Below are 43,687 nucleotides of genomic sequence, written 5' to 3' on the forward strand. Positions count from 1 at the left end.
GAGCCGTCCACTTCCTCGGCTTCCTACAACTCGCCGCAGCTTTGCTCTGGATGCGTTGAATGTCGATTCAGCCTAGACCTCGAGCATGACCTTGATGGCGCGACGTTCGTCCATGGCGCGATAGCCTTCGGCGACCTCGGCCAGTGGCAGCTTGAGGTCGAAGACCTTACCGGGCTTGATGCGGCCTTGCAGCACGCGCTCCATCAGGTCGGGCAGGAAGCGGCGCACCGGCGCCGGGCCGCCCAGCATGCGCTTCTGGCCGAAGAACAGTCTTTGGCCGTCGAAGCTTACGCCATGCGGCACGCCGACATAGCCGATGGTGCCGCCGGGCCGCGAGCAGGCCAGCGCCTGGTCGAAGGATTCTCCCGTGCCGACGCATTCCAGCACCGAATCCGCGCCGACGCCCCTGGTCAGTTCCTTGATGCGCGCAATGCCTTCGTCGCCGCGTTCGGCCACGATCTCGGTGGCGCCGAATTCGCGGGCGAGCTCCTGGCGGCTGCCGTGCCGGCTCATGACGATGATGCGTTCAGCGCCCATCTCCTTGGCCGCGAGTACACCCATCAGGCCGACGGCACCATCGCCGACGACCACGACGGTCGATCCTTCGCGGACTTCTGCCGCATCGGCCGCGTACCAGCCGGTGCCGAGCACATCCGACACGGCCAACAGGTCAGGAATCAGCTCGGCCGGCGGAACCTCGGACGTCGCAACCAGCGTCCCGTCGGCCAGCGGCACGCGGGCATAAGGCGCCTGGGCGCCGCTCATGAACTCGCGCTGCTCGCAGGACGACTGGAAGCCGAAGCGGCAATGCGGGCAGGTGTTGTCGGAGAGGCAGAAGGAGCCGACGACGAACTCGCCGGGGCGGACATTGCGCACCTCTGCGCCCACCTCGACGACGATGCCGCAATATTCATGGCCCATATGCATCGGCCCGTCGACCGGCTGCAGCCCGCGATAGGGCCACAGGTCCGAGCCGCAGATGCAGCTTGCCGAGAGCTTGATGATGGCGTCCGTCGGGCGCAGGATTTTCGGGTCGGCGACTTCCTCGCAACGGATGTCGGCCGGCTTGTGAAGAATGGTTGCGAGCATTTCTTGCTTTCCCTTCGTCGATCGGGTCAGGCGCCGTAGTCGGCGTCGCTGACATGTTCCAGCCAATCCACGACCTTGCCGTCCTTGACCTCCTGAAGGGCGATGTGGGTCATGGCGGTTTCGGGAGACGCGCCGTGCCAGTGTTTTTCGCCGGGCGCGAACCAGACGACGTCGCCGGGCCGGATCTCCTCGACCGGGCCGCCCTCGCGCTGCACGCGGCCGAGGCCGGAGACGACGATCAATGTCTGTCCCAGCGGATGCGTGTGCCAGGCGGTGCGGGCGCCGGGCTCGAAGGTGACCTGCGCGCCCTGCACGCGCTCGGCGTCGAAGGGATTGAAGAGCGGATCGATCCGCACCGTCCCGGTAAACCAACTTGCCGGACCTTTGCCGGAAGGCCTCGAGCCTGCGCGAAGAATGTCCATGATGATCTCCTTTGCGTCCTCAGACGCGTTCTATGTGAAGCGGGAACTCGCCGCGCCTATGCAGCGCCTGTTCGCCCTCGTCGAAGCGGCCGAGCCTGATCAGCCCGGGATGGCGATAGTCGGCGTAGAACATCGCTAGGTTGCCCCAGGGGGCATAAGTAGCAGAGATCCGCAGGGGCTGCTCGTTGCCGAACGGACCGCTGCCCTCCTCGGTCAGCTTTACGCGGCAGGTAGACGGTCTTTTCATTGTGGGCATAGTCGCTGATGGTGAGATGGAGCGGCAGCATGGAAAAGAAATCCCGCGCCGAAGGATAGGTCGTGTCCATGTGCCGCGGCCCGCCGGTCGAGCCCTCCAGTCGTTTCGCTGGCGGCTATATAAATCACCGGCACTATCTGGATTAGCCGTTGCAATCTGCATGGACTTATCCATTCTTGATATGAATTGGCGAGTGGAGGCCAAGAGCTGACACGGCTTGAGGGAGCGGCGGAGCTAGATCTGTCCCATGCAGCGCGAGGATCTGAAGGATTTGCTGTGGTTCCTGACGGTGGCCAGGGAGCGCAGCTTCACCAGGGCGGCGGCCGAGCTAGGCACGTCGCAATCGACGCTCAGCCATACGATCAAGCAATTGGAGGCGCGGCTCGGCGTACGGTTGCTCACCCGCACGACGCGCAGCGTAGCGCCGACGGAAGCGGGCGAGCGGCTCTACCGATCGCTCGTCCCGCGGTTCGAAGGCATAGAGTCCGACCTTTCGAGCCTGGTGGCCTTCCGCGACAGGCCCGCGGGCACGGTTCGCATCACGCTGTCGGACCATGCGCTGCGCATGATCGTCTGGCCGAAGCTCGAGCCGGTGTTGCGCGACTATCCCGACCTGCGTGTCGAGCTCTATAGCGACAACGGCATGCGCAACATCGTCGAGGAGCGTTTCGACGCCGGCGTGCGCCTCGGCGAGAGCGTCGACCGCGACATGATCGCGGTGCGGATCGGCCCGGACTGGCGGCTGGTGGCCGTCGCTTCGCCGGACTATTTTTCGCGCCGCCCGGTTCCGAAAATTCCGCAGGACCTCGTCGGGCACGATTGCATCAGCCTGCGGCAGGCCACTTTCGGCGGACTCTATGCCTGGGAGTTCGAGAAGAAGGGCCGCGAGATCAGGGTCCGGGTGGACGGCCAGCTGACCTTCAACACCACTATTCCCATGGTCGACGCAGCACTGCATGGCCACGGCATCGCTTACATCCCGGAAGACCTCGTCAGGCAGCACGTTGCCGAAGGCCGACTCAGGCTCGTGCTCGACGACTGGAGCCTGCCCTTCCCGGGCTACCATCTCTACTACCCAAGCCGGCGCCAGCTCTCGCCGGCCATGACGGTGATCGTCGACACGTTGCGGCATCGCAGTTGAGGCCGCGCGGTGGAGAGGCCGATCCGGCCGACGCCGGGACCTGTATCGCAGGCCAAAACTCGACGATGCACCGATAAAGACACTTGACTCGCCCTCTCCCTTGCAGACAAGCTGCGTTGTCAGACATCTTACATACGAGAGGGAGGTTTCGTGAGGAGATTTATCACTTGTTTCGCGCTGGCTGCCGGCGCGCTCGCATTTGCGTCGGCAGCTTGGGCGGGAGAGACGCTCGATCGCGTCACATCCAAGAAGGCCATGGTGGTCGCGACCAACAGCGGCTGGCCGCCGCAGAGCTTTCTCGACGAGAGCAACCAGCTGGTCGGCTTCGATATCGACGTCTCGAAAGAGATCGCCAAACGCCTGGGCGTCGAAGTCAGCTTCGAGACGCCCGATTGGGCGACCATGACCGGCGGCCACTGGCAGGGCCGCTATGATCTTGGCGTCGGCTCGGTGACGCCGACCAAGGCCCGGGCCAGGGTGATCGATTTCGCCGGCATCTATTATTACAGCCCTTACGTCTATGTGGTCCACAAGGACAGCAAGGCAAAATCGGTGAGCGATCTGAACGGCAAGGTGATCGGCGTCGAGACCGCCACCACGTCGGAAGATTTCATCCGCCGCCAGTTGGAGATTGACGCTCCCGGCCTTCCGCCAATCGAATACAAGCTCCAGCCTGGCGAAATCCGGACTTTCGCTGATTCCATGCTGCCCTTCGACGATTTGAGACTTGGGGACGGCGTGCGGCTCGACGCGGTCATCGCGCCCGAGCAGACCGCGCAAAACGCCATTAGGAACGGTTATCCGCTCCGCATCCTCGAGGGCGACTACGCCTTCCGCGAGCCGCTGGTGGTGATCGCGGACAAGGGCGATGCCGAGTGGACCACCAAGATCGGCGGCATCATCGACCAGATGAAGAAAGACGGCACGCTCGCCACGCTGACCACCAAGTGGTACGGCAAGAACTACAGCGCCGATTGACGCTCATCGCGGGCGGCCCCTCAGGGCCGCCTGCTTTCATCAGAACCCATTATGACCTATCCCGATACCTATTATCGCCGCACACTTGCCGACGAGAAGGTCAGACTACCCCTCGTGGGTCCGGCCGAATGCGACACGGTTATTGTCGGCGGCGGACTGGCCGGTCTGACGACGGCGCTGCAGCTGGCGCGCGCCGGGCAGCAGATCGTGCTGCTCGAAGCCGAGAGCATCGGCTTCGGCGCCTCGGGCCGCAACGGTGGCTTCGTCAGCCCGGGCTTCGCGACCGGCAGCGACAAGATCGCCGCGATGGCGGGCGCGGCGGCGGCACGAGAGCTGCACCGGCTGTCGATCGAAGGCGTCGATTTCGTGCGGCAGACGATCAAGGACCTCGACATCACGGCAGCAAAGCCTCGCCCCGGCATCATGGGCGTGCTGCGCCATGACGGCGGCGCCGAACTGAAGGCTCATGCAGAGAGGCTGGCGCGGGATTTCGACTATCGGCTCGAATATCTCGAGCGCGACCAAGTCCGCGCTGTGCTGCATTCCGAGCGCTATTACCAGGGCCTGCGCGATGCCAACGCCTTCCACATGCATCCGCTGAACTATCTGCGCGCCATCGCGGTGGAGATCGAGCGGCTGGGCGGCAGGATTCACGAGTTCTCCAGCGCGATCGAGGCCAGACTCGATGGCCCGCACAAGACCATACGCACCGCAAACGGCGAAGTACGCGCGCGGCAAGCGGTGTTTGCCACCGGCGGCTATACAGGACCGCTGGTCGGCCGGCTGAAGCGGGCCATCTTGCCGATCGCAACCTATGTGATGCTGAGCGAGGAGGCCCCCGATCTCATCGCCGGCGCCATCGCGACGACGGATGCCGTCGGCGACAACCGCCGGGCCGGCGACTACTACCGCGTCGTGGAGGATGGAAAGCGGCTGCTCTGGGGCGGGCGCATCACCACGCGGGCCGCTTCGCCGGCGGCGCTGGCCAGGGAATTGCGCCGGGAGATGGTTGGAACCTACCCTCAGCTCGCTGCGCTCAAGACCGAACTCGCCTGGTCGGGGCTGATGGCCTACGCCCGCCACCTGATGCCTCAGATCGGACAACTGCAGCCGGGCGCCTGGTATCTCACCGCGTTTGGCGGGCACGGCATCAACACGACAGCCATAGCCGGCAAGGTGGTCGCCGAGGCAGTACTCGGCCAGTCGGACCGCCACCTTCTGTTCGCGCCGTTCGGACTTGCCTGGGCGGGCGGACCGGTGGGGCTCGCCGCGGCGCAACTCACCTATTGGAAGCTGCAGGCGCAAGATTGGTGGCGCGAACGCCCCCGCTAACCAGAAGGGATATCGACAGGTGATCGGCAGACTGCTGCTCAACTATCCGGACGTCGCGCGCCGCATCGGCGTGTGCCTGGCGCTCGCCGCTTTCGCTGCGGGCCTCTACGGTCTCGGCATCAAGGCAGACTGGATCGGCAAGCTGATCCCGAGCTCGATCGAATGGCTCGCTGCCAATCCCGCGGTGGCGCGAGCCGTCTCGGCGATGCTGATCGCGCTGATCGTGGCCGCCAACTGGAAGGCGCTGCAGCAACTCGGGCGCAAGCAGCAGATCGTGGCCGTTTGGATCGAGCTGTTCGTGCTGCTGATGCTGTTCTTCTATTCCTTCGACCTGTCGTTCTCTTTCATCGCCAGGAAGATCGGCTTCCTCATTTCGCAGGGCGTGGTGACCACGCTGTACATTTCCGCCATTTCGATCGCCATCGCGACAGTCATCGCCTTCATCGGCGCCATAGCCAAGCTTTCCAAGAACGGCATCGTCTATGGCCTGGCAACGTTCTACACTTCGCTGTTTCGCGGGCTGCCATTGCTGATGCAGATCTACATCATCTATCTCGGCCTGCCGCAGGTCGGTTATGTGATCGGGGCCGTGCCTGCCGGGATCATGGCACTGTCGCTTTGCTACGGCGCCTACATGACAGAGATTTTCCGAGCCGGCATCGAAAGCATCCCTCGCGGCCAGACGGAAGGCGCCACCGCACTTGGGCTCAGCCCCAACCAGACGATGTTCCTGGTAATCCTGCCACAGGCGATGCGCGTCATCGTGCCGCCGACGGGCAATCAGTTCATCGCGATGCTGAAGGATTCCTCTCTGGTCTCGGTGGTCGGGGTCTGGGAGATCATGTATCTGGCTCGCACGCAAGGCCAGACCGAGTTCCGGCATATCGAGATGCTGATCACCGCCTCGATGATCTATTGGATTTTGTCCATCGGGCTCGAATTCCTGCAGTCCCGCATCGAGGAACGGTTCGGCCGCTCACTCAAACGCTGAGCTTCAATGCGGCATCCCCTCCTGGGGAAAGCCGCCGAGATGGCAGCAGGCCAGAGCGGCATGATCGCGGCCGCTTTCGAGGCACAGCAAGAGCGGCTTCCTCGCCAGCCAGGCATGCAGGAAACCGGCGATGAAACTGTCGCCGGCGCCGGTCGTGTCGACGACCTCGACCGAGCGGATGCCGGTCTCGGCGCGCTCGCGGGCCGTCAGCGCCATCGACCCCTCGGCACCGCGCATGACGACGGCGCAGCCTGCGCCGCGCGACAGGAGATCCGCGGCCATTGCTCCCGCCGCGTCGCGAGGTTGGTCAGTCGAGCAGAAAACTATGCCCAAACCCTTCACACCGAGATCGGCGGGATCGGCGTTGACCGAAATGTCCTGCGAGACGCTGACGCCTGCCCGCGACAAGCGCCTGCGTAAGGCGCCACCATCATCGAGCCAACCGATATGGACGTGATCCATCGTCCCCAGGGTCGCCAGTTCGGCCTCGTCCGGCCCATAGCCGGCGCAGGCGCCGAAATCCTCGACAGCAATCAAACGCTCGCCGGACGGCAACACTTTGATGTCGGTCCGTGCGGTGTTGCACTGGCCTACGCGCAGGTGCTTGACCGCCACCCGATTGGCTTCGAGCTCGGCGCGGGTGCGCTCGCCCTCCGCGTCGTGACCGACGGCGCCAAAATAGAAGCTGTTGTGGCCAAGTCGGGCGAGCTGGACGGCAACGTTGAGCGCGTTGCCGCCGACCAGCGACCGGCCAATCGGCGCTCCGAGGCAGTCGATGCAGTTGTCGCCGACGGCGGCAAATCGAAAGCTGGTCATATCCCGTTACGCCATCAAGCGCGGGCGCCGAACGATCGACTCAATAGGCGACGCGCTTGTAGTAGCGGCGCGTCGTCAGCGGATGGTTGCGGATCACCTCGAGATGCGCGCTGACCCGTTCGAGCGCGGTCGCAAGCACGATCGGCGAAACGAGCGCGCGCACATCCGGCGAAATGCCAGGCAGTTCAAAATCGGCCGTATCGAGCACCGTCAACTTGTCCGTATAGGCGGGTGCGAAGTTCTCGACGCGATCAGCCAGCGGCCGGGCACTGTCCTCGCCCTTGAAGAGCACTACGCTGACGCCTTTGTCCACCAGCTCCAGCGTGCCGTGGAAAAAGTCGGAAGCATGCACGGGGCGGGTCCGGATCCACTGCATCTCCTCCAGGATGCACATCCCGTAATACCACGCTTGCGGCCAGACATTCCCGGCGCCTGTTATGATATGATAGTCGGAGGCGGCCAGTTTTTGCGCGAAACCGGCGGCTTCCTCTTCATAGTTCCGCTTCACCTCCAGCAGCAGTGGCGGCAACTGCTCCAGTTCAGCGAGAATCCGTTCGGATTCGGCAAGCTCACCACGATGCTTCAGCATCGCAAGAGCGATGAAGAGCGACTGGAGATAGAAGGACTCGCAGGACGTGTCGTCCTCGGCGAAGTTGACGAAGACATGGTCTCCGCCCTTGCCGAGCGGCGTCTCCTCATGTCCGACCAGCGTGATCACCGTCGCCCCGACGTCCTTGATCCGGGACAGCAGCGCCACGCTTTCCTTGGTGGTGCCGGAAAGCGAGGGCACCACGACGATCGATTTGTTGGTCAGGTGCACGGATTGGGCAAGCTGGAGTTCGGCGGTGATGTCGATCAGGGCCGGGAAGCGGGATCGTCGCTGCAGCAGTTGCGCGGCCGGATGCATCAGGATCGCTGCACCGCCGGTGCCCAGGAAGAATATGTTTTGCGCTCCGGCAGCGAGGCACTGCGCCACGACGGCTTCAATGCGCTCGCGCAAGGCCACCGCCCCCGATTGGATGCGCACAAACCGGGCTTCATCGAAATTGAGCATTTTTCCCTCGGTGGGTTCTGTTGTAAGACAACTGACATCCATAGGAGCGCATTTCAAGAGAAATTTTGCGGATCGGCTCTCAGGCCCTTTCCTATTTGCCACGAGATCGCCACGGCATGCCTCCGCTTGACCTGAGCACGATTGTCCGACAACAAGGGGAGAGTTGGCACAATGGGGAAGAGGGACTTGGACGAGCCGCTTCGGGATGCGCGCACATTGGCAGTTCGGCTCCGCGACCGCTTGGCCGACCTCATCAGGACCGAAGGGTTCAAGCCCGGCGACCGGCTGCCAACGGAATCTCAGCTGACGCAGCGCTTCCGTATCTCGCGCCCTGCCCTGCGCGAAGCGCTGAAGCTTCTCGAACAGGACGGCATCATCTCCGTCACCCATGGTCTCGGCCGCTTCGTGACCGCGAATTCCGCCGTCCAGGTCGACCGTCCCATCACGGTGTTCGAAAGCGTGACCGACATGTCGCGCCACTATGGCTACAACACCATCAACAAGGTTCTTTCCATCGCCGAGGAAACGCCCGATCCATTGATCCAGCAGCAATTACGCCTGGCGGATGGGGAGCGCGTCATTCGGCTTGAACGGTTGCGGCTGCACAACGATCTGCCCCTCATCTACTCGCTGGACTACGTACCGCGCAGCCTTTTGCCGGGCCGCCTTTTCGACATCGAATGGAGCGGTTCGCTGCTCGCGCTGCTGGAAAAAAACCGCCGTCAACCGCGTATGTCGGCCGCCTCTGTTGCAGCCGTGATGCTGCCGGACGAAATCGTGGAGCGCAACGACCTGCGCGACTTCGGGCCGGCCCTGCTCATTACGGAAACCTGTTTCGACGGAACCGGCACCCCGGTCGTCTATGCCGCCGTCTATCATCGCGGCAGCCATTTCGCCTTCAGCTTCGCACGAAAGTGAACGCTTGACCGATGGCGTTGACGCTATCAGGGGCGATGCGGATATCGAGGAGCTCGTAGTTAGCGCGGGAGCAGCCGCGAGACTTCGGTCCTTGTGGACGGCGAGGGTGAGGCCGGATCCCAGCCAGAGTCCAACCCTGCCCGCTCACACCAGCCGCTGCCCACCGTCGATATGGACGGTCTCGCCGGTCATGAACTCGTTCTGCATGAGATAGAGATAGGCCGGCGCGATGTCGGCGGGCCTGGCGATCCTGCCGGCCGGGACGCGCTCGCCCATCTCATTGAAATAGCCTGTCTTTGCCTCGCCGACGATCTCGTCCCACATCTCGGTGTCGACCCAGCCGGGGGAGACGATGTTGACGCGGGTCGGCGCGAGCTCCAGCGCGAGCGCGCGGGCGAAATAGGTGAAGGAACCGGCGACCGCCGAAACCACCGAGCCGCCAGGCACCGGCGGGCGGTCCTTGTTGATGCCGGAGGTGAAGATCATCGAGCCGCCCTTGTTCAGCGTGCGCACGGCGTGCTTGGCCAGCATCACCGCGCCGATAAGCTTGCCGTCGACGAAGCCGCGCACGAAATCCATGTCGGTTTCGCCGATCGGATAATTGGGCGGCGGCGTGCCGGCCGTCGCCACCAGATGATCGAAGGAGCCGGCTTGCTCGAATAGGCGGGAGACATCGGCCTCGTTCGCCATATCGGCGGCGATGGCCGTCACGCGCCCTGCCCCGCCGAGCCTCTTCGCTGCGACCCTCAGCTTGTCCGCCGACCGGCCGGCGATCACCAGCTCCGCGCCGCTTTCGAGCGCGGCGGCCGCGATGCCGTAGCCGATGCCGGAGCTGCCGCCGACGACAACGATCTTCTTTCCTGCGAGAGTAGTCATGGGTCTTCTCCGTTCTTCAATCGGGGGATGTTGTGCTCAGGCGCGGCCGGCGTGGGCGGCTTCGATGTCCGCAAGGGCGATCTTCTTCATCGAGTACATGGCCTGGCGTGCCCGGTGGGCTCTTTCGCGGTCCGGGTCGTTCATCAGGCGCAAGGCCTCGCTCGGGATGACCTGCCAGTAGACGCCGAACTTGTCCTTCAGCCAGCCGCAGGGCTGTTCCGAGCCGCCGCCCGCGGTGAGCGCATTCCAGAAATAGTCGGTCTCTGCTTGGTCCTTCGTCTCGATGTAAAGCGAGATGCGCTCGTTGAAGGGCGGCACACCGCCGGCGTTGAGTGCCGTGAAACGCTGGCCTTCGAGCTCGAAGTCGAAGATCGCGTGCGGCTTGTCGGTGAACTCGATGGTCTGCAGTGCGCGGCTATTCCTGAAGACGGAGAGATAGAAGTCGCGCGCAGCTTCTGCGTCCAAGTTGAACCAGAGGAAGGGATGAACGGTGGCCATGATGTCCTCGCAGTTTTGAAGTGAGTGTTGATCACAAATTCTGTGAGGATTTTTGGCTGGAAAAAGCTCGACGGACAAACCAAACTTTGGCAAGTATTTGTTACCATAACTCACAAATGGCTTCGCCATGACCCGCAGACTGCCGCCGCTCAACGCCCTGCCGGCCTTCGAGGCGGCCGCACGGCATTTGAATTTTTCCAGGGCCGCCGACGAGCTCAACCTCACACATGGCGCGATCAGCCGGGCGATAAAACATCTGGAGGATCAGCTCGGCGTGCAGCTCTTCGAGCGAGCGACGCGTTCGGTGCGACTCACCCCGGTCGGCGAGCCTTATGCGGTTGCCGTGCGCGAGGCGCTCGACCAGCTCGCACTGGCGACGCAAACCGCGACCTCGCGCCACTCGGGCTCGACGCTCAACGTCAGCACGTCGGACGGCTTCGCCGGAAAATGGCTGGTGCCAAGGCTCTATCGCTTCCATCGCGCGCACGGCGACATCGACGTGCGCGTCTCGACCACCGGCAGGTTGACCAATTTCCGCGGCGACGGCATCGATGTCGCCATCCGCTACGGCGCCGGCCACTATCACGGGCTGACCTCGGAGTTCCTCACCGGCGAGGAGGTGTTTCCGGTCTGCAGCCCGAAGCTGTTGGAAGGGCCGCATCCGCTCAAGCACCCGCAGGATCTGAAGCACCACACGCTGATCCGCGACGGCTACCGCATCGATTGGGCGGCGTGGCTCGCCAGCGCCGGCGTCGAAGGCGTCGATCCCAACAGCGGGCTGACCTTCGATTCCGCCACTTTCGCGGTGGAATCGGCGGTGCAGGGCGAAGGCGTGGTGCTCGGCCGCACCATGCTGGTTTCAGCCGACCTCGCCACCGGCAGGCTGGTGCGACCGTTCGACCACGCTCTGAAGGCGGTCTCCAGCTTCTATCTTGTCCATCCGCCGGAGGCGATCCGCCAGCGCAAGGTGAAGGTCTTTCGCGACTGGCTGTTTTCGGAGATCCAGCCGGGCTGACGAGCGGTTCAGGAAACCTTCCTTCGGCTCGGCGGTTGATACCGATCCGAGCGAGGTCATTCATGGCGAGACGAGATGCGGCGACAGCCAAACAATCCAGGCGCCCGCGCTCGCGTCCGCTGAAGGGCGAAGAGACGGAAGTGAAGCATATCGTCGAGACGCAGAATCTATCGCCCGCGCAGGCACGAGAGCTAGTGCGGCGCTATGGCAACGATTGGCGCAAGATCGAGGAAGCCGCCAAAACCTACAAAAGCGACGACTAAGCCCGCACGGGGGCTGAAGCAAATCGCATGGCCCGGACATCGATACGAGCCTCTCGTCGGCGCTGCATCAGATCTCAACCTCATTACGCAAGGCTCGCCGGCCTCGTCCGCTTGACCGAGATGCTGTTGGCCGGACGCCGGATTCTGCAACTCGATGGTCGCCACCAGCTAGCCGGCCTCGTCATATATCTTGGTCGTCCAGGAGGTCGGGCCCGAGCCTCCGGCAATGCTGTCGAGCATGGGTTCCTTGGCAACCCGTTTGGCCTCGGCTTTCGCGGTTTCGAGGTTTTCCATTTCCGAGGTAGATCGGTGGCAGCGCCGTGGATTCGAGGAACTCAATGCGGAATTCCGGCATTCGGCTCCCCGTTTCCAGCAGCAGATGGCGCAGGTGAGATCGATCCATGAACATCGCCGCCATCATCGCTTTGCTTCTCCAACACGGTCTCGGCGATATATTCCTTGAGGTCGCCAACTTCTTCGCTGATCTCGTCAGGCCCTATGCCCTCGTTTTCAGCGTCAGCGATACATTGATCCGCCAATTCCGCGGCGACGATTTCTGCTGGGAGCGCTGCCGGAGCGTCAGCCTTGTGTTCATCGATCCATTCGCCCACGAAATGGGCCGTTTTGTTCACGAGGATATCGGCCTCCTGAGAGGCTTCGGCTACCGGCACTTTCATCTTTGCATCCATGCAAACCATCCTGAACGATCCTCTTCAACGCCGGTTGCTCGCAAAGGATGCAGCGTTCTGTGGATAGTGCAGCCGATCCAGAGATCGACTGGACGAAGGCGCAGGTCCGGCGCTTGCTGCATGCCTGGCCGGGAACCTGAACCAGGGTCGAACATTCTTGCAGCTGAAATTCACCAGAACTGACAGGGGGACGAATTAGGTGAGGTCTCTAGGCTTTAGAGCGTCACTGGCTCGCAAAAAGGCGATCGTGGCCGGACGCAAGCCCGGCTATTGGCTCGACGTCCTCAAATATGTCGCCGTTGCGATCGTGGCCGGCGTGTTCACTCTGGCCGCGGTAAACCTGACCCCGGAGCCTCATGTCATCCGCACGATCGTTCCGCATCGTTTCGATGCGGAGGACCCGCAATTCGTGCGAAGCATGAGTAGCTATTCGCAAGGGCAGATGTTCGAACGGAATGCCGTGCAAACCCTGGTCAATGGCGATGAGATTTTTCCGGCGATGCTGCAAGCGATCGGCGCGGCCCAAGCCAGCGTGGACATGGAAACCTACATTTATTGGTCGGGCTCGGTCGGTTATCAGTTCGCCACGGCCCTGGCCGCGAAAGCCCGGCAAGGCGTCGAGGTTCGGGTGCTCGTCGACTGGCTCGGCAGCCTGCCTTTCGACGAGAACCTGATCCACGTCATGACGGGCGCCGGGGTGCGCTTCCAGCGCTACCGGCCCATCCACTGGTACACGCTTGACCGCGTGAACAACCGGACACATCGGAAGCTGCTCATTGTGGACGGGCGGATCGCCTTCACCGGCGGGGTCGGTATCGCGGACAACTGGCTGGGCGATGCACGCAATCCGAACGAGTGGCGTGACTCCCATTACCAAATTCAGGGACCTTCGGTCGCCGCTTTCCAGGCGGCCTTCGCCGAGAACTGGCTGGAGACCGTGGGCGAAACGTTGCAAGGAGAAAAGTTCTATCCGCCACCCGAACCCGCAGGTGCGCTAAGCGCCCAATTGATCCTTTCATCGCAACCGAACGGCTCCGAGGACATGGAGCTGATGATGCTGGCTGCCGTCGCCGCGGCCAAGGATCACCTGCGCATCGGCATGGCTTATTTTGTGCCGGACGAAATCGCGCTGCAGCAGATACTTGACGCCAGGAAGAGAGGCGTAGCCGTCGACGTCATCGTGCCCAATTCGCTGACCGATGTACCCATCGTCCGAAAAGGCTCGCGCCACTTCTGGGGCCAACTGCTCGAAGGGGGCGTGCGCATCTATGAGTTTCAGCCGACGATGTATCACCCCAAGCTCCTGATCGTCGACGACGTCTGGGCAAGCTTCGGTTCCACCAATCTGGACGAGCGCTCGTTGCGGCTGAATGACGAAGCCACCCTCAATGTCTACGGCAAGGGTTTTGCGCAGACGCAAATCGACTTGTTCAACGAGGACTTGAAGCGGTCGAGGCAGATCAGCCTGGCGGAGTGGCAGGCGCGCCCGATGAGCGAGAAGGTTACCGACTGGCTGGCCAGCAGGCTTCACATGCAGTTATAGCGTATTGGTGCGAAAGGTGGGACGGCGAGCGTCTGGCAGCTATCTTCCGTCAGCTCGATTCACAAAGGTTAGTGCGGATCATCTACAAACATGCAGGATGGGCGCGCCAGAACATTGAGATTGGCCAAGCCCGGCCTTCGGTCGCTGTGTCACGACCATGTCCGCCGGGTTTCTCTTGGGTTTAGGGCGACGGAGGCGGCAATGCCAATCACAAGACTGGCGAAAGATGCGTTCACGCCCGATGAGGTGAGCTTTCTCGGCCGCGTCCTCGAGTTCAGCGCGGGCGCCAATGAAACCGAAGAGCAGCGCGAACGACGGGCCTCGCGCATCATCGCCAACTACATGGCGGGAATTGTCGACGAGCGGGAGCTGGCGGAGCTTTCGCGAAGACCGCTGGGCAGATAGTGCCACCGCGGAGCGGCTAGCCAAGCAAAGCCGCATTGAAACTTTCGACGGTCTTCCCAGTTCGGTTGGAAGGAGGATCTTTGATATGACTGAACCCGGTGAAGGCAGTTCCCACGGCCGAATTGACGACAAGCAGCTCGTCATTCTGCTGAAAGAGAAAACCGGCATCTCGGAGGCTCAAGCCAGGCGACTGATAAAGGCCGTCGGGCGCGACCGACCGTCGCTTCTGCGAGAAGCACGGATCATCAGGGCGCGTGTCCAGACGTCCACTTCAAGCCGCGTGTGACCGGCTGAATGCCGCGCATGCCCGCCGGATGTGGCGGCGGCGTTTCGCGACCGGCTGCTTCCAAGCCGGCTGAAGCAAAGCTCGTCGGAAATTCCCTGCTTGCGAAGACGTGCTTGTTGCGCGATGCTCCCCAAAATGGCTGGCGAGTATCTTGACCACAAACTGGAATGCCCTTTTTGCGGCACCATCCGTCTGCAGATCCCGGCCGATGCTCAACCCGCAACAGCGATTCATTGCGCCGAGTGCGGTGCATATCTCGGCACGTGGGACGAGCTTCAAACCGACTTCGAGCAGCAAGGCGGTATGGACGGCGTGTTCCGGCTGGATAAGGGGCGTATCCAGAAGCTCAATTCCAGTCGCTGACAAGGCCGCTGCCGGCGGCTTGGGTGCCAGCTGATCGACCGAACAGCGCGCGACACATCGCCCCTGCGAAATAGGACATGACGGCATGCGCCAAGTCCTTGACGGCTCAAACCCGTAAACCCATATCGCATCCCAGGCGCGGACCGCTGATCCCCGCCCGTCCCAAATTCACATTGTTCGTTCGATTTGGAGGATCTTATGAACGATCGGATGTTCGACAGCCCTGTTTTCGTCAAGAGCGGAAACAGTTTCATCCAGGAAATCGCCTGCCTCGAAGACGCCTTGGAATTTCTCTATGAATGGCCCAAGAACCGGCGTGGGCCGATCTATGAAACGGCGCTGCGCGCGTGCCAGCGGGCATTCGACAGCGGCTTTCCGCTGACGGCCGCCAGAGAGGCGTTTTGCGGTTTCGCGAAGTCCGCCAGAATCCAGGAAGACGTGAGCACCACCTTGCCCTGGATGGTGGGCAAGGGCGGCAAAGGCGGCGGGCTGACCGTCTAATTGCGGATCGAGGAGGAATTCGCGATGCTCGCCAAACCGTTCGAAAAGCCAATCCATGTCTGGGTAGGACTGGGATTTCCGCGTCAGCTGAATACCGTCGCGGACGCCTACCAATTTGTCATCGACTGGTGTGGCAACAGCCCCGAGCAGAAGGCCGCGATCCGCGCCTTGAGGGCCGCCCTGGCTGGGGATGTGGATGCGGAAACAGCGAGGGGTGTTTTCGTCGCCTTTGCTCGCAAGAAGGATATCCTCATCGAGGATGCCGCCATTCCGCCAATCCCGGGAATTGCTCAACCGAAACATGTCTGATGTGAATGAGGCGGCGGCCAGCGCCGCCTCATCAGCTGCGATCGCTGTTAGCGAAGCACTTGCGACGGTCTTCACTTCGACCACCCCCGACAGGAACCAGATCGGGACTGCCGCGTCATAGAGACAGGTCCTTGTCGCGGTCGCGGAGTGACGTCGATGATCAGGCTTCTTGTTGCGCTCGCGGTGACGCTGGCACTGGCATGCAGCGTCGCGCAGGCAGCGAGGCTTGAGCCGGACGCCGTCAATCAAGCGCAATTCAGCGAGGGCGAACCAACGGGCGTCAGTCCCATGGTCCTCAAGGCGCAGGTGCTTCTGGATCGCGCCCGCTTCTCGCCGGGCCTGATCGACGGCCGCGTTTTGCAAAGCTTCACCAAGGCTGTCGCGGCCTTCCAGGCAGCGAACGGACTGCCTTCCGACGGCAAGCTTACGCGGGAGACCTGGGATAAGCTCGCAGCAACTTTCGCCGGCCCTGTGCTGACGACATACGAAGTCACGGCCAAGGATGTGCGCGGCCCCTTCACCAGGCGCATTCCGGTTCGCATGGAGAGTATGGCCCGCTTGAAATACCTCGGCTACCGCAACGCACGGGAGAAGCTGGCGGAGCGGTTCCATGTCAGCGAACAATTGCTGAGGATGCTCAACCTCCGCTCGCGATTCAGCAAGGCTGGCACGACCCTGGTGGTGCCCGATGTCAGCCGCGGCGACCCGCCTTTACAGATTGCCAGCGTCGAGATCGACAAGGCATTGCGCCAAGTGCGCGCCCTCGATGCGTCGGGCAAGGCGATTGCGATTTATCCGGCCTCGATCGGCAGCGAGGAAAAGCCGGCGCCGAGCGGCACCGCCGAGGTCAAGCGCGTGGTGCACAATCCGACCTATCACTACAATCCGAAATTCGCCTTCAAGGGAGTGAAGACCAAGCGCCCCTTCACCATCGCCAAGGGGCCCAACAATCCCGTCGGATCGGTGTGGATCGACCTCTCGATCGAGAGCTACGGCATCCACGGCACGCCCGACCCGGGCAAGATCGGCACCACCTTCTCGCATGGCTGCATCCGGATGACCAACTGGGACGCCGAGGACCTGGCGGCCATGGTCAAGCCGGGCACGAAGGTCGACTTCAAGGACGAGGCCGCGCAGGAGGGGCAAGCCAGATGAGTTCCGCGGGGTCCGAGCCGGGGCGCGGGCAGCGCTGCATAAGCACAATTTATCATGACCCCTAATTTTTGAAGACGTTACAGCGCCAATCACCGCTTGTAGCTTTCCGGGGCACTTTTGCTCTGAACAGTCGGACCGGTGGTGATGCAGACACATGCGCGAGTTGTGATCGTTGGCGGCGGATGCGTCGGCGCGGGTGTCCTTTACGGTCTGGCCAAGCGCGGCTGGACCGAAGTGGCGCTGCTGGAGCGCACGCAGCTCACCGCCGGCTCGACCTGGCACGCGGCCGGTCTGATCCCATCCTATGCCCGCAACATCAATGTCGGGCGGATGATCAACAAGACGATCGAGATCTATGAGGGTCTCGAGGCCGAGACCGGGCAGCCGGTCGGCTGGCATAAATGCGGGCAGCTGCGCATCGCCAATTCGCGGGACCGGCTCGACGAGTTCAAGAGCTATATGAGCGTCGCCGAGGTGCAGGGCATGCGGGCGCAGCTGCTCACGCCCGACGAGGCGCGAAAGCTCTGGCCGCTGCTGGACAACAAGCAAATGCTCGGCGCGCTCTACAATCCCGATGACGGCCATATCGCGCCGGCCGACGTCACGCACGCCATGGCCAAGGGCGCGCGCGATCTCGGCGCGAAAATCTATCTCAACACCGAAGTCACCGGCTTCAGGCGGACCGCCTCCGGCGAGTGGCTGGTCGAGACCAGCCAGGGCGACATCACCTGCGAGCATGTGATTTGCGCCACCGGCAATTACGCGCGTCAGACCGGCGCGCTGCTCGGCCTCGATATCCCGGCGATCCCGATCCTGCACCAGTACTGGATCACCGAAGCGGTGCCGGAAGTGGTGGAGCGCAAGCGAGCCGGTCGGCCCGAAATGCCGATCCTGCGCGACGAAGGGTTCGAGGGCTATCTGCGCGAGGAAGGCGACGGGCTGATGTTCGGGCCTTACGAACGCACCGCGAACCTGAAGCTGTTCGCCGAGGATGGCGTTCCTGCCTGGTTCGGCGCCGACCTGCTGGAAGAGGATTTCGAAGCGGTGTCGTGGAATTGGGAGCAGGCGCTGCAGCTTGTTCCAGCGCTCGGGCGCGTCGGCATCAAGGCCAATGTGCGCGGCCCCTTCCAGATGACGGCGGACGAGCTGCCTTTGATGGGGCCGGCCTGGGGCCTGCCCAATGTCTGGCTCGCCGAAGGCGTGCCGGGCGGCATCCTGTGGGGCGGCACCATCGGTTATTATCTGTCGGAGCGAATCGTCGAGGGCGGCAATAGCCTCGACACGTCCGACCTCGATCCGCGCCGCTTCGGCGACTACGCCAACAAGGAATGGACGCGCGAGAAAGTGCGCGAGGCCTGGGGCACTCATGCGGAGCAGAAATATCCCGGACAGGACATGCCCGCCGCGCGGCCGCAGAAGACCGCGCCCTCCTATGACAGGCTGACCGAGCTGGGCGCCGTCTGGGGCGTGCTCAACGGCTGGGAGATGCCCAACTGGTTCGCGCGCGACGGCGTCGAGGCGAAGGACCAGTATAGCTGGCGCTGGACGCCCAAGGGCAACCTCGTCGGCGAGGAAGTGCTGGCGGTGCGCAACGCCGTCGGCCTGGTCGAGATGACGCCGATGACCAAGTTCGAGGTGGCAGGCCCGGGCGCGGCGGCCTGGCTGGACAGGATCATCGCCAACCGCTTGCCTTCGGTCGGCAAGGTCACGCTGGCGCATCACCTAACCGCGGGCGGTGGCGTGCAGGCGGAATATATGGTGGCGCGGTTGGCGGCCGACTCGTTCTACCTGATCTCGACGCCGCGCGCCGAGCGCTGGAATTTCGACGATTTGTCCAGACTGCTTCCCGCCGACGGCAGCGTGAGCCTGAAGAATGTCACCAACGATCGCGGCTGTTTCACGGTCGTCGGACCGAACGCGCGGGCCGTATTGCAGCCGCTGACCGAGATCGATCTCTCCAACGAAAGCTTCCCGTGGTTCGGCGTTAAGATCGGCAACGTGGCTCTCGCCAGCGACGTTAGGCTGCTGCGCGTCAACTATGAGGGCGAGCTTGGCTGGGAGCTCTACCATCCCTTGCCCTACCAGCGGCAATTGCTCGAGGCGCTCCTGAAGCAAGGCGAGAAGTACGGCATGCGGCTGGTCGGGCTGCATGCGCTGGAGTCGCTCAGGCTCGAGAAATCCTATCGCGCCATGTACCGCGACATGAACGCCGAGCTCAACGCGCTGGAGAGCGGGCTAGAGCGCTTCATCCGCCTCGACAAGGGCGATTTCGTCGGGCGCGACGCGGTGCTGAGATACAAGGAGCGCAACGATCAGCGCCGCTCGGTGACGCTCCGGATCGACACTGACGGCGCCAGCACCTTAGCCAATGAAGGGCTCTACAGCGACGGCAAGCTGGTCGGGCGCATCACGTCGGGCGGCTATGGCTATGCCCTGGGCCACGATGTGGCGCTGGGGCTGCTGCCCGAATGCTTTTCCAGGCCCGGCACCAAGCTCGATGTGGCGATCCTCGGCGAATGGAAGACGGCGCAAGTGATCGCGGATTCGCCTTACGATCCGACCTCGGCCAGGGCGAGGATGTAACAGGCGAGGCTTGCAAAGGTCCTGTTGCCAACGTGTCCTTCGGAGGGAAGCCCGTATGCGGATCGACCGGATCAACGTCTATTCGGCGCAGCTGCCGGTCAAGGACGGCGTCTACCGTATGGCCAGCGCCGATGTGGAGGCGCTGGATTCGACGCTGGTCGAGATCGTCACCGATGAAGGTCTCACCGGCTGGGGCGAGACTTGCCCGATCGGGCCGGTCTACCAGCCGCATCATGCGCTCGGCGCCCGCGCCGCGATCGCCGAAATCGCGCCGGGGCTGATCGGCGCGGAAATCGCCTCGATCAGGCTGCTCGCCAAACAGATGGACGAGCGGCTCAACGGGCACGGCTATGCGAAGGCCGCCTTCGACATGGCCTTTCTCGACCTGCTTGGACAGAAGCTCGGCGTGCCGGTCTCGACGCTGCTGGGCGGCGCGCTGACTGACCGCGTGCCGGCCTATTATTCGCTGATAGTCGGACCGCCGGAGGAGACGGCACGGATCGCCGCCGACAAGGTGAAGGCCGGCTATCCGCGCCTGCAGATCAAGATCAGCGGACGCAACCTGGAACAAGACGTGGCCGTCGTCCACAAGGTCTGGGAAGCGGTCGGCTACAAGGCTCGGCTGGCGGTCGATGGCAACCGGGGCCTGACGGCCGCCGCGGCGATCCATCTCGACCGGCTCTGCCAACAAATCCCCTTCGTCTTCGAGCAGCCTTGCAACACGATGGACGAGATCGCGACGCTCAAAAGCCGCCTGACACATCCGATCTATCTCGACGAGAGCACCGAGGACCAGAACGCGGTGCTGAGGGCAATCTCTATGGGCATCGCCGACGGCTTCGGCTTCAAGGTGACGCGTCTCGGCGGTCTCACCAAGATGACCACGGTGCGCGACCTTTGCGCCATTCGCTCACTGCCGCACAGCTGCGACGACGCCTGGGGCGGCGACATCATCGCCGCGGCCTGCGTGCATCTGGCCGCCACCGTCGAGCCCCGCCGCATGGAAGGCGCCTGGATCGCCCAGGAATACATCAAGGGCCATTTCGACCAGAAGCATCCGATCGCCATCAAGCAGGGCCACATCGCGGTGCCGCAGCGGCCGGGGCTCGGCGTGAAGCCGGAGCCCGGCATGTTCGGCAAGGCAGTGGCGATATACGGGCCGTAGCGCGACGTGTCAGCCAGCGCAGTCGAGAGCCGGAATTGCGCCGGCGATCACTTCGCGAACGACGCGGATCGTTCCGCCTCATCTTGCGTTCTTGGGACACGCAAGGAGGAACGGCGATGGACGATGATCGGACCGAGAAGATCAGGCAACGCGCCTATGAGATCTTTCAACGCGAGGGCGGCATCCTCGGCAATCACGAACGGCACTGGCATCAGGCCGAGCTGGAGATCGACCGCGAGGCGGCGCTGCCGCTGACGGCGGGCGATGCGCTGCCCGAAACGCGCGAGATCGACAGCGCGGATGTGCTGACAGTCGAGGCGCTTGCCGCGCGCACCGGCATTTCGGGGGACGAGGCGCAGGAGCTGCTCGACCGGCTGGGCAACGACCGAGCGGCGATCGAGCAAGCGGCGCGGAGCCTGAAGGCAAAGCGGCGCAGCTGACGAGCCGACAACCAAGCTATCTGCGCTTCACGGCCCAGGGCACGCCTCCCGCGCCGGCGCTTGGCGTGCGCTCTCCGTCCGGGTTGACAGGGCCGACATCTCGCCTTAGGTTTCACGTTAGTGACCACTAACGCGAAATACTGGATAGCGCTCGGCGACCCGACGCGACGTACGATCTTCGAACTGCTGGTCGACCGGCCCAGCTCGGTCAGCGGGCTGGCCGACCTATTGCCGGTAACAAGGCCGGCGGTCTCGCAGCACTTGAAGGTGCTCAAGGACGCCGGGCTGGTGGCTGACACGCGTTCGGGCAAGGAACGCATCTACCGCATCGACCCGGATGGCCTCGCGGCGTTTCGGGCGGAGATCGACCAGTTCTGGGTGAAGGCGCTTGCCGCCTACGCGCAAATTGTCGAGCAACCGACAGAGGACGAAACATGATCAAGCAACCGGCACCTGCTCCCGTAAAACACTCCGTGGTGGTCGCGGCGCCGATCGCGCGCGCCTTCAAGGTGTTCACCGAGGATTTCGGCAGCTTCAAGCCGCGCGAGCATAACCTGCTCACTGTCCCGATCGCGGAAACGATCTTCGAGCCGCGGGTCGGCGGCCATGTCTATGACCGCGGCGTCGATGGCTCGGAATGCCGCTTCGCCCGTGTGCTCGCCTACGAGCCACCGAACCGGCTGCTCTTAAGCTGGGACATCAGCCCGCGCTGGCAGATCGAAACCGACCTTGCCAAGACCAGCGAGTGGGAGGTCCGCTTCTCGGCCGAGGCGGAAAACCGCACCCGTGTCAACATCGAGCACCGCCATATCGAGCGGCATGGCCAAGGTTGGGAGAGCGTGCGCGGCGGCGTCGACAGCGATCAGGGCTGGCCGCTCTACCTGCAGCGGTACCAGGCGCTTTTTTCCCAGGCTGCCTGACGGCGCGCCCCGGCGGACGACCGCGACCGACATGGCCGCAGCGATGAGGAGGAAGAGCGGAACATGGAAACCTATTGGCTGAGCATCCTCGGCGTGCTGGCGCTCTGCCTCCAGTCGGTGGCGCTGGCGGTCTATTCCGGCTCGTCCAAGGGATTTGCGGGTAAGCTGTCGGGTCCGGTCGTTCCGGCGGACGACGACAACCCGCTCTACCGGATCGACCGTGTCCATATGAACTCGGTCGAGGCACTCGCTCCCTTCGTCGTGCCCGTATTGCTGGCGATGATAGCCGGCGTCGGGCCGGTGACGCTTGCCGTGCTTGTCTGGGTTCACCTGGCGATACGCCTTGTCCACATGGTCATCTACCTGCGCGGCGGAAAGGCCGCCAAGGGCGGCAACGTCAGGACGATCCTCTATGTCTCGGGCGCTCTGGTCACGCTTATCCTCATCCTCGTGACGGGATGGGCGGCGCTTCGCTAAGAGGCGCTCGCTTTTCGCTTTGTCGGTGGAACCCTTGGCCTAATCGGAGGTTCATCCCCTGTACAGCCACAGGAGATGCGCGATGGACCATTCCAGCCACGTAAGACTGACCAATGCCGAGCTCACTCCCGACGTCCTCGAAGGCGCGACCATCTATGGCCCCGATGACGAAAAGATCGGCTCGGTCGACCACCTGCATGGCAGCCAGGTGGTCATCGATGTCGGCGGCTTCCTCGGCATCGGCGCGAAGCCGGTGGCCGTCACCGCCAGCCAGCTCGATTTCATGCGCGACGAGGACGGCGACGTGCATGCCGTCACCAGTTGGACGAAAGACCAGTTGAAGGCGATGCCGGAGCATCGCGACTGAGGCGCTTCGCCATTGTGAATGAAAGAAGAGCCCGGGCTGGACAATCCGCTGGCCTGGGTTTTCTTGCGCCGGCGCGGCAAAGCTATTCGCCCGCCTGACGAACATACGCAGATCGCCTGCCCTATCAGCCAATCTCGCGTTCGTGAGATTGTTCATGTCCTTGTCACAAGCCTCCATTGTAGTTTCCGGATTGAAAACCCGAAGGAGGCAAGGCGATGACGTGGAAAGCCGCGGCGGCATTTTGCTTGGCGACAACGGTAATGGGTGGGGCAATGTGCGGCCAGGCGCGGGCCTGGGGCCAGGAGGGGCACGCGGTGATCGCCGAGATCGCCCAGCATAGGCTCAGCCAGAACGCCTATGACATCATTGAGCAGCTTTTGCGCTCGCATCTGAAGCTCAAGCCGGCAGCCACCGTGTCGCTGGCCTCGGTCGCGAGTTGGGCCGACGACTACCGGGCCGACCACAAGGAAACGTCGAACTGGCATTTCATTGACATTCCGCTGGCCTCGACGCCCGGCGATGCGACTGCCAGAACCACCGCCTATGATCCGGCGCGCGACTGCAAGGACAATGCAAGCTTCGGCGTCTGCCTGATGCGGGCGCTGCCGGCGCAGGAGAAGATCCTGGCCGATCCGGCGAAGGGCGACGAGGAACGCTGGCAGGCGCTGGCCTTCGTCATCCATCTGGTCGGCGACCTGTCGCAGCCGTTGCATTGTGTCGAGCGCCTGGATGGCAGCCAGGGCGACCAGGGCGGCAACACGCTGACGGTCAGCTTCAACGTCTACCGGCCGAAGCCGGACGGCTCGACCTACCGCGACCTCACGACGTTCCATGCGGTGTGGGATTCAAGCCTGATCCTGTTCAAATACTATGACTGGGGCAAGGTGGCGCTCGATCTCGAGACCGACGTCATCCCGCATCTGCCCGCCATGCCGGCCGCCGACCAAACGCCGGAAAAATGGCTCGCCGAGTGCCACGACAAGGCGGAAGACGCTTATCGCGCGCTGCCGAAAGGCACGGTAATCAAGTCCGACAACCCGCACGCGGTGATCCTCGACCAAGCCTATTTCGACCAGTTCTCCCCGGTCGCCATTCAGCAGCTGGCGCTGGGCGGCCTGCGCGTGGCCGCCGTCCTCAACGAGACGCTGGCGGCGGACAAGTAGGCGACTGCGCGCAGGGATCAGGCCGCAAGGAAACACACCGATGCGCGGCACCGGACGAAGATGCCGGCACGACCGCCATGCACTTCAACCATTGCCGGCCTTCTCGGTCAAGGCACGCGCTTCCGTCGGCGTCAGCCGTAGCGCAGCCGGAACTGCCGATAGCTCGTTGAAGCCGACTCAAAGGCGATGTCGGCGATGCGCCGTAGCAACTGTCGGCGATCGGTGAGGCAGCTATGGACATAGGCGAGCCGCTCCCCGTTGACGTGCAGCGGTAGGCAGTCCCGGCGAAGAAAAAAGCCCGCTCCGGCATGCCGAAGCGGGCGCAAATTTCAGAACAGCAAGCTTACTTGCAGTCCTTGAGCATCTTCAGCGCCTTTTCGGCATTGGCCTGGGACGTGTATGCCTTCGTCCCGGCATCGGTCAGTTTCTTGCCGTCGGGCTTCGTGGAAACCACCGAGCATTTCTTGGTGGTGGCGTCCTTTGCCACCCAATACTGCGTGGCCGCAAATGCCGGCACGCTGAAAAGCCCAACAACCGAAGCTGCAACCAAAACCTTGCGAATCATAGCGTTCTCCCAAGTTGAATTCGGCGCGGCCCGTTCATCCGGAAGTGCCATCACGCGGATAGCCGAGCCGAACCGCTGGCGAGCCGTATCGCGAATTAACCGCCAAGGGCAATTTACAAAAATGTAAAGTTCGGCGGGCCCGCCAGGCCGTGAGACGAAGCTATCGGCGCACTGCCGCGATGAGACAGGCGCAGAGCCCCACATTGACCGTGGCGGCGACCGCGAGCGTGGCTAGGACGAGATTGTCGCCACCCATGCCCAAGAGCAGCGCTCCGATCGAAGGAGCTGTCGCCTGGACGATGAGGCTGGGCGTCGCGAGCTTGCCCATCAGCGCTGCATATTGCTGTGGGTCGAACAGCACCAGCGGCAGGGCGCCGCGCGCGATCGTGTGGATGCCGTTGCCGGCGCCGTAAAGGATCAAAGCGAGGGCGATGAAGGTCTGGCTCGCCAGGAGCAGCCAGATCCCGGCCGCCAGCAGCGATACGGATGTCAGCATCGTCCAGATCGGATGGTGACGGTTGCGGCCGATCAGCAGTTCCGCCACCCTCGCCCCGACCTGTGAAGGGCCGACCAATGCGCCAAGGCCGACGGCGGCCGCCAGGCCCAGGCCGCGCAATTGCAGCAGCGTCAGCAGGTGGACGGAGAGCATGGACGCGATCATCGCGGCCGATGTCAGGATCGAGGCCAGCAGAATGAAGCGTGCCCGCGCCCTGCCCGTGGCCAACGCCTCCTTCGACCTGTCCTTCACCGGCGCGGGCGTCACGGGCGGAGGCGGCGGGACCATCCAAAGATGGAGCGGCAGACAGATCACCAGATGGATGGCCGCGTAGCAAAGACAGGCGACGCGCCATCCGCCATGCTCGACAAGGAAAGCGCTGAGCGGCCAGCAGACCGTGCTGGCGAAGCCGCCGAAGAGCGTCAGGTTGGTAATGGCGCCGCGCGCGCCCTGACCATAAAGCCGCCCGAGCGTGGCGAAGCCGGCATCGTAGAGGCCGCTCGACATGCCCAGGCCCATGAGCAGCCAGGCCATCAAGTAAAGGGGATAGGCCGTTGCCGTCGCCAGCAGCGAATGCGCGGCAGCCAGCAGAAGCGAACTCGCGGCAAGAACGGGCCGGCCGCCGTGGCGTTGGATCAGCCGTCCGGTGACTGGTGAGGCCAGCCCGGCAAGCAGCAGCCCGCAAGACAGCCCGGCAACGACCGACGCGAGCGACCAGCCGGTATCCTCGGCAATCGGCGCGGCAAGCACGGCGGGCAGATAATAGGACGATCCCCAGGCAAGGATTTGCGTGACGCCGAGAGCCGCTACGAGAACATTACGATCGCGCTGGACGGGCGCAGACGCTTCGGCCTTCACGGATTGCTCAAAGCCCATTATCAATCGAGCCTCGAAGGGGGAGCAAATGCGTATCGCGGTAATCGACGAGGGCGAAGCAACGGCGCAACTCGACGTCCTCGCCGAGCTGTTGATACAGAGCATAGAGGACGGGGCGCTCGTCGGCTTCGTCCTGCCGTTGGACGCCGAACAAGCCCGGTCCTATTGGCAAGGCATCTTCCCCTCGCTGGCGGCCGGGGAACGCCTTCTGATCTGCGCCTATCTCGAGGATAATCTCGTCGGCACCGTCCAGCTCTATCTGTCGCCGGAGCCGAATGCGCTGCACCGGGCGGAGGTTTACAAGCTGCTCGTTCATCGAGACTTCCAGCGGCAAGGTATCGGCTCCGCGCTCATGGCATCAGTCGAAGACGAAGCAAGGAAGAGCAAGCGCTCCTTGCTGCTTCTCGACACAGCCGAGGGCGGAGCGAGCGAGCGGCTCTATCGGCGGATGAACTGGCGGGAGGTCGGCGTCGTGCCGCATCATTTTGTCGACCCGTTCGGCAAACCGAGGGCGTCCATCTACTTCATGAAGCATCTGGCTCCCCAAGGCTAACTAGTAAGCAACTTTCTCGCCGTCTTCCTTGACGAATTCGCGCACCGGATTGTCGAGCAGCGGCAGCACCGCCTCCGATGGCCGGCATAGCCTCGTGCCTTTCGGCGTCTCGACGATCGGCCGGTTGATCAGGATCGGATGGGCGAGCATGAAATCGATCAGTTCCTCATCGCTCCATTTCGGATCGGCGAGACCGAGCTCGGCGTAAGGGGTCCCTTTCTCCCGCAACAAATCGCGCGCAGAGATCCCCATCGCCGCGATCAGTTCGAGCAGCCGCTCACGGCTCGGCGGCGTCTTCAGATATTCGATCACCACCGGTTCCTCGCGGCTGGCGCGGATCATGGCGAGCGTGTTACGCGAGGTGCCGCAAGCGGGATTGTGGTAGATCGTGACCGTCATGGCTCTGCTTTCAGTGGGTGGGACTGCTGAACGGTTTCGGGCTTGAGCAGCCAGCCCATCAGCGCCAGCGCGACCAGCGCGCCGAGCAGCTCGGCGGCGATGAAGCCCGGCAGATCGACCGGCCTGATGCCGGAGAAGCTGTTGGTGAGCGAGCGCGCCACGGCGACGGCGGGATTGGCGAAGGACGTGGATGCGGTGAACCAATAGGCCGCCGTGATATAGAGCCCGACCAGCCACGGCACGGCCCGCCGCTCGAAGCGCAGGCCGGCGAGAATGACGGCGATAAGGCCGAATGCCGCGACGCCTTCGGAGAACCACTGTGCCGGCCCGGTCCGCGGTTTCGTCGCAATCTCCAGAACCGGCCGGGCGAACATGAGATGCGCGCCGATGGTGCCTGCAATGCCGCCGGCGAACTGCGCGACCAGATAGGCAGGGAGATCGCGGGCCGGCAGCGACCGGCTGAGGCAGAACACCAGCGAGACCGCGGGATTGAAATGCGCGCCCGAGATCGGCCCGAGGACGGTGATCAACACCACCAGCATGGCGCCGGTCGCGAGCGTGTTGGCAAGCAGCTGCAGCGCGGTGTCATGCGTCAGCGTCTCGGCCATGATGCCGGAGCCGACGACCGTCGCCACCAACAGGGCGGTGCCCAGGGCTTCGGCGGCGAAGCGGCGCGATGAATCGAAGCCGTTCATCGGTTGGCCCACGGCCGGGCAAGGAGCACCACAGTCATTGCCTGGTCCCCTCGCCCGGCCGGCAGCAAGGTGCGGCAAGCGCCGGCGTGCAGATTTCCGGGCGGCCAGAGCAGCAGTCCTCCATCAGGAAGCGGATCAGGCCGGACAGCACGTCGTATTCGGCGCTGTAGACGATCGAGCGGGCGTCGCGCCGCGCGGTGACGAGGCCGGACCGTTCCAGTTCCTTGAGATGGAAGCTGACATTGGAGGGCGAAACCTCGACCTGTTCGGCAAGCGAGCCGGCGGCTATGCCTTCCGGTCCGGCAACGACCAGCAGGCGCAACAGGCGCAGGCGTGTCTCCTGCGACAGCGCGCCAAAGGCGATCAGGGCTTGACGTTCATCCACGTTTCAATAATCCTTGAAATATTGAAATGAGGAATAGCCGACATGCTGTCTTCTGACAATCACAAAAACGCTGTCCCGATTGACCCCGCCGACCTGACCATCGGCGACCTGCTGGGCGCGCTGGCCGATCATGAGGACCGGCCGCTGGTGTTCCGCCATGACGGACGGCCGGTTAAACCAGGCTATCATGTCACCGAGGTGAAGGCGGGGCAGTTCTCGGCGCTCGATTGCGAGGCCAATCCGGAATCCTGGTCGGAGATCTTCGTCCAGCTATGGGACGTGGACGAAGGCGGCCCGATCCATATGCCGGCCGGCAAGTTCGCGGCGATCATCCGCAAGGTCTCGGATCACGTAGCCCTCGACCAGTCGGCGAAACTGACCTTCGAAGTCAGCGACGGCGTCCGCCCGATGGAACTGCACCGCGCGGCCCAGCCAAGCGTCGTTGGCGGCGCCATCGAGGTCGAGCTGTCGCCACGACCGGCAAGCTGCAAGCCGCGCGACCGCTGGCTGAAGGAACAGAAAGCGGCAAGCCGGCCATGCTGCGGAGCGAGCCGCTGCTGCTGACCTTGCGAATGGCGACGAGCGGCGCCGCTGCTTCTAGAACCGGATCATGCCGTTGGCCTCCAACAAATAGAGGCCTAAGAGAACGATGGCGATCAGCGCCACCCAAACGGCTGTCCTGGTCATACGCGAATCCCAGTTGATCGGCAGCAATGAACGGGCTCGCGGCGGTTGCGTTCCATGCATGCCGGTTGCACGTGCGGGCTAGGATGGAGAGTGACGAATTGGTGAGACGTCCGGGCAGTCAGTTCCTCGGCGCGTTGCTGTAGAGCGCCACGCCGACGCGATCGTTCCGACGCCACCGCACCAAGGCTCGATAGGTCGTATCGTCGGCTGGAACCTCGAGCAGGAAGCGTTCCGGGATCTCCGTATCGGCGGCGACGCGCAACTCCGCGCCCTGCTCGTGCTGATTCCTGACCGAGCAGCCGATCCTGACGCCACCGGCAATGATCGTGGCTTCCTTGAGCACGAATTCGCGCGCATGAAGACGACGCTCGGTCTCGGGATAATTGGCCATGTCCGGCGGCTCCTAAGGCAGGGCTCTCCTCGCCACGCGGCAGCACCATATCAGCGAGGCGTTTCCGTTCCGTTAGCGATTGCTGAAACGGCAGGGCCCGCGGCCGCTCGTCGGCAGACGGGCGCTTTTCCAGCGCTATTTCGCGCGGGCGGCGACCCCGCTCGCATGCAGCACCCAGCGGCGGCCGTCGCTGCGGAATTCGGTGAGCGACAGCGGTTCGATGTCGATCTTCCAGACCGCGGAGAGAGGCGCGCCCAGCACATGCACGATCGCGACGCGGATCGGCACGGCATGGGTGAGCGCGATGGTATGGCCGCTCTCGGCGGCCAAGCGCTCCATCAGCGCGGTGCCGCGCCGGGCCACCGCGGCAAGCGACTCGCCGCCGTGGGGTGCGGCGTCCGGATCGGAAAGCCAGGCCGCCATGCCTTCCGGGTCCTCAGCCTGCACCTCCTCGAAGCCTTTCCCGGCCCAGCGCGCGAAATCCTGCTCGGCGAGCAGCGGCTGGACCGCCGCATCAAGGCCGAGCGCCTCGGCCGTCCTGCGCGCGGCAAGCGCCGGACTTGTCCAGACGCGGTCGGCCCGGCGCAGCGAGGACGCGATCGCGCCAGCGCGATCGAAGGCGCTCGGCTCCGGCGCCTCGTCCTTCGGAAAGCGGCCCTTGCGCATACCGGGCGTTGCGCCGCTCGCGATCATCGTCAGGCGGGCGAACATCCCAAATCTCCGTGGTCCAGTGAAATTTCGGCCGCGCGAAGCCGCGTTGGCCATTACATGTCGTTGACAGGCGAACCAAGTGCTGACAAGTGTTTTAGCGCTATACGGGATTGGAAGCCGGTGCGAGTCCGGCACGGTCGCGCCACTGTGATCGGCACCAGCCGAAAGTCAGGCCTTATCTCGCAGCATAGTTGGATCAACGGGACGCAGCATCCCACAGGAGGTCAAAATGTCCGACACCACCTTCGCCCCGACCTACGGCCCGGTTGCGATTCCCGTCCGCGAGCTTCTGCCCTGGGCAATCTTTGCCGGCCTGATGCTGCTGATGATGATCTATTTCGTCGGCGCGGAAGAAGGCGCGACGTCGCTGATCCGCGGCACGATGGTGCACGAGTTCGTGCATGACGGCCGCCACCTGCTCGGCTTCCCCTGCCACTAAGGCGGCTTCGGCATCGCTGAGCCGTTCTGAGTTTTGGTCTAACGCGATTCCGGACGGAAAAGCGCTCGAATTTTTCCGGGAATTGCTTGAAGGGACTCTGACATGGTCGGAAAACTTTTGCTGCGCGGCATGCTTGTCGGGCTGGTCGCAGGGATTCTGGCGTTCGCCTTCGCCCGCGTCTATGGCGAGCCGCAGGTCGACAGGGCGATCGCCTTCGAGGAACAGCAGGCCCAGGCGGCCGGCGAGGCGCCGGAGCCCGAGATGGTCAGCCGCGCCACGCAGGCCGGCATTGGCCTGGCGACCGGCGTGCTGGTCTATGGGGCGGCGCTCGGCGGGCTGTTCTCGCTGGTCTTTGCCTATGCCTATGGTCGGCTGGGCTCGCTCGGCCCGCGCGGCACCTCGGCGCTTATCGCGCTGCTCGGCTTCCTGGCCGTAATCGTGGTTCCGAGCCTCAAATATCCGGCTAACCCGCCGGCGGTCGGCAATGCCGAAACGATCGCCTACCGCACCGAATTGTTCTTCATCATGATCGTCGTCTCGACCGCGGCGATGGTGGCGGCGGTCGGCCTGGCGCAGCGGCTGTGGAGCAGGCTCGGCGCCTGGAATGCCTCGATCGTCGCGGGCCTCGCTTTCCTCGTCGTCTTCGCGCTGGTGAAGGCGGCCCTGCCCGACATCAACGAAGTGCCGGAGAACTTCTCGGCGACGGTGCTTTGGCAGTTCCGTGTCGCCTCGCTCGGCATTCAGCTGGTGCTGTGGGCCGTCGTCGGGCTCGGCTTCGGCGCGGTTGCCGAGCGCGTGGTCGCGGTGCGCGACCAGCGCGGCCCGGCACGCCGCTACGCCTGAAATCGCATGCGTTGGCCGCCAAGGTTCGTTACCCTGGCGGCCAATTTCTTTTTGGCGACCGTCCTGTCGGTCATGCTTGCAGCCTCGGCGCAGGCACATAGCGGCTCCTCGGCCCCGCCTCCTCCGGGCATTCAGATTCCCAGCCTGACCCACGGCCAGATGGCGGTGATCGCGCGCTACCGCGGCGACATCCTCGACCTTGCCCGGCGCCAGACCGTGACCGACCCGACCTTCTGGCGGCTCTACAATCACGGCAATTTGCAATTCACCTACTGCCTATGGGGCCTGATGCCGGGCAGCCTCGGCGACGAGGATAGCCCGTTCAATGAATGCAGCCATGCCTATCTCGCCACCGCCAAGGCGCTGCTCGCCCATATGGCAACGATGTCCTCGGCCGAACGCGACGCGAAGGCGCTGATCTCCGACATCGATGCCGACATGGTGCGCAGCGGCGCGTCCTGGATCCTTTGCCAGTACAGCGGCGAGCCCTTCAGCACCGGCGCGGTCATCGAACCGCGCTGGCGGAACGTGTTCTTGCACCTGCCGAGCCTGGCAGTGCTTCTCGCGACCATCGCAGCGCTGATCGGGGCCAGTTGGGTGATCTTCGGCGGGCCGCGACCCCGCACAGCCTAGTCGAGGGCCTCGTGCTGGCGTAAGCATCGGCAATTGTCCGGCTCTCGGATTCGCGGTCGCCAGCCATGTTCGTCTCCGAAACCCTCGCCGTAACCGCCGCCTTGTGCAGCGCGTTGAGCTCCATGTTCCTCAGCGAGCTCAAGGGCCGCGTTCCCCTGCTCCAGCTTGCCCGCTGGCAGATGCTCGCGACCTTCGTGATGACCGGCTCGGTGTCGCTGGCGATCGGCGGCTGGCACACGATCGGACCAAGGGAGTTCTGGCTGCTCGCCGGGTCGAGCTTCGCTGGCATCAGCATCGCCAGCACAACCTATTTCGCCACAATCTATTCGGTCGGCCTGCGCATCACCGCGCTACTCTTCTCGCTCACCTCGCCTTTCGCGCTGGCGCTCGGCTATCTCGTGCTCGGCGAAACCATCAGCCGCTGGCAGGCGCTGGGCGTTGCGCTGGTGCTTGCCGGCATCGTGCTTGCCATCGGCATGCCGAGGCGCTTTCTCAAGCGCGGCGACCTGGCGCCGGCGATGCCGGTCGTCACCCCTTCCACCGTGCCGGTGAGCACCGCGCCCGGCCCGCCGCTCACCGGGCGCCTCGGACCAGGCATCGTGCTCGGCGTGACGACGGCACTCGGCCAGGCGATCGGCACCCTTCTGGCACGACCGGCGATGGCCGCTGGCGTCGAGCCGTTCACGGCCATGGCGCTGCGCTCGGGCCTCGCCGTGATCCTGTTCATCGCGCTCACGGCGACGCCGTTCGGCAAGGGCAAAAGGGAGGCCGTCCAGTTCGGCACGGTCGGGCTCGCCGTGCTTTCCGCCTTCGTCGGCACCTCGCTCGGCATGTCCTGCCTGATGGCCGCGCTGCGCACCGGCAATGTCGGCATCATCTCGACGCTGTCCTCGATGACGCCGGTCATTATCCTGCCGATGGTGTGGCTGCGCAGCGGACAAAGGCCGACCGCAGCCGCCTGGGCCGGAGCGCTGCTGGCGATCTTTGGCACCGCGCTGATCAGCCTGCGGTGACGCGTTGCGCGTGAGCGCTCGCGCCGAAAGAGCAACAACACGCAAACCGGCGATCTGATCGACCGAGCGCATCACAATTGCGCGAGCGTGATGGCATCTCGGAACGGCAGACGTTTTCTATTTGGGCGCCTGGGCTGAACACAGGAGCAAATCATGCGTGGAAAAATCATAACTGGCCTCGCGTTAGCAGCCTCGCTTGGAATTGCCCAACCCTCGCTTGCCGCACCCGACTGGAAGGCAGTAGCGCAGGCACTCGGGAAATCCGGCCAAGAGGTGTCAGGAGGCATCTATCGCGTCGGGCTGCCTCGTTCGGACCTTAAAGTCACTCTCGACGGCGTGGAGATCAAACCAGCCTTAGCACTCGGTTCGTGGCTCGCATTCAAATCCATGGGCGATCACGACGCCATGGTGATGGGCGATCTCGTCTTGACCTTGCCAGAGATCGACCCGGTGATGATGAAACTGATCGAAAGCGGCATCGAGGTCACGGCTCTCCATAACCACCTGCAGAGGGCCCAGCCGGAGACGATGTACATGCACGTGCTGGGGCACGGCGATCCGGAAAGGTTGGCTGCGGCGCTGCATTCGGCGTTGCAGCAAAGTGGAACGCCGCTTTCGGACGCACCGGCGAGCGCCGCCGCTGTCTCGAAAGCGATCGATCTCGACACGCAAATCATCGACAAGGCGCTTGGCCACAGAGGCAAGGTCAACGGCGGCGTCTATCAGATCAGCATCCCGCGCGCAGAGACCATCAAAGACGATGGCATGGACGTGCCTGATGCAATGGGCTCCGCGATTGCCATCAACTTCCAGCCCACCGGCGGTGGCAAGGCCGCGATCACCGGCGATTTCGTTCTGATCGCATCTGAAGTGAATCCGGTGCTACGAGCTTTGCGGGAAAGCGGGATAGAAGTGACCGCCGTGCACAACCACATGCTGGACGATCAACCCCGCCTGTTCTTCATGCATTTCTGGGCAAATGACGATGTCGGAAAGTTGGCCAAAGGGCTGAAGCTGGCGCTCGATCAAGTACACGTTAGGACGGGTAGCTGACTTCAAGGCCGTCCCAGCGGGATTCCGAAGGGCAGTTACGCTATATTGGTCCGTTTGGCGTCAAACAGCCGAGCTACGAGGCGGAAGGCGGACATCACGCCGCGCGCCCTTAGTGTTGCGTTATCGTCAGGTAGATTTCGCGCTGGTACTCAAAGAGTGCCCGTATCATCCATTCGCGTGCTCATGGTGATGGCCTTCCGGCTCGGCCATGGCGAAGGGCAGATCCTCGCTGTCGGGACCCGCAGCCAGTTGCAGCCTGGCGCTGAACTCGTGCGGTTCGGCCGGGGCGACCAGACTCTGCAGGTGGTGATGGTCGCCGCCGACCGGCGACAGCGGCAGGCTTTCGACGGCCCCGCCGGCGCGTTCGATGGCGACGTTCGCCCGCAAGCCCTCGGCGTGACGCGACAGGCGCAGCCGCATGCGCTCGCCCTGCGGCGTCTCGACGATCTCGAGCAGCCCGCTGGCAAGCTTGCCAGAGACCAGGAACGGATCGGGCGCATGATGGTGGCCGCCTTCCCTCCGTGGCTCGGCAAAGCGCACCGTGGCAACGTCGAGCGCGGGAATATGCGCGAAGAGCTCGGCCTTGAGCGACGCGGCGATTTTGTTTGCGGCGGCGAGCAGCAGCCCATCATTGACCGCGATTTCCACGTCGACATGCAGCTTGTGACCGAGCCAGCGGGCCTTCGCGTCGACCACCCTCTCGATCCCGGCGACATGGTCGGCGGCGTGGTGAATCTCGCCAACGAGGCCGGGTTCGACGCCGTCCAGCATGCGCCTCAAGACTGAGCGCGCCGATTGCCAGACGATGCCGAAGATAGCGACGGTGATGATGAGGCCGATGATCGGGTCCGCCAGCGGCAAGCCGCGCCAGACGCCGAGTGCGCCGGCAACGACGGCAAGGCTGGTGAGCCCGTCTGTGCGGGCGTGATAGCCGTCGGCGATCAACGCGGCGCTGTTGATCTGACGGCCGACGCGGATGCGGAAGACGGCCACCGCCTCATTGCCGAGGAAGCCGATCACGCCGGCCGCTGCGAGCCAGCCCAGAAACCGCACCGGCTGCGGGTTGAACAGGCGGCTGATCGCCTCATATCCGGCGACGAGCGCGCTCGACAGGATGATGAGCACGATAATGATGCCTGCCAGGTCCTCGACCCGGCCAAGACCGTAGGTGAAAGTGCGGGTCGGCTTGCGCCGGGCCAGCGCGAAAGCGATCCAGAGCGGAATGGCCGTGGTCGCGTCGGCGATATTGTGGATGGTGTCGGCAAGCAGCGCCACGCTGCCCGAAGCCATGACGACGACAATCTGCAAGGCGGCGGTGATCGCCAGGATCACGAACGACCACTTGATGGCCCAAATGCCGCGATCGGTGGTGGTGATGGTTGCATCGATCACGCCATGCGTGTGGCCGTGCTGTCCGTGACGGCCGTGGCCATGCCCCCCATGGTCATGTCCGCTATGGTCATGTCCGTGCGGGCCGAAGCCGAACCAGTCGAGAATCTTCGTCCACATAGACGCCCTCACAGATATTTAGTGAGCAGTTTCAGCTCTTTGAGCGTGTCCCGGGTCGGCTCACCGCCTTCGACGAGACAATGCTCCATATGGTCGTGGATCAATTCGCGCTTGGCGTTGCCGACGGCACTTTCGACGGCGTGGAGCTGCTGTGCGAGGTCGAGGCAGGAGCGGCCTTGCTCGAACATGGCGAGCACGGCGGCGAGATGGCCATGCGCGCGCTTGAGCCTGGCGATGATATCGGGGTGGGAGCTGTGTATCGTCATGCTATTATCCTATCCTCCAGGGTAGGATGCTGCAAGCAAGCGGTGCGGCGTAGCCCCGAGTGACTACCGCGATCCCGGTTCGGATGATTGCATCAGTCTTAATCAAGCAGACTTGCGGGTGGGCTTCGCCTTCGCCGGCGCCTTGATGCCTTCCTTGGCGAGGCTCTTCCTCAGCACCGCAGCCAAATCGACGACGTTTTCCCTCGGCGCGGGCGCGGCCTTCGGCAGCTTCTTGCCCTTGCGCTTGGCGTCGATCATGGCGATCAGCGCATCCTCATAAGTGTCCTCGAACTTCGATGGGTCGAACTTGGTCACCTTCTTGTCGATCAGGAGTTCGGCGATCTCCAGCAGATCCTTGTCGTATTTAGGCGACTTCAGACCGCCGAAGACGCTTTCTTCCGATATCATCTCGTTGTGGGTGCGCAACTCGGTGAGCAGCATGCCCTTGCCGAAGGGCTGGATCACGACTTCGCGGCCACGCTGGTAGAGCACCACGCAGGACCTTGCGGCGACACGTTTCTTCTTCATCGCTTCGCGCAATATGCTGAAAGCCTCAAGCGCAGCACCATCGGCGGGGACGAGGTAATAAGGCTTTTCCAAATAGCGCGTGTCGATATCGTCCAGGGCAACGAACTCGTCGACCTCCAGCGTGTGCGCCGACGTGAGTTTCAACTTCTTGATCTCGTCCGGCTCGATCTCGATGTAATCGTCCTTCTCCAGTTCGAAGCCCTTGGTCTGGTCCTCGGTCTCGACGACATCGCCGGTCTGCTCGTCGACATAGGCGCTTTTCACCGGCAAGCCGTCCTTACGGTTCAGGATCTTGAAGTGCACCTTGCCGGCCTCGCTCGTGGCGCCGACCAGCTTAACGCCGCAAGACACAGAGCCGACCTTCAGAAAACCCTTCCAAATCGCCCGTGGTGCAACCATATGCGTCCCTTGCAGTCGTTGCGATCAACAGGAACATCCGGCAATGCGTGTGGTTCCGCGTGAGCGGCGCACCCCCTAATGCGCGGTCTCCCTGGCGCATCGTCCGCGCTATCGACCGAAACGTAGCCGACGCGCTGGGCGGCCTCTACCTCCCACCGGCGATGAGGTTCTTCGCCAGCGCCGTGCCGGCGGGCACGGTCGAGCTGGCGCAGGCGGCGTGACGAGCAGCAACCAACGGCGAATATCCAATACCCCGCGGCAGCAGACAGCCGGCGGCAACCAAATGCTAATTTTCCCGTTTGTCCAAAAGGCTGCCCGGATTCATGTCGTGAGACGCGCCAAGCGACCGCTCGGAACGGAAGGAGGCAGCAATGAAACGGCCGGCAGTGGAAATTGGTGACAGGGTGGCTGTGATTGCCACGGTTATGGAGCGCATTGGGGACCGCGTGGCGATAAAGCTCGACGGCGATAGCCATAATTATTCGACGGTCGAGCCCGATGCCAAGGTCGGTGATAAGCTGAGGTTCGAGGGCGAAGTCGTCCATGTCGACGAGGATCTCGGACGTACGACGGTGCAGGTACTGGGGCGCGTGACCGTCGACACCAAGTCGGTCCAGATGATCACAAGGCGTTGCGACATCGACCATATCGGCTCCAACGTGCCTGGCCATCCCCGCCCGCGCACCCCGCCGACACCGCATGGGTGACAAGCGGGCCGCGACCCTTCCTTGATCGCCTTGATCTCCATGAGAACCGTCAAGCCGCCTAATGGCGCTGGAAATACTGCACTTCGCGTTCGTGCTTTTCCGCGGCCTCGCGCGACTTGAAGGTGCCCAGATTGCGGCGCTTGCCGGTCCTGGGGTCGATCTTGCGTGAATAGAGCCGATATTCGCCGGATTTCAGCTTGCGGATCATGGCGGTCTCCTTGTGAACCGAGACTCTAACCCGGCCGAGGCGGTCGCGGTTCCAGGCTGCCGGCCCCGGTCCGGCGGCAAGAAAGCGATGCTGTCGGTGAACCATTTCACGGACGCAAACGACCCAATGTCGGAATCGACACCGCAACGACACGATTGGGTCGGATTATTTGCGTTCAAATGACTTTCGCGACGTTATGCGGATGTCGCTGAAGTGCCGGATCTGAGGAGGGTGAGATGGTTACGGCGAAACTTCATGGCGTTGAACTCGTCAGGGGCCAGAAGTGGACGGTGCGCGTCACCGCCTATGGCACGACGCTCATCTTTCCCTTCGAAGCCGAGCAGCACGCGCGCTCCTATGCCGACGGACAGGCCTTCCGCCTCGGCGTCGAGGTTGTGGAATTGAAGGATTGCGCCTGAGCGGCTCTCAGATGGCCTGAAGCCCGGCGCACCCGTATATAAGCGGCATGCCTATGCTCGATGCCGCAAAGCAGTGGGCGCGCAAGATCAAGCGCGACGTGGTGGCGCTCTGGATTGCCGCCCGCGACCCGCGTGTGCCCTGGTATGCAAAAGCCACCGCGGGCGCTGTCGCGGCCTATGCGCTGAGCCCTGTCGACCTCATCCCGGACTTCATCCCGGTCATCGGTTACCTGGACGACCTGCTAATTGTCCCTGTCGGCATCATGCTCGCGGTCAAGCTGGTCCCGACCGATCTGATGCGGGAATTCCGCGAAGAAGCCATGCGATGCGAGAAGCCGGTGAGCAAGGCCGGGCTCGCCTTCATGATCGCGATCTGGGCGCTGGCGGCGGTAGCGCTCACTTGGCTGTTCTGGCCGAAACCGGCCTAGCTGCTTCAGCCGCCATGACGCGGTGTCAGCAATTCCTCGCTTGAAAACTAAATTAGCCATATGTTGTAATTGATGCAAATCAGGGCCATGCTAGCGGAGCGTGTGAAGCGGCATGCGCAACGGGTGGGTAAAAAGGGATCAGGCGCGATGGAGTTCGCAGTCTGCTACGGCCACAGCGGGTTCGATCTGGCGTGGTCGATCTTCCTCGATGTCACGGCTTTCTTCGCGCTCATGACGCCGTGGGCGATCGCGCGGCTGGTCGAGATATCGCGCGAGGATGGCGCGGCCCGATTACAGGCGGCCTGAGGCTGAAAGCCGCATGGACCTAGCCTTCGCGGACGGCCTTTCGGATCGGCAAGTCGCCGAGCAACGCTGAACAATCGATCTCCTCCTGGAAGTACGCCTGCGGATCGAGCACCAACCACGAAGCGTGGGTGCGAAGGTCCTTCAGCTGGCGTTCTTTTGTGCGCGCGCCAGGCGCTCGGCCTCGGCAACCGAGGCCTGAAAAGGCTTTTCGGCCTTGTGATGATGAGGGATCCTCGACATCGCGGCGAAACGCACTTGTCCGCTTTTCGAATCGGCGGTTGGGGTAGCCCGGCCTGCCTTGGCGGTAAAAGAGTACGGCTCTTTGACAGGCAAGCCGGGCTAAAGCGCCGACATTGGGTTTCCTTGGGGGAGCCGGCGCAGGGATAGAGTGTCCATTTCCCGTTGCGCCCGCAATTGTTGCTGAGGTCCTATGCACCAACGCAATGGTCCGACCGGCCGAAGCGCCAATGAAAGCCGCCCGGCGCCGGAGCGCCCGACCGTCAAGCCCGCGTAAGACGGCTGCCTTTTTGCACTGTTTTCTTGACGAAAAGCTCGGCGTGCTGCGCCCATTCCGCTTCCACGACATCGTTCTCACGAACAGACTGCTTGAAAGCTTCCCGCAGCGCCTCGAGTTCAAAGATCGACAACCGCTGATTTCTTTTTTTCTTGTCCGTACCGGCGTCCATGATGCGTTGCCAAGACCCGCAAGCTTTTGGCCCGTTATATATGCGGCGGTTGTTCAGCCCATCAACAGCTTGGCCTGACTTCTTTTGGGTGCAAATCTTACTGCGACTCCAGCGGCTTACGGCGGGATGGAGCGGCCGACGGAGCGCGGAGTTCCGAGCGGTCAGTCGCTATATATCTGGAACCACAACGACGGAACAGACGACGGTGGAATGGCCGACATCAGTCGTCATCGGCCTGCGTGGAGCGCTGTATCCGCCGAAGCATATGTTCTTTTGATGTGGACCTCGAGCGTAATTGGTGATTGTCTCTGCATCGCAGAGCCGCAAGAGATGACCCAAATCGAGGTGGCAACCGGCCCGCGTCTTCCCCGTCAACAGGAGTGGCGCGGGCTTTGCCGTTGGGACGCATGAGCCTCCCGGCTGCGAATCGGAGCGCACGCCGCTGCGTGCCGGCAAATCGCCCGCCATTAACCTTCCCTACGGGCACGGACCAAGGTCTGTGTCGCAATTGCCTGCCCTCGCCTATACTCTCCTGGACGGGTGGGTGAGCGGTGCCGATGTCCGGGAGGTATTTAAAACGTCTTGCACGAATCTGGAGCGGGCTCTCCCTGGCCTGGCAATTCGTGATCGCGGGTGGCATCGGCCTTCTGGCCGTGATGCTCGTGGTCGGGCTGTGGGTGACATCGCAGATCCGTGACGGCGTGCTGCACAACTCAGCCGCGACCACCGCGCTCTATGTCGACAGCGTGATCGCGCCGCTGTTGCCGGACATGCGCAAGAGCCAGGAACTCGACGACACGGTCAAGCGGGCGCTGGACGAGACGCTCGGCCAGGGCGCGCTTGGGAAGAGGCTGGTGTCGTTCAAGCTGTGGCGGCGCGACGGCACAGTCCTCTATTCAAAGGACGCCAGCCTCATCGGCAGGCAGATCAAGCCCAACGCCAATCTGATCGCCGCATTCGCCGGCAACGTCATGGTCAAATATAACAGGCTCGAAGACGAGGAAGACGACAAGGAGCGGTCGATGGGCGTTCCGCTGCTGGAAATCTACAACCCGGTGCGCGAGCCCTGGTCGGGAGAGGTCGTGGCCGTAACCGAATTCTACGAATTGTCCGGCGACTTCGAGGAATCGCTGCACTCGGCCCTGCTATGGACCTGGCTGGTGGTGGCGGGCGCCACGGCGGCGGCGCTGGCGCTGCTCTCCGGCATTGTTTTCCGCGGCAGCCGCACCATCGTCACCCAACAGGCCGCGCTCGAGGCCAAGGTTTCCGAACTCCAAGCGGCGCTGGCGCAGAATTCGTCGCTGCGCCAGCGCGTGCAACGCGCCTCGCGCCGCGCCACCGCTATCAACGAGCGGTATCTGAGGCGCATCGGCGCCGACCTGCATGACGGACCGGCGCAACTGGTGGCGCTCGCCGCGCTCAGGATGGACAGCCCGGTGCTGGTCGATCCGACCACATCGAGCACGCTGCGCGAGGCCGAGATTGCCGGCATCCACAAGACGCTCGGCGAAGCGATGCGCGAGATACGCGGGATCTGCAACGGGCTGGTGCTGCCGCAGATCGAGACGCAGGCCATCGCCGACATTTTGCGGCTCGCCGTGGCCGAGCACGAACGGCGGACCGACACCAAAGTGTTACTAACCCTGCCCGAGCGCTTGCCGGAACTCGGCACCTCGGAAAAGATCAGCATCTATCGCTTCGTGCAGGAAGGCTTGAACAACGCCTTCCGGCACGGCAAGGGCAAGGGCCAGCAGGTCAGGGCCACGACGAAAGGCGGCAAGCTCCTCGTCGAGGTCGTGGATACCGGCCCCGGCTTCAACCCGGCCCGAAGCGAGGGCCTTGGGCTTGCGGGCCTGAGAGAACGTATCGAAAGCATAGGCGGTCAGTTCGAAACACTGTCCGGCCCGGGAGGAACAAGACTGGTGATCACCTTGTCTGTCGAGGAGCAACCGTGAGCACGTCCATCCGCATCGCAATAGTCGACGACCATCCCCTGTTTCGCGAGGGCGTGGCGCGCAGCCTCGGCGAAATAGGCGGCTTCGAGCTCGTGGGTGAAGGCGCCAGCGCCGAAGACGCCGAAAGGCTGGCGCGCGCCAGCACGCCCGATATCCTCCTGCTCGATATCAGCATGCCGGGCGGCGGCCTCAACGCGCTGGCCGGCATCCTTGCAGCGACGCCCGAGCAGAAGGTCGTCATGCTCACCGTCTCTGAGACCAATGCCGACGTTGCCCAGGCATTGAAGGCGGGCGCGCGCGGCTATGTGCTGAAAGGCGTCGGCTCCAAGGCGCTGGCCGAGATCCTGCGCGATGTCGCCAACGGCCAGAGCTATGTATCGCCGAGCCTCTCGGCCAGGCTGCTTTCCGACCTTCTGCAGCCCACCGGCAGCAAGCCCGATCCGCTGAGCCAGCTCACCGGCCGCGAGGCCGAAATCCTGAAACTGGTCGCGGAGGGGCTGAGCAACAAGGAGGTCGCCGCCCGGCTGTCGCTGCAGGAGAAGACGGTCAAGCATCACATGACCAGGGTGCTCGCCAAGCTCAATGTGCGCAACCGTACCGAAGCGGCGCTGCTGATGCATGAGGCGAGGGAAAGGAACTGAGGGAACGGGGAACTGGGGAGGAGCCCCGCCTCCCCAGCTTCGTGAGTGCCTGCTCAATTCCTCAGTTCCCGTCCCCTCACAAATTCAGTAGGCGCGACACGTCGTCCTTCGTCGCCTGCCGGTTGATGATGGTGCGGCCTTGCGCGTCCTTCATCTCGAAACGACCGTTCTGGACTTGCTCCTTCATGCCGTTGCGATGAACGACGGTAACCTTATCGCCGTCGATCGAGAGCGTGTCGCCTGTTGCGGCGTTGGTGTAGCTGTTCTTGCTGCCGGGATTGGTATTGCCCTTACCGCTGTTGTTTCCCGGCCCGGCATTGGGGTTGCCGCCGCCGGCGTTGCTGTTGCCGTTGTCGCCCTGGCCATTGCTGTTGCCGTTGTCACCGCCATTGCCGGAATTCGAGCCGCCGGCGGAACCGGAATTCGAGCCGCCGGCGGAACCCGAATTGCCGCCGTTGCCATTGCCGCCGTTCCCGCCCCCATTGCTATTGCCGTTGCCGGCAAAGGCCTTGGTGGCGGCGATCCCCGGCATCCCATCAAAAGTGACGTGGCATGGCGCGAGCGCCAACGCCAACGCGCTCGAGGCGCGCAGGAAAATCCAGACCATCCTGAATGACCTGGTGGCCTTCATGGCCTAGTTGGGGGCGGTCGAAGGCGCAGCGGCGCCCTCATCGTTTTCGCCCTGATCATCATTGTCATCACCCTGATCGTCGGGGGTTTCGCCATGATCATGTTCAGCGCCGTCGTCGACACCGCCATCATGGTCGCCCCCCTGTCCGTCATGGTCAGCGCCATCATGGTCGCCGCCGTCATGATCGCCACCATCGTGGTCGCCGCCGTCGCCACCACCGTCGTGGCCGCCCTCACCGCCTCCGTCATGGCCGCCATCGCCGCCGCCACCATGGCCACCCTCGCCGCCCCCACCTTCGCCCTCCGCGTAGGCAGCGGATGGGGCCAGCTTGGCGCCGTCGAGCGTCAGATGATAGGGCGCGATGGTGAGAGCCAGCGCGGTCGAAGCGCGCAAGGCGAGCCAGACGAGCTTGCTGGGAGGAACGTTTTGCATCTTTTCTCCTCGTTCGGTTCCACTTCGGCACGCCGAAGCTCCGCTCGCGCGCAAGGTCGAGGCGCAACCGGTGTCTTGACACTGGCGAGGATTCACATTCCGGCAGACGACGAAAGCGGCCCACGACCCATGCCCCGACCGGTCGGACCATTTCCGCCGGCATGACTGACCAATGTCGCAGGCGGCGGGACATCGCCGAGTTTTAAAAAATTACCCCCGCACGAAGGCGGGGGTAAGGTGAGTAGCCAAGTACTACCGCAAGACGATCAGGACCGCAGAAACGAAGCAAAAGGTGGCAACCTGATTTTGCAGCGCTGACCTTCGGTCCCTTAAGATCTAATCCCGATAAAACCTCGCTCTCACAAACTCTGTCTCACAAACTCTTCAGGCGATTGAGATCGGCCATGGTGGCCTTGCGGTCGACGATGGTGCGTCCGTATTTGTCTTCCATCCTGAACCGGCCGTTCTCAACCTTCTCCTTCATTCCATTGCGGTGCGTGACCTCGATTTTGGTGCGGGTGGCCTCAACCTTGTCGCCGGTCAGGGCGTTCACATGATCATCGACATCGGCGGTGCTTGTCGCGCTGGCGTTGCTGTTCTTGCCTTTGTTCCCGTTTCCGTTGTCGCTGCCGCTGTTCCCGTTCCCGTTGTCGCTGCCGTTGTTCCCGTTCCCGTTGTTGCCGCCGCTGTTTCCGTTGTTGCCGCCGCTATTACCGTTTCCGTTGTCACCGCCATTGCCGGAATTCGAGCCACCGGCCGAACCGGAATTGGAGCCGCCGGCCGAGCCGGATTTGCAGCCATTCCCGTTGCCGTTGTTC

Annotated in this window: 57 protein-coding genes, 1 pseudogene and 1 riboswitch; of the genes and pseudogenes, 35 read left to right on the top strand and 23 right to left on the bottom strand. The window is 63.4% G+C overall.

Annotated features, from left to right (window positions below):
• Nucleotides 1-72: 72 nt before the first annotated feature.
• From FJW06_RS26745 to FJW06_RS26755, 3 genes and pseudogenes are all read right to left on the bottom strand, one after another.
• The gene (locus tag FJW06_RS26745) at nt 73-1,089 is read right to left on the bottom strand and encodes a zinc-dependent alcohol dehydrogenase family protein (RefSeq protein ID WP_140756193.1); all 1,017 of its coding nucleotides are present in this window, start codon (nt 1,087-1,089) and stop codon (nt 73-75) included.
• Nucleotides 1,090-1,115: 26 nt separating this feature from the next.
• Entirely contained in the window at nt 1,116-1,511 is a 396-nt protein-coding gene (locus FJW06_RS26750) for a cupin domain-containing protein (RefSeq protein WP_040980375.1), read from the bottom strand.
• A 19-nt stretch (nt 1,512-1,530) separates the two neighbouring features.
• Nucleotides 1,531-1,822, bottom strand: a pseudogene (locus FJW06_RS26755) (cyclophilin-like fold protein); the annotation flags it as partial.
• A 192-nt stretch (nt 1,823-2,014) separates the two neighbouring features.
• On the opposite strand from FJW06_RS26755, the gene FJW06_RS26760 reads away from it, so the two are divergent.
• The 4 genes from FJW06_RS26760 (at nt 2,015) to FJW06_RS26775 (ending at nt 6,209) form a co-directional block, all read left to right on the top strand.
• The gene (locus tag FJW06_RS26760; protein ID WP_140756195.1) at nt 2,015-2,908 is read left to right on the top strand and encodes a LysR family transcriptional regulator; all 894 of its coding nucleotides are present in this window, start codon (nt 2,015-2,017) and stop codon (nt 2,906-2,908) included.
• Nucleotides 2,909-3,058: 150 nt separating this feature from the next.
• Nucleotides 3,059-3,886, top strand: a complete 828-nt coding sequence (locus tag FJW06_RS26765; protein ID WP_140756197.1) for a transporter substrate-binding domain-containing protein — start codon at nt 3,059-3,061, stop codon at nt 3,884-3,886.
• Between the two features lie 51 nt (nt 3,887-3,937).
• Nucleotides 3,938-5,218, top strand: coding sequence for an FAD-binding oxidoreductase (locus tag FJW06_RS26770; protein ID WP_140756199.1), 1,281 nt, complete (start codon nt 3,938-3,940; stop codon nt 5,216-5,218).
• Between the two features lie 19 nt (nt 5,219-5,237).
• The gene (locus FJW06_RS26775) at nt 5,238-6,209 is read left to right on the top strand and encodes an amino acid ABC transporter permease (protein WP_140756201.1); all 972 of its coding nucleotides are present in this window, start codon (nt 5,238-5,240) and stop codon (nt 6,207-6,209) included.
• A gap of 3 nt (nt 6,210-6,212) precedes the next feature.
• Here FJW06_RS26775 and FJW06_RS26780 read toward each other — a convergent pair whose 3' ends face one another.
• Together FJW06_RS26780 and FJW06_RS26785 are read right to left on the bottom strand one after the other, a co-directional pair.
• A complete protein-coding gene (locus tag FJW06_RS26780; RefSeq protein WP_140756203.1) occupies nt 6,213-7,025 on the bottom strand; it encodes a PfkB family carbohydrate kinase in 813 nt (270 codons plus the stop codon).
• A 40-nt stretch (nt 7,026-7,065) separates the two neighbouring features.
• Nucleotides 7,066-8,079: an SIS domain-containing protein gene (locus tag FJW06_RS26785; protein WP_140756205.1), complete on the bottom strand. Its 1,014-nt coding sequence runs from the start codon at nt 8,077-8,079 to the stop codon at nt 7,066-7,068.
• 186 nt (nt 8,080-8,265) lie between these two features.
• On the opposite strand from FJW06_RS26785, the gene FJW06_RS26790 reads away from it, so the two are divergent.
• Complete coding sequence (locus tag FJW06_RS26790; RefSeq protein ID WP_140756207.1) at nt 8,266-8,997, top strand: GntR family transcriptional regulator; 732 nt, start codon at nt 8,266-8,268, stop codon at nt 8,995-8,997.
• Between the two features lie 144 nt (nt 8,998-9,141).
• Here FJW06_RS26790 and FJW06_RS26795 read toward each other — a convergent pair whose 3' ends face one another.
• The gene (locus FJW06_RS26795; RefSeq protein ID WP_140756209.1) at nt 9,142-9,873 is read right to left on the bottom strand and encodes an SDR family oxidoreductase; all 732 of its coding nucleotides are present in this window, start codon (nt 9,871-9,873) and stop codon (nt 9,142-9,144) included.
• 36 nt (nt 9,874-9,909) lie between these two features.
• Complete coding sequence (locus FJW06_RS26800; protein WP_140756211.1) at nt 9,910-10,371, bottom strand: VOC family protein; 462 nt, start codon at nt 10,369-10,371, stop codon at nt 9,910-9,912.
• A 127-nt stretch (nt 10,372-10,498) separates the two neighbouring features.
• On the opposite strand from FJW06_RS26800, the gene FJW06_RS26805 reads away from it, so the two are divergent.
• Nucleotides 10,499-11,386 (top strand): transcriptional regulator GcvA, encoded by an 888-nt coding sequence (locus FJW06_RS26805; protein ID WP_140756213.1) that lies wholly within the window; start codon nt 10,499-10,501, stop codon nt 11,384-11,386.
• A 62-nt stretch (nt 11,387-11,448) separates the two neighbouring features.
• The gene (locus FJW06_RS26810) at nt 11,449-11,649 is read left to right on the top strand and encodes a DUF3606 domain-containing protein (RefSeq protein ID WP_140756215.1); all 201 of its coding nucleotides are present in this window, start codon (nt 11,449-11,451) and stop codon (nt 11,647-11,649) included.
• 335 nt (nt 11,650-11,984) lie between these two features.
• Here the strand turns inward: FJW06_RS26810 and FJW06_RS26815 are convergent, their stop codons facing one another.
• Nucleotides 11,985-12,338 carry a DUF768 domain-containing protein gene (locus FJW06_RS26815; protein ID WP_181178602.1) on the bottom strand — a complete coding sequence of 118 codons (354 nt, stop codon included), beginning with the start codon at nt 12,336-12,338 and terminating at the stop codon, nt 11,985-11,987.
• 247 nt (nt 12,339-12,585) lie between these two features.
• On the opposite strand from FJW06_RS26815, the gene FJW06_RS26820 reads away from it, so the two are divergent.
• The 15 genes from FJW06_RS26820 (at nt 12,586) to FJW06_RS26890 (ending at nt 24,015) form a co-directional block, all read left to right on the top strand.
• Nucleotides 12,586-13,881, top strand: a complete 1,296-nt coding sequence (locus FJW06_RS26820) for a phospholipase D-like domain-containing protein (protein WP_246674861.1) — start codon at nt 12,586-12,588, stop codon at nt 13,879-13,881.
• A gap of 201 nt (nt 13,882-14,082) precedes the next feature.
• Entirely contained in the window at nt 14,083-14,286 is a 204-nt protein-coding gene (locus tag FJW06_RS26825) for a hypothetical protein (RefSeq protein WP_140756221.1), read from the top strand.
• An 85-nt stretch (nt 14,287-14,371) separates the two neighbouring features.
• The gene (locus tag FJW06_RS26830) at nt 14,372-14,572 is read left to right on the top strand and encodes a hypothetical protein (protein WP_140756223.1); all 201 of its coding nucleotides are present in this window, start codon (nt 14,372-14,374) and stop codon (nt 14,570-14,572) included.
• Nucleotides 14,573-14,707: 135 nt separating this feature from the next.
• Nucleotides 14,708-14,935 carry a hypothetical protein gene (locus FJW06_RS26835; RefSeq protein ID WP_140756225.1) on the top strand — a complete coding sequence of 76 codons (228 nt, stop codon included), beginning with the start codon at nt 14,708-14,710 and terminating at the stop codon, nt 14,933-14,935.
• Between the two features lie 198 nt (nt 14,936-15,133).
• The gene (locus FJW06_RS26840; RefSeq protein WP_140756232.1) at nt 15,134-15,436 is read left to right on the top strand and encodes a DUF982 domain-containing protein; all 303 of its coding nucleotides are present in this window, start codon (nt 15,134-15,136) and stop codon (nt 15,434-15,436) included.
• Between the two features lie 24 nt (nt 15,437-15,460).
• Nucleotides 15,461-15,745, top strand: a complete 285-nt coding sequence (locus tag FJW06_RS26845) for a DUF982 domain-containing protein (RefSeq protein ID WP_140756234.1) — start codon at nt 15,461-15,463, stop codon at nt 15,743-15,745.
• 156 nt (nt 15,746-15,901) lie between these two features.
• On the top strand, nt 15,902-16,900 hold the full coding sequence (locus FJW06_RS26850; protein ID WP_140756236.1) for a L,D-transpeptidase: 999 nt from the start codon (nt 15,902-15,904) through the stop codon (nt 16,898-16,900).
• 144 nt (nt 16,901-17,044) lie between these two features.
• Nucleotides 17,045-19,483, top strand: coding sequence for an FAD-dependent oxidoreductase (locus tag FJW06_RS26855; RefSeq protein WP_140756238.1), 2,439 nt, complete (start codon nt 17,045-17,047; stop codon nt 19,481-19,483).
• Nucleotides 19,484-19,538: 55 nt separating this feature from the next.
• Nucleotides 19,539-20,648 (top strand): mandelate racemase/muconate lactonizing enzyme family protein, encoded by a 1,110-nt coding sequence (locus tag FJW06_RS26860; RefSeq protein ID WP_140756240.1) that lies wholly within the window; start codon nt 19,539-19,541, stop codon nt 20,646-20,648.
• Nucleotides 20,649-20,764: 116 nt separating this feature from the next.
• Complete coding sequence (locus tag FJW06_RS26865) at nt 20,765-21,088, top strand: DUF2934 domain-containing protein (RefSeq protein WP_140756242.1); 324 nt, start codon at nt 20,765-20,767, stop codon at nt 21,086-21,088.
• A gap of 120 nt (nt 21,089-21,208) precedes the next feature.
• Nucleotides 21,209-21,526 carry a metalloregulator ArsR/SmtB family transcription factor gene (locus FJW06_RS26870; protein ID WP_140756244.1) on the top strand — a complete coding sequence of 106 codons (318 nt, stop codon included), beginning with the start codon at nt 21,209-21,211 and terminating at the stop codon, nt 21,524-21,526.
• A complete protein-coding gene (locus tag FJW06_RS26875; RefSeq protein ID WP_140756246.1) occupies nt 21,523-22,008 on the top strand; it encodes an SRPBCC family protein in 486 nt (161 codons plus the stop codon). The genes FJW06_RS26870 and FJW06_RS26875 overlap by 4 nt, the downstream gene beginning before the upstream one ends.
• Before the next feature lie 63 nt (nt 22,009-22,071).
• Nucleotides 22,072-22,485 (top strand): MAPEG family protein, encoded by a 414-nt coding sequence (locus FJW06_RS26880; protein WP_140756248.1) that lies wholly within the window; start codon nt 22,072-22,074, stop codon nt 22,483-22,485.
• An 82-nt stretch (nt 22,486-22,567) separates the two neighbouring features.
• Complete coding sequence (locus FJW06_RS26885; RefSeq protein WP_140756250.1) at nt 22,568-22,852, top strand: PRC-barrel domain containing protein; 285 nt, start codon at nt 22,568-22,570, stop codon at nt 22,850-22,852.
• Nucleotides 22,853-23,067: 215 nt separating this feature from the next.
• Nucleotides 23,068-24,015 carry a S1/P1 nuclease gene (locus tag FJW06_RS26890; protein ID WP_140756253.1) on the top strand — a complete coding sequence of 316 codons (948 nt, stop codon included), beginning with the start codon at nt 23,068-23,070 and terminating at the stop codon, nt 24,013-24,015.
• A gap of 343 nt (nt 24,016-24,358) precedes the next feature.
• Here the strand turns inward: FJW06_RS26890 and FJW06_RS26895 are convergent, their stop codons facing one another.
• Nucleotides 24,359-24,631, bottom strand: a complete 273-nt coding sequence (locus FJW06_RS26895) for a hypothetical protein (RefSeq protein WP_246674863.1) — start codon at nt 24,629-24,631, stop codon at nt 24,359-24,361.
• Nucleotides 24,632-24,740: 109 nt separating this feature from the next.
• Nucleotides 24,741-25,934 carry an MFS transporter gene (locus FJW06_RS26900; protein ID WP_246674865.1) on the bottom strand — a complete coding sequence of 398 codons (1,194 nt, stop codon included), beginning with the start codon at nt 25,932-25,934 and terminating at the stop codon, nt 24,741-24,743.
• A gap of 46 nt (nt 25,935-25,980) precedes the next feature.
• Between FJW06_RS26900 and FJW06_RS26905 the strand changes: the two genes are divergently transcribed.
• A complete protein-coding gene (locus FJW06_RS26905) occupies nt 25,981-26,505 on the top strand; it encodes a GNAT family N-acetyltransferase (RefSeq protein WP_140756258.1) in 525 nt (174 codons plus the stop codon).
• On the opposite strand, the gene arsC is transcribed toward FJW06_RS26905, so the two are convergent.
• Genes arsC through FJW06_RS26920 form a run of 3 tightly spaced genes read right to left on the bottom strand, consistent with a single transcriptional unit; the run spans nt 26,506 to nt 27,984 of the window.
• Nucleotides 26,506-26,904 (bottom strand): arsenate reductase (glutaredoxin), encoded by a 399-nt coding sequence (arsC, locus tag FJW06_RS26910; protein WP_140756260.1) that lies wholly within the window; start codon nt 26,902-26,904, stop codon nt 26,506-26,508. It lies immediately after the preceding gene.
• Nucleotides 26,901-27,599 carry an MIP/aquaporin family protein gene (locus FJW06_RS26915; protein WP_140756262.1) on the bottom strand — a complete coding sequence of 233 codons (699 nt, stop codon included), beginning with the start codon at nt 27,597-27,599 and terminating at the stop codon, nt 26,901-26,903. Before FJW06_RS26915 ends, arsC begins: the two co-directional genes overlap by 4 nt.
• A 34-nt stretch (nt 27,600-27,633) precedes the next feature.
• A complete protein-coding gene (locus tag FJW06_RS26920; protein WP_140756264.1) occupies nt 27,634-27,984 on the bottom strand; it encodes a metalloregulator ArsR/SmtB family transcription factor in 351 nt (116 codons plus the stop codon).
• Nucleotides 27,985-28,026: 42 nt separating this feature from the next.
• Between FJW06_RS26920 and FJW06_RS26925 the strand changes: the two genes are divergently transcribed.
• On the top strand, nt 28,027-28,548 hold the full coding sequence (locus FJW06_RS26925; RefSeq protein WP_140756266.1) for a DUF6428 family protein: 522 nt from the start codon (nt 28,027-28,029) through the stop codon (nt 28,546-28,548).
• A 241-nt stretch (nt 28,549-28,789) separates the two neighbouring features.
• Here FJW06_RS26925 and FJW06_RS26930 read toward each other — a convergent pair whose 3' ends face one another.
• On the bottom strand, nt 28,790-29,062 hold the full coding sequence (locus FJW06_RS26930; protein WP_140756268.1) for a PilZ domain-containing protein: 273 nt from the start codon (nt 29,060-29,062) through the stop codon (nt 28,790-28,792).
• Between the two features lie 135 nt (nt 29,063-29,197).
• Nucleotides 29,198-29,773: a histidine phosphatase family protein gene (locus FJW06_RS26935; protein ID WP_140756270.1), complete on the bottom strand. Its 576-nt coding sequence runs from the start codon at nt 29,771-29,773 to the stop codon at nt 29,198-29,200.
• A gap of 85 nt (nt 29,774-29,858) precedes the next feature.
• Nucleotides 29,859-30,002: riboswitch (adenosylcobalamin (AdoCbl) riboswitch) on the top strand.
• Between FJW06_RS26935 and FJW06_RS26940 the strand changes: the two genes are divergently transcribed.
• From FJW06_RS26940 to FJW06_RS26960, 5 genes are all read left to right on the top strand, one after another.
• Entirely contained in the window at nt 30,003-30,212 is a 210-nt protein-coding gene (locus FJW06_RS26940; RefSeq protein ID WP_140756272.1) for a CbtB domain-containing protein, read from the top strand. It begins immediately after the preceding riboswitch.
• A gap of 102 nt (nt 30,213-30,314) precedes the next feature.
• Nucleotides 30,315-31,055 (top strand): CbtA family protein, encoded by a 741-nt coding sequence (locus FJW06_RS26945; RefSeq protein ID WP_140756274.1) that lies wholly within the window; start codon nt 30,315-30,317, stop codon nt 31,053-31,055.
• 6 nt (nt 31,056-31,061) lie between these two features.
• On the top strand, nt 31,062-31,688 hold the full coding sequence (locus FJW06_RS26950; RefSeq protein ID WP_140756276.1) for a hypothetical protein: 627 nt from the start codon (nt 31,062-31,064) through the stop codon (nt 31,686-31,688).
• Between the two features lie 65 nt (nt 31,689-31,753).
• Nucleotides 31,754-32,701 (top strand): DMT family transporter, encoded by a 948-nt coding sequence (locus FJW06_RS26955; protein ID WP_140756278.1) that lies wholly within the window; start codon nt 31,754-31,756, stop codon nt 32,699-32,701.
• Nucleotides 32,702-32,854: 153 nt separating this feature from the next.
• Nucleotides 32,855-33,754, top strand: coding sequence for a DUF1259 domain-containing protein (locus FJW06_RS26960; protein WP_140756281.1), 900 nt, complete (start codon nt 32,855-32,857; stop codon nt 33,752-33,754).
• A gap of 165 nt (nt 33,755-33,919) precedes the next feature.
• On the opposite strand, the gene FJW06_RS26965 is transcribed toward FJW06_RS26960, so the two are convergent.
• The 3 genes from FJW06_RS26965 to FJW06_RS26975 all read right to left on the bottom strand — a co-directional run bounded on the left by FJW06_RS26965 (nt 33,920) and on the right by FJW06_RS26975 (nt 36,456).
• Nucleotides 33,920-35,263, bottom strand: coding sequence for a cation diffusion facilitator family transporter (locus FJW06_RS26965; RefSeq protein WP_140756283.1), 1,344 nt, complete (start codon nt 35,261-35,263; stop codon nt 33,920-33,922).
• An 8-nt stretch (nt 35,264-35,271) separates the two neighbouring features.
• Nucleotides 35,272-35,529, bottom strand: a complete 258-nt coding sequence (locus FJW06_RS26970) for a metal-sensing transcriptional repressor (protein WP_140756285.1) — start codon at nt 35,527-35,529, stop codon at nt 35,272-35,274.
• Nucleotides 35,530-35,631: 102 nt separating this feature from the next.
• Nucleotides 35,632-36,456 carry a Ku protein gene (locus tag FJW06_RS26975; RefSeq protein ID WP_140756287.1) on the bottom strand — a complete coding sequence of 275 codons (825 nt, stop codon included), beginning with the start codon at nt 36,454-36,456 and terminating at the stop codon, nt 35,632-35,634.
• Nucleotides 36,457-36,860: 404 nt separating this feature from the next.
• Here FJW06_RS26975 and FJW06_RS26980 point away from each other — a divergent pair, with 404 nt between their 5' ends.
• Nucleotides 36,861-37,163 carry a hypothetical protein gene (locus FJW06_RS26980; protein ID WP_140756288.1) on the top strand — a complete coding sequence of 101 codons (303 nt, stop codon included), beginning with the start codon at nt 36,861-36,863 and terminating at the stop codon, nt 37,161-37,163.
• Nucleotides 37,164-37,221: 58 nt separating this feature from the next.
• On the opposite strand, the gene FJW06_RS26985 is transcribed toward FJW06_RS26980, so the two are convergent.
• Complete coding sequence (locus FJW06_RS26985) at nt 37,222-37,371, bottom strand: hypothetical protein (protein WP_140756290.1); 150 nt, start codon at nt 37,369-37,371, stop codon at nt 37,222-37,224.
• Between the two features lie 236 nt (nt 37,372-37,607).
• Between FJW06_RS26985 and FJW06_RS26990 the strand changes: the two genes are divergently transcribed.
• From FJW06_RS26990 to FJW06_RS30300, 3 genes are all read left to right on the top strand, one after another.
• Nucleotides 37,608-37,790 (top strand): hypothetical protein, encoded by a 183-nt coding sequence (locus FJW06_RS26990; RefSeq protein WP_041010878.1) that lies wholly within the window; start codon nt 37,608-37,610, stop codon nt 37,788-37,790.
• Nucleotides 37,791-37,837: 47 nt separating this feature from the next.
• Complete coding sequence (locus FJW06_RS26995) at nt 37,838-38,218, top strand: YkvA family protein (protein ID WP_140756293.1); 381 nt, start codon at nt 37,838-37,840, stop codon at nt 38,216-38,218.
• A 147-nt stretch (nt 38,219-38,365) separates the two neighbouring features.
• Nucleotides 38,366-38,524: a hypothetical protein gene (locus FJW06_RS30300; RefSeq protein WP_181178604.1), complete on the top strand. Its 159-nt coding sequence runs from the start codon at nt 38,366-38,368 to the stop codon at nt 38,522-38,524.
• A gap of 500 nt (nt 38,525-39,024) precedes the next feature.
• Here the strand turns inward: FJW06_RS30300 and FJW06_RS27005 are convergent, their stop codons facing one another.
• Complete coding sequence (locus FJW06_RS27005) at nt 39,025-39,210, bottom strand: hypothetical protein (RefSeq protein WP_140756295.1); 186 nt, start codon at nt 39,208-39,210, stop codon at nt 39,025-39,027.
• 557 nt (nt 39,211-39,767) lie between these two features.
• On the opposite strand from FJW06_RS27005, the gene FJW06_RS27010 reads away from it, so the two are divergent.
• Together FJW06_RS27010 and FJW06_RS27015 are read left to right on the top strand one after the other, a co-directional pair.
• Complete coding sequence (locus FJW06_RS27010; RefSeq protein WP_140756297.1) at nt 39,768-41,165, top strand: sensor histidine kinase; 1,398 nt, start codon at nt 39,768-39,770, stop codon at nt 41,163-41,165.
• Nucleotides 41,162-41,806 carry a response regulator transcription factor gene (locus FJW06_RS27015; RefSeq protein WP_140756299.1) on the top strand — a complete coding sequence of 215 codons (645 nt, stop codon included), beginning with the start codon at nt 41,162-41,164 and terminating at the stop codon, nt 41,804-41,806. Before FJW06_RS27010 ends, FJW06_RS27015 begins: the two co-directional genes overlap by 4 nt.
• 76 nt (nt 41,807-41,882) lie before the next feature.
• Here FJW06_RS27015 and FJW06_RS27020 read toward each other — a convergent pair whose 3' ends face one another.
• The 3 genes from FJW06_RS27020 to FJW06_RS30310 all read right to left on the bottom strand — a co-directional run.
• Nucleotides 41,883-42,413, bottom strand: coding sequence for a hypothetical protein (locus FJW06_RS27020; RefSeq protein WP_140756301.1), 531 nt, complete (start codon nt 42,411-42,413; stop codon nt 41,883-41,885).
• Nucleotides 42,414-42,440: 27 nt separating this feature from the next.
• Complete coding sequence (locus FJW06_RS30305) at nt 42,441-42,869, bottom strand: hypothetical protein (RefSeq protein WP_181178608.1); 429 nt, start codon at nt 42,867-42,869, stop codon at nt 42,441-42,443.
• Nucleotides 42,870-43,242: 373 nt separating this feature from the next.
• On the bottom strand, nt 43,243-43,687 hold a 445-nt coding region (locus FJW06_RS30310), incomplete at its 5' end, for a hypothetical protein (protein WP_181178610.1).

The sequence above is a fragment of the Mesorhizobium sp. B4-1-3 genome, assembly GCF_006439355.1.
GTDB lineage: Bacteria > Pseudomonadota > Alphaproteobacteria > Rhizobiales > Rhizobiaceae > Mesorhizobium.

What these genes read in the sequence shown, in the direction of transcription:
- FJW06_RS26845 (WP_140756234.1), top strand. Translation starts at nt 15,461, where the DNA reads ATGCTCGCCAAACCGTTCGAAAAGCCAATCCATGTCTGGGTAGGACTG.
- FJW06_RS26815 (WP_181178602.1), bottom strand. Translation starts at nt 12,338, where the DNA reads ATGGATGCAAAGATGAAAGTGCCGGTAGCCGAAGCCTCTCAGGAGGCC.
- FJW06_RS26805 (WP_140756213.1), top strand. Translation starts at nt 10,499, where the DNA reads ATGACCCGCAGACTGCCGCCGCTCAACGCCCTGCCGGCCTTCGAGGCG.
- FJW06_RS26975 (WP_140756287.1), bottom strand. Translation starts at nt 36,456, where the DNA reads ATGGTTGCACCACGGGCGATTTGGAAGGGTTTTCTGAAGGTCGGCTCT.
- FJW06_RS26810 (WP_140756215.1), top strand. Translation starts at nt 11,449, where the DNA reads ATGGCGAGACGAGATGCGGCGACAGCCAAACAATCCAGGCGCCCGCGC.
- FJW06_RS26800 (WP_140756211.1), bottom strand. Translation starts at nt 10,371, where the DNA reads ATGGCCACCGTTCATCCCTTCCTCTGGTTCAACTTGGACGCAGAAGCT.
- FJW06_RS26955 (WP_140756278.1), top strand. Translation starts at nt 31,754, where the DNA reads ATGTTCGTCTCCGAAACCCTCGCCGTAACCGCCGCCTTGTGCAGCGCG.
- FJW06_RS26905 (WP_140756258.1), top strand. Translation starts at nt 25,981, where the DNA reads ATGCGTATCGCGGTAATCGACGAGGGCGAAGCAACGGCGCAACTCGAC.
- FJW06_RS30300 (WP_181178604.1), top strand. Translation starts at nt 38,366, where the DNA reads ATGGAGTTCGCAGTCTGCTACGGCCACAGCGGGTTCGATCTGGCGTGG.
- FJW06_RS26840 (WP_140756232.1), top strand. Translation starts at nt 15,134, where the DNA reads ATGAACGATCGGATGTTCGACAGCCCTGTTTTCGTCAAGAGCGGAAAC.
- FJW06_RS26745 (WP_140756193.1), bottom strand. Translation starts at nt 1,089, where the DNA reads ATGCTCGCAACCATTCTTCACAAGCCGGCCGACATCCGTTGCGAGGAA.
- FJW06_RS26855 (WP_140756238.1), top strand. Translation starts at nt 17,045, where the DNA reads ATGCAGACACATGCGCGAGTTGTGATCGTTGGCGGCGGATGCGTCGGC.
- FJW06_RS26960 (WP_140756281.1), top strand. Translation starts at nt 32,855, where the DNA reads ATGCGTGGAAAAATCATAACTGGCCTCGCGTTAGCAGCCTCGCTTGGA.
- FJW06_RS27005 (WP_140756295.1), bottom strand. Translation starts at nt 39,210, where the DNA reads ATGGACGCCGGTACGGACAAGAAAAAAAGAAATCAGCGGTTGTCGATC.
- FJW06_RS26965 (WP_140756283.1), bottom strand. Translation starts at nt 35,263, where the DNA reads ATGTGGACGAAGATTCTCGACTGGTTCGGCTTCGGCCCGCACGGACAT.
- FJW06_RS26835 (WP_140756225.1), top strand. Translation starts at nt 14,708, where the DNA reads ATGGCTGGCGAGTATCTTGACCACAAACTGGAATGCCCTTTTTGCGGC.
- FJW06_RS26885 (WP_140756250.1), top strand. Translation starts at nt 22,568, where the DNA reads ATGGACCATTCCAGCCACGTAAGACTGACCAATGCCGAGCTCACTCCC.
- arsC (WP_140756260.1), bottom strand. Translation starts at nt 26,904, where the DNA reads ATGACGGTCACGATCTACCACAATCCCGCTTGCGGCACCTCGCGTAAC.
- FJW06_RS26875 (WP_140756246.1), top strand. Translation starts at nt 21,523, where the DNA reads ATGATCAAGCAACCGGCACCTGCTCCCGTAAAACACTCCGTGGTGGTC.
- FJW06_RS26880 (WP_140756248.1), top strand. Translation starts at nt 22,072, where the DNA reads ATGGAAACCTATTGGCTGAGCATCCTCGGCGTGCTGGCGCTCTGCCTC.
- FJW06_RS26915 (WP_140756262.1), bottom strand. Translation starts at nt 27,599, where the DNA reads ATGAACGGCTTCGATTCATCGCGCCGCTTCGCCGCCGAAGCCCTGGGC.
- FJW06_RS26970 (WP_140756285.1), bottom strand. Translation starts at nt 35,529, where the DNA reads ATGACGATACACAGCTCCCACCCCGATATCATCGCCAGGCTCAAGCGC.
- FJW06_RS26940 (WP_140756272.1), top strand. Translation starts at nt 30,003, where the DNA reads ATGTCCGACACCACCTTCGCCCCGACCTACGGCCCGGTTGCGATTCCC.
- FJW06_RS26935 (WP_140756270.1), bottom strand. Translation starts at nt 29,773, where the DNA reads ATGTTCGCCCGCCTGACGATGATCGCGAGCGGCGCAACGCCCGGTATG.
- FJW06_RS26850 (WP_140756236.1), top strand. Translation starts at nt 15,902, where the DNA reads ATGATCAGGCTTCTTGTTGCGCTCGCGGTGACGCTGGCACTGGCATGC.
- FJW06_RS26945 (WP_140756274.1), top strand. Translation starts at nt 30,315, where the DNA reads ATGGTCGGAAAACTTTTGCTGCGCGGCATGCTTGTCGGGCTGGTCGCA.
- FJW06_RS26990 (WP_041010878.1), top strand. Translation starts at nt 37,608, where the DNA reads ATGGTTACGGCGAAACTTCATGGCGTTGAACTCGTCAGGGGCCAGAAG.
- FJW06_RS26925 (WP_140756266.1), top strand. Translation starts at nt 28,027, where the DNA reads ATGCTGTCTTCTGACAATCACAAAAACGCTGTCCCGATTGACCCCGCC.
- FJW06_RS26930 (WP_140756268.1), bottom strand. Translation starts at nt 29,062, where the DNA reads ATGGCCAATTATCCCGAGACCGAGCGTCGTCTTCATGCGCGCGAATTC.
- FJW06_RS26865 (WP_140756242.1), top strand. Translation starts at nt 20,765, where the DNA reads ATGGACGATGATCGGACCGAGAAGATCAGGCAACGCGCCTATGAGATC.
- FJW06_RS27020 (WP_140756301.1), bottom strand. Translation starts at nt 42,413, where the DNA reads ATGGTCTGGATTTTCCTGCGCGCCTCGAGCGCGTTGGCGTTGGCGCTC.
- FJW06_RS26780 (WP_140756203.1), bottom strand. Translation starts at nt 7,025, where the DNA reads ATGACCAGCTTTCGATTTGCCGCCGTCGGCGACAACTGCATCGACTGC.
- FJW06_RS26795 (WP_140756209.1), bottom strand. Translation starts at nt 9,873, where the DNA reads ATGACTACTCTCGCAGGAAAGAAGATCGTTGTCGTCGGCGGCAGCTCC.
- FJW06_RS26985 (WP_140756290.1), bottom strand. Translation starts at nt 37,371, where the DNA reads ATGATCCGCAAGCTGAAATCCGGCGAATATCGGCTCTATTCACGCAAG.
- FJW06_RS26825 (WP_140756221.1), top strand. Translation starts at nt 14,083, where the DNA reads ATGCCAATCACAAGACTGGCGAAAGATGCGTTCACGCCCGATGAGGTG.
- FJW06_RS26895 (WP_246674863.1), bottom strand. Translation starts at nt 24,631, where the DNA reads ATGGCACTTCCGGATGAACGGGCCGCGCCGAATTCAACTTGGGAGAAC.
- FJW06_RS26770 (WP_140756199.1), top strand. Translation starts at nt 3,938, where the DNA reads ATGACCTATCCCGATACCTATTATCGCCGCACACTTGCCGACGAGAAG.
- FJW06_RS26785 (WP_140756205.1), bottom strand. Translation starts at nt 8,079, where the DNA reads ATGCTCAATTTCGATGAAGCCCGGTTTGTGCGCATCCAATCGGGGGCG.
- FJW06_RS26830 (WP_140756223.1), top strand. Translation starts at nt 14,372, where the DNA reads ATGACTGAACCCGGTGAAGGCAGTTCCCACGGCCGAATTGACGACAAG.
- FJW06_RS26760 (WP_140756195.1), top strand. Translation starts at nt 2,015, where the DNA reads ATGCAGCGCGAGGATCTGAAGGATTTGCTGTGGTTCCTGACGGTGGCC.
- FJW06_RS26995 (WP_140756293.1), top strand. Translation starts at nt 37,838, where the DNA reads ATGCCTATGCTCGATGCCGCAAAGCAGTGGGCGCGCAAGATCAAGCGC.
- FJW06_RS26860 (WP_140756240.1), top strand. Translation starts at nt 19,539, where the DNA reads ATGCGGATCGACCGGATCAACGTCTATTCGGCGCAGCTGCCGGTCAAG.
- FJW06_RS30305 (WP_181178608.1), bottom strand. Translation starts at nt 42,869, where the DNA reads ATGCAAAACGTTCCTCCCAGCAAGCTCGTCTGGCTCGCCTTGCGCGCT.
- FJW06_RS27010 (WP_140756297.1), top strand. Translation starts at nt 39,768, where the DNA reads ATGTCCGGGAGGTATTTAAAACGTCTTGCACGAATCTGGAGCGGGCTC.
- FJW06_RS26750 (WP_040980375.1), bottom strand. Translation starts at nt 1,511, where the DNA reads ATGGACATTCTTCGCGCAGGCTCGAGGCCTTCCGGCAAAGGTCCGGCA.
- FJW06_RS26950 (WP_140756276.1), top strand. Translation starts at nt 31,062, where the DNA reads ATGCGTTGGCCGCCAAGGTTCGTTACCCTGGCGGCCAATTTCTTTTTG.
- FJW06_RS26890 (WP_140756253.1), top strand. Translation starts at nt 23,068, where the DNA reads ATGACGTGGAAAGCCGCGGCGGCATTTTGCTTGGCGACAACGGTAATG.